Source organism: Nocardiopsis kunsanensis DSM 44524, from assembly GCF_000340965.1.
Classification (GTDB): domain Bacteria; phylum Actinomycetota; class Actinomycetes; order Streptosporangiales; family Streptosporangiaceae; genus Nocardiopsis; species Nocardiopsis kunsanensis.
Genome location: NZ_ANAY01000013.1, coordinates 57672 through 115342, shown reverse-complemented (window position 1 = coordinate 115342; position 57671 = coordinate 57672). Strand labels below are relative to the sequence as shown.

Here is a 57671-nt window from a genome sequence, read left to right as displayed (position 1 = left end):
CGTCAGGGGGACGAACAGGAAGTGGTAGATCGTGGTGATCCCGAACTGCCACCTCGCGAGGTCAAGTGCTTCCATGCCCGCCTCTCAGGTGCCGACCGCGAGTAGTACTACAAACTGTAGTGCTACTTCGTGTCGTAGTGCTGCGGGGTGGCGGTGAAACGGCCCTGTGAGATGCCTTCGCGGGGCTCCGGGGCGCCTTCAGTGGAGGTGGCGGGGCGGTCACGGGCGTGCCGAACGCAGGCCCGCGCCGCTGTGACCTGGGGTGATGGCGTCCGCACCTGCGCTCGGCGAGGCGTCCGCTACGCAGCCCTGTGCCCTTGCACACAGGGCTCGGGTCTGCTCAGCCACACGAGGGCTGGGGCTCGGCTCTTTGTGTGGTTGAGCTTCTGGGTTTCTTCTGACTCAGAAGGCCTTGTACCGTGCACGTGCTCTGGGACTGAGCCCTTTGTGCGGTCGGGCTTTTTGCGTGTCCGGTGTCAGGCCTGCGGTTCCACGCCCCGGTCCTCGAGCATGCCTTCCATGAGGTCGACCTCGGTCTGCTGTGCGTCGGCCATCCCCTGTGCCAGGTCGACGACGATGTCCTCGCCGCCGAGCTCCACCTCGGCCTCGGCCATCTCGATCCCGCCGATGTGGTGGTCGATCATCAGCTCCAGGAAGATGATCTCGGCCTCCTCGCCCTCGGCCCCGTCCAACTCCTCGAGCTCCTCGTCCGTGGCCAGTCCGGGCATCCGCTCGGGCACCTCGCCCGCACCGCCGCCGTGGTCGTGACCGGACCCGGCCATCCACGCCATGGGCTGTTCCGTACCGCGCGAGGGCAGCTCCCACTCCATGAGCCAACCCTGCATCATGCCGATCTGTGCCTGCTGGGTGCGGGTCATGTCGGTGGCGATGGTGTGCAGCTGGCGATCGTCCGTCTTGTCCAGGATGACCATCGACATGTCCACGGCCTGAGCGTGGTGGGCGGTCATGTCCCGCAGGAAACCGGCGTCCGCACTGTTGTCCAGCGGGTGGGAGGGCCGACCCACGAGGAAACCGGCGACGAGTGCGAGGGCGGTGAATGTCACAGCGAGCCATGTCGGGGTGGTCCTCGACGAGGGGCCCGGCGCCGTTTGCTCGGTCTCGTCGGTGTCAGCGGAGGTTTCCGCGTGCTGGTCATTGTGTTCCATCGGTTACATCCTGGTCGTATCGCCCAACTGTGCTGACAAGGTAGAGGATAGGTAAGTACCTGTAGATCACCCCTATCCCGGGAGACCTAGTGGCCAAGAAGAAGACGGCCGAGGAAAGACGGCGCAGGGCCGAAGAACTCAAGGCCCAGCGCATCAAGGAAGAACGCCGCAAGCGGGCGTGGAAGATCGCGGGTGTCAGCACCGCGGCCGCCTTGGTGGTGGGTCTCCTCGTCTTCGCCGTGGTCATGGAGTTCCGGAGCCGCAACATCGCGGGGGTCGAAGAATTCGAAGGCGTCACCAACAATCACTTGGACATGGGCCAGAGGGTGGACTACGAGGAGTCTCCCCCGGTCGGTGGCGATCATTGGGACAGTTGGCAGAACTGCGGTGTCTACCCCGAGCCGGTGACCCCGGAACTGGCCGTGCACTCCTTGGAACACGGCGCGGTCTGGATCAACTACGACCCGGAGCTCCCCGAGGAGGAGATCCAGGCGCTCAACGACATGTACAACGCGGGCGACTACCTCCTCGTCACGCCCTACGAGGGTGAGATGGAGGCCCCCATCGTCGCCTCCAGCTGGGCACGGCAGATCACCGCCGAGAGCGCCGACGACGAGGACCTGCACCGGTACGTGCAGCTCTACGAGCGCGGCCAGGACGTCCCGGAGCCGGGCGCCGCGTGCTCGGGTCAGTTCTCCGAGACCGCCCCGCAGATCGAGGAGCAGCTCGGCCAGGCCGGCGGTCAGCAGGAGGAGAACGGCAGCGCCGACGAGGACGCCGAGGACGAGGGCTCCGAGGAGGAGACCGGGTAACCACCGTCCCGCACACGGCGGCATCCCCCTCGTCCCGGGAAAAGCAAAGGGGTCGGCGGTCCGGCCGCCGACCCCTTCTCCGCGTCGGAGAGGTCAGAGCGTCCCTTCCGGCAGCTCCGGGACGTGCTCGGAGATCAGGTCGCTCACCGTCGTCATGGCCGCCGCGGGAGCCCCGTGCCCCGAAGGCACCTGCAGCTCGACGTAGGCCTCGTGGCCCACCGCGGTGAACATCGTCGGGTCGTCCTCGGGCTGTGGCAGCCACGGGACCCCGTTGACCTCCTCCAGGAGCGAGTCCGGCTGCAGGCCGTCGGGACGGGGGACCCCGCAGCGCAGGCTGATGGGCGGATCGCCCCAGGCCGCCATGATCTCGCTCTCGGGCCGGATCTCGGCGCGCTCCTCCTCCATGAGGGTGTCGGGAAGCTCGTCGACGAACTCCGAACAGACCTCCGTGGTGGTCCCGTCGGTCTCCGGGGGACTCATCTGCACGGTCTGCGCTCCACAACCGGCGGCGAGCAGGACCACACCGAGGGCCGGTGCCGCCGCTGTCCCGAAACCACGTCTGCGCACTGTTCAGCCACCCCGCTCTGCAGGCCCGGAAAGAGGATCTCTGGGTCCGTCGGGACCCGCTCAGATATTGACGATAGGGCACGTAAGAGTACGGGCGATCCCGTCCAGGCGCTGGATGCGGGCCACCACGAGCGATCCCAGTGCGTCGACGTCCTCGGCGTGGGCCCGCACGATCACGTCGTAGGGACCGGTGACGTCGTGGGCCTCCTCCACCCCCGGGATGTCACGTACACGTCCGACGACCTCCGAGGCCTGGCCGACCTCGGTCTGGACGAGGATGTAAGCCTTCACCATGTGTTCATCTCCTTCGGGCCGAGCCGGTGTGGGGCGACGGAGCACCGGCCGACCGGGTAAGGCACGACTGGTGGCGAAAAAAGTGTCGGCGCTGGCCACCGCCTCCGCAGAGGTCCGGGGCCACGCGCCGGAGCGTCACCGTACCCTGATTCCTGTGCAGAACACCATCGGGGGTCTGGGCGAGTTCACTCTGATCACACGTGTCTCGGCCCAATTCCCCACCACGGACGACGTCATCCTCGGCCCCGGCGACGACGCAGCGATCGTCGCAGCACCCGACGGGCGAACGGTGGCCACCACCGACATGCTCGTGGAGGGCCGCCACTTCCGCCGAGAGTGGTCGAGCGCCCGCGACGTGGGGCACCGGGCGGTCGCGCAGAACTTCGCCGACATCGCGGCGATGGGTGCGCGCCCCACCACCCTCCTCATCGGGTTCGCGGCACCCCACGATCTGCCAGTGGAGTGGGCCGAGGAGTTCACCGCAGGTGTACGCGACGAATGCGCGGTCGCCGGCGGAACGGTCGTGGGCGGAGACATGGTGGGCTCGGACACCCTCACCCTCGGGATCACCGCACTGGGCGACCTCGGCGGCGCCGACCCCGTACGCCGCAACGGGGCCCGGCCGGGGGACGTGGTCGCCTGCACAGGCCCCCTGGGGCTGTCCGCGGCCGGTCTGGCCCTGCTGGAACAGGGGATCGACGGCCCCGCACTCTGCCTGTCCGAGCACCGGCGCCCCAGCCCGCCCTACACCGCCGGGGTGGAGGCCGCCCGCCTGGGGGCCACCGCCATGCTCGACATCAGTGACGGGCTCGTACAAGACCTCGGCCACGTGGCCCGGGCGAGCGCTGTGGATATCGATCTGGACTCGATGTCACTGCGTCCCGACCCGGAGCTACTGGAAGCCGTCCGGGTGCTGGGCACCGAACCGGGGCGGGAACAGGAGGTCGCGCGGGATCTGATGCTGACCGGCGGGGAGGACCACGCGCTCGCGGCGACCTTCCCGCCCGGTGCAGAGCTCCCCGGTCACTGGTACACCGTGGGACGGGTCGAGCAGGTGTCGGAAGAGGCCCAGGAGGGCACCGTTGGTGATGTCACGGTCGACGGGGGCCGCCCCCCAAGCGGGGGCTGGAGCCATTTCGACCGTGGGTGAGCACGAACGGATTCGTCCTCTTCGGCTCGCACGCCAGGCTTTCCCCGCGCGGCTCGCACGAGGCGAGGAGAGGTCTGCGGCCGAGATACGGAGCAGCGTCGAGAGGCGGTTCATTGAGCGGCATGGGTAAGCGGCGCGCCACGCGCCGCGGCGCGCACCGCAGTGAACCCGAGGACGCCGGTGCCCTGAGGCGCGTCAGCGGATTCCTGGGCAGCACCGTACCCAGGCGCGTGGAGCCCCCGCGCCTGCTCAACGTCCTGGTCGTCTCCGGCGTGCTCCTGGGGCTGCTGCTCTTCGGCTACAGCACGACGCAGATCTACCTGCAGTTCGGCGGCGACTCCGGCAGCTCGGAGAACCCCGGGGCGACGGAGGACCTCGGACCCGACTCCTCACCCGGCGAGGGCTCGACCGAGCGGTCCCCCGGGAGCACCGACGGCCCACGGACCCAGGCCGGTACCGAACCCACCACCGTTGTCTACCGTGTGGTCGACCGCAGCACGGTGGGTTTCACCGGGAGCGTCACGCTCACGAACACGTCCGAGAGCCGCCTGGACACCTGGGAGCTGGCGCTGGCCTTCGACGACGCCGAGGTCACCGAGGTCCGCGATGCCGACTGGGAACCGTTGGAGGACGGGATCCTGGCGCGCCAGCCCGGAGGTCGCGACGGCCTCGCCCCGGGGGAGTCGGCCACGATCTCCTTCGATGCCATGGGGGACCCTGAGGCCCCGCCGGTGCGCTGCTCGCTGAACGGCCACGTCTGCAACCTTTGAGGCCCCGCCGGAAGAAACCTGCGCGGACCGGCTCCGTCCCCGTGCCGGCCGCGTCCCGGGGCCGCCCGTACCCGCACCGGGCGCACACCCGGCCCTGCCTCCCGAAGCCCCCGGAAACGACGAAGGCCCCCCGACGGTGTCGGAGGGCGCTTCGAAGAATTCTGCGGCCGAAGCCCTAGCCGGCGACCTTGCCGGACTTGATGCACGAGGTGCAGGCGTTCACGCGCTTGGGCGTGCCACCGACACGGGTGCGGACGGTCTGGATGTTGGGGTTCCAGCGGCGGCGGGTGCGACGGTGCGAGTGGGAAACACTGTTACCGAACCCTGGTCCCTTGCCGCAGACGTCGCAAACGGAAGCCACGGTAACTCCATTCAAGCGCTCGGGATCGCGCACGTCGCCGCACGCGAAGGGTCTGAACCGACCGGGAGAGGTCGAGGGCAGGTCGACGACACGGTCGCCAACCGTCGAAGAGTACACGAAAAGCATGGTCGGACGCGGAATCGGGCCGCAGACCGAACGTCTTCGTGCGAAGGTGGGCCGTGGTGAGAGCAGTGCTCCGTCACCCACCGGAGCATCGGATCCGCCGTGCGGGCACAGCGAACACGCGATGAACTGGAACCAGTATACCCCGCTTGAGAAGGGCTGGGTGCCGAAGCGGTCCTGTGACCCCGGGGCGCCCGGCCGGGATCCGGGCCACGGAAACGGTCCCCGAGCCTCTAATGTGGCGCTGATCAGGCGGTCATCACCGAATCCGGACGGGAACCACAGTGAGTACCTGGGACGAACCGCTGCGCAGGCCCCTCGGCGGCTCGGCGCGCGCCTTCAAGGACAAACTCGACCTGCACACCCTCGGGGACCTGCTGCGCTACTATCCCCGGCGCTACGACCGGCGGGGCGACCTCACCGACCTCGCCGCGCTCCGGGAGGGTGAGGACGTCACGGTGCAGGCCCGGGTGCTCGACGCGCGCCGCCGCACGATCCCCGCCCGGGGAAAACGCCGCCGGATGGACATGCTCGAGGCCACCGTGACCGACGGTACCGGGCGGCTGCACCTGACCTTCTTCAACCGCGGCTCCTTCCACCAGGGCAAACTCGTGCCCGGACGGCTTGCGATGATCTCGGGGCGGGTCTCCACCTACCGGGGGCGCCGCCAGCTGGACCATCCCGAGTACCAGCTCCTGGAGGGCGAGGAGTTGTCGGAGGAGGAAGCGCGGGCCTACGCCGACGAGCTCATACCGGTCTACCCGGCGGTCAAGGGCCTGGACTCCGCGCGTATCGCCGTGGGCGTGGAGATGGCCCTTCCGTGGGCGGACGGACTGCCCGACCCGCTGCCGCCGCAGGTACGTGAACGCCATGGCCTGTTGGGCATCGGCGACGCCCTGCGCGGGATCCACCGTCCCGGGACCGACAAGGAGATCGACCGCGCCCGCAAGCGCCTGAAGTGGGACGAGGCGTTCGTGCTCCAGCTCGCACTGGCGATGCGGCGCCACAAGGCCGAGGAACTGTCGACCCGGCCGAGGCCCGGGCGCGACGACGGGATCCTGGCCGCCTTCGACGCGCAGCTGCCCTTCACCCTCACCGACGGGCAGAAGGACGTGGGCGAGCGTCTGGCCGAACGGATCTCCGGGGCCCACCCCATGCACAGCCTGCTGCAGGGCGACGTCGGCGCGGGCAAGACGCTCGTGGCGCTGCGCGCGATGCTGCGCGTGGTCGACTCCGGGGGGCAGGCCGTGCTCCTGGCGCCCACGGAGGTCCTCGCCCAGCAGCACCACCGTTCCATCACCGCGATGCTCGGCCCCCTGGCGCGGGCCGGGCAGATCGACGGGGCCGAGCACGCGACGAGGGTGAGCCTGCTCACCGGGTCGATGGGTGCGGCGGCACGGCGCGAGGCCCTGCTGGAGGCCGCATCGGGGCAGTCCGGGATCGTCGTGGGCACCCACGCCCTGCTGCAGGAGCACGTATCCTTCGCCGATCTGGGGCTGGTCGTGGTCGACGAACAGCACCGGTTCGGTGTGGAGCAGCGCGACGCCCTCCGGGAGAAGGCGACGGTCGGACGCCCGCACGTGTTGGTGATGACCGCTACACCCATCCCCCGGACCGTCGCGATGACCGTCTACGGCGACCTCGATGTCGTTTCTCTCACACAGCTGCCGTCCGGGCGCGCGGGGACGTCCACACACGTGGTGCCGGCGCTGGAGAAACCGCACTTCTTGGCCCGTGCCTGGGAACGGGTGCGCGAGGAGGTCCGGTCCGGACGCCAGACGTTCGTGGTGTGTCCCCGTATCGGAGACACCGACGACGACCCCGGGGCCTCCGTGCTGGACCTGCACGCCCGTCTGCAGAAGGAGATCCTGGCCGACCTCCGGGTGGAGCCCTTGCACGGGCGGATGTCCCCCGAGGAGAAGGACGAGGCGATGCGGGGCTTCGCCGCGGGGGAGATCGACGTCCTGGTCTCGACCACGGTCATCGAGGTCGGTGTGGACGTGCCCAACGCCACGACGATGGTGATCATGGACGCCGACCGGTTCGGGGTCTCCCAGCTCCACCAGTTGCGCGGACGTGTGGGACGCGGTGAACTCCCCGGCCTGTGCCTGCTCGTGACCGAGGCCGGCGCGGGCACACCCGCACGCGAACGGCTCGACGCGGTCGCTGCGACCACCGACGGGTTCGAGCTCTCCCGCGTGGACCTGGAGATGCGCCGCGAGGGCGACGTGCTCGGCGATGCACAGTCCGGCTCCCGCTCCAGCCTGCGCATGCTCACACTGCTGCGCGACGAGGAACTCATCGGCCGGGCGCGCGAGGAGGCCGCCCGCCACATCACGGAGGACCCGGAGCTGACCCATGCGCCGCTCGCCGATGCTCTGGACACCCTGTTGCCCGAGGAGAGGGCCGAATACCTCGACAAGGGTTGAGCCGCGGTTCCGGTGGCAGGTGTGCGATGTTAGCCGGAGGTCGGGTACAGCCCTGCGGGGCGTCCCACGCCGGGTCGGCCGCTACCTTGGTGCCATGACCCGCATCATCGCCGGAACCGCGGGCGGGCGGCGCATCGACGCCCCCGGCGGCCGCACGACCCGCCCCACCAGTGACCGTGCCCGGGAGGCGCTGTTCTCCTCGGCCCAGTCCGACCTGGGAACGCTGCAGGGCACACGTGTGCTGGACCTGTACTCCGGGTCGGGCGCGATCGGCCTGGAGGCGCTCTCGCGCGGGGCCGGGCACGCCCTGTTGGTCGAGGCCGACCGGAAGGCCGCCGCCATCATCCGGGCGAACACGAAGGCGTTGCGGATGCCCGCACGTATCGCCGCCGACCGCGTCGAGCGGGTCCTCGAGCGGGGCCCGGACGGGCCGTACGACCTGGTCGTGGCCGACCCGCCCTACACGGTGGGGGAGGAGGGGATCGGCGGTGTGCTCGGGGCCCTGGTGGACCAGGGGTGGCTCACCCCCGACGCCGTGGTGGTCCTGGAGCGTTCCAAGCGGAGCCCGGAACCCGCATGGCCCGACGGGCTCGTACGCGATCGCAGCCGCGTCTACGGCGAGGCCGTCCTCTGGTACGCCCGCCCCACCGCCTGAGCCCCGGAGTCCTGCCCGGTCCGGGGTACCGCTGCGCCCGGCCCCGCGCCGCGCTGCGCGGGCCCGGGCCGAGGCGAGGGGCCGCGCATTCGGGTCCGTGGCCGGTGCGGGTGCGCTCGGCACGCGGCCCGGCGCCCGGTGAGGGGGATCCGGGTCACGGTCAGCGGATGCGGATGGGGGAGGATGACGGGGGGTATGTGTCCGTCATGCACGCCCTGGACATGATATGTCGGGATCAAGGCTTATGTGATGTGTGTCCCACGTCTGCGGACCCCGTGGTCGGGGAAGCCCGTCCCGGCAGTACGACAGCCTTCGGAAAGGGGTGATCCACAGTGCGCCGTGCCGTCTGCCCGGGATCGTTCGACCCAGTCACCTACGGTCACATCGACATCGTCGGCCGGGCCGCCAAGCAGTACGACGAGGTCGTCGTCGCCGTGCTGAACAACATCAACAAACGCGGTCTGTTCAGCGTCGACGAGAAGCTCGACATGCTCTCCGAGGGCACGGCGGAGCTCGGCAACGTCACCGTCGCCGAGTTCGACGGCCTGCTCGTGGACTTCTGCCGCGCCAACGGGATCGACACCATCGTCCGCAGCCTGCGCTCGGTCAGCGACTTCGACTACGAGCTCCAGATCGCCCAGATGAACTACCGGCTCTCGGGTGTGGAGACGGTGTTCATGACCGCGAACCCGCAGTACTCGTTCCTCTCCTCCAGCCTCGTGCGGGAGATCGCCCAGCACAACGGCGACGTCTCCAGCCTGGTCACCCCCTACGTCCAGAAGCGCCTGCGGGAGAAGTACGAAGAACGTGCCACGGAGCAGTGACGAACATCCGGTCCGGGATTGATTTGGGTGGTCGCGGAGATGATAGGTAGAATCGTGGTTCGACCATGGGCGCTGTCCGTAGCACACGGTCCTCGCCCTGCCGCTCCGTAGGAGGGACACCACGAGTCCCGCCCCCGGAGGGGACCCGGAACGGAACACCACCGGTCCCGTTTCCCGGCATCGGCCACAACACGTGCGCGGTGTCCGGCAAGCTCCGCAACCCTTTTCGTGAAAGCGCGATGACCCAGTCCCGTCTTGATCCCCGTGACCCGTTCGTGGTCGACACCCGCCCGCTGGGCCGCCAGCCGGGGTCGATGCGGACCGTCAATCGCATCGTGAACGTCTCCGAGGCGTTCGCGACACCGATGGCGTCCATCCCCGAAGGCGCGGAGATCGAACTCGACCTCCGGCTCGAGGCCGTGATGGAGGGCGTCCTCGTCACCGGCACCGTCCGGGGGCGGATGGCGGCCGAGTGCTCGCGCTGCCTCGACCCGCTCTCGGACGACCTGGAGGCGAACTACCAGGAGCTCTTCCGGTACGAGTCCGACGAGGGCGAGGGTGTCGACGGCGAGGACGCGGACGAGGAGGAAGAGGACTACTATCTTGAGGGCGACCTGCTCGACCTCGAACCCGTGGTCCGAGACGCCGTCGTTCTCGCTCTCCCGCTCTCACCGTTGTGCGGTCCGGACTGTCCCGGCCTGTGCTCCGAGTGCGGGGTCAAGCTCGCCGAGGCCGGTCCCGACCACGGTCACGGAGAACGCATCGACCCCCGTTGGGAGGCTCTCCGCAACCTCGCGGAGGACCCCGGCGAGCGCTGAGAGCACTGCCCCGTGCACACGGGAGGGTCCCGGCCACCGGCCCGGGCGCCCCGTGACCGGAGCACCCACCCCGCAGAGCACGCGGGGCCGACCAGACGATCGATCTCCCGCGACCGCGCGGGGGTGACCCAGGAGGATTGAAGTGGCCGTCCCGAAGCGGAAGATGTCGCGGAGCAACACCCGGATCCGTCGTTCCCAGTGGAAGGCGCAGCGCCCGGTGCTGGCCACCTGCCCGCGCTGCCGCGACCCGAAGCAGCCCCACACCGCGTGCCCGACCTGCGGCACCTACAACAACCGTCAGGTCGTCAACCCGAGCTGAGCCGTGCTCCTGCCTGGGCCCGAGGCCCGCGGAGAGACCGGACACCGGAGTGCCGCGTTCCCCACTGAGGGGGAGCGCGGCACTTCTGTGCCCGGGGCTTTGTAGAGTGGTGGCGCAACCTACGGGTGCGTCAGGGTCCGGTCCACGGGCCGTGGTTCCCGAGATCGTGGTGGCTGCCGGGGGAGTCGTGCTCCCGCGACGATCACCTCGTTTTCGAGCACCGGGGCCGAAACCGGTCCACGCGCCCGATCCGCCCAGCGCCGGGCAGGTGGAGGTGGGGAAGGGCCGGGGGCTGCCTGCGCCGACCCGGACCCGCCCGGCGCGCACGACCATGGAAGTGATCACGCGTGGCCAACCAGCAACTTTCCGCCTCCGAGTCCCGGGCCTTCAACAAGGCCATCGGTGTGGAGGTCGACGCGGGCATCGTCCTGCGCGCCCTCACGCACCGTTCCTACGCCTACGAGAAGGGCGGCCTGCCCACCAACGAGCGGTTGGAGTTCCTCGGCGACTCCGTGCTCGGCCTGGTGGTGACCGACACCCTCTTCCGCAAGCACCCCGACCTGCCCGAAGGGCAGCTCGCCAAGCTCAGGGCCGCCGTCGTCAACATGCGTGCGCTCGCCGACGTCTCCCGCGGCCTGGGCCTCGGCGGGTTCATCCGGCTCGGACGTGGCGAGGAGGGCACCGGGGGCCGCGACAAGTCCTCGATCCTGGCCGACACCCTCGAGGCGATCATCGGTGCGGTCTACCTCGACCGCGGCCTCGAGACCGCCTCGGACTTCGTGCACCGCCTGTTCGACCCGCTCATCGCCACCGCCTCCGGCCTGGGTGCGGGACTGGACTGGAAGACGTCCCTGCAGGAGCTCACCGCCTCGGAGATGCTCGGGGTGCCCGAGTACCAAGTGGACGAGTCCGGCCCCGACCACCAGAAGACCTTCCGCGCGACCGTGCGTGTGGCCGGCGAGAGCTACGGGCTCGGTGAGGGACGCAGCAAGAAGGAGGCCGAGCAGCAGGCCGCCGAATCGGCCTGGAAGGCGATCCGGGCCCGTTCCGGGAAGACCGGCGACGACGGGGGACAGGGGTAACGGACGTGCCCGAACTACCAGAGGTCGAGGTCGTCCGCCGGGGCCTGGAGACGCACGCCGTGGGCCGCACGATCGGCACCGTCGAGGTCCTGCACCCGCGGTCGGTCCGCCGCCACGCCCCCGGCGCCGCCGACTTCGGCGCGCGCCTGACCGGTGCGGTGCCCACGTCCGTGCGCCGCCGCGGCAAGTACATGTGGCTGGTGCTGGACACCGGCGACATGCTCCTGGCCCACCTGGGCATGAGCGGCCAGATGCTGGTGCAGCCCTCCGGCAAGCCCGACGAGAAGCACCTGAGGGTGCGCCTGCCGTTGTCGGACGGCCAGGAACTGAGGTTCGTGGACCAGCGCACCTTCGGGCACCTGATGGTCGACACCGCAGGCGAGCACCCCGGCGTCCCCTCCGTGATCGACCACATCGCCCTGGACCCGCTCGACCCCGCGTTCGTGCCGCAGGACCTCGTCCGGGCCCTGCGCACCAAACGCACCGAGATCAAGCGTGCCCTGCTCGACCAGTCGGTGGTCAGCGGCGTGGGCAACATCTACGCGGACGAGGCCCTGTGGCGGGCGGGGCTGCACTGGGGCCGGTCCACCCGCGGGCTCTCCGACGCCCAGGCGCTCTCCCTCATCGCGCACGTTCAGGACGTGATGGGCGAGGCCCTGGAGGTGGGCGGGACCACCTTCGACGGGCTCTACGTCGACGTCAACGGGGAGAGCGGTTACTTCGAACGGGGCCTGAACGCTTACGGGCGCCGCGACGAGCCGTGCGGCCGCTGCGGTGCGCTCATCGTGCGCGAAGCCTTCATGAACCGGTCCTCCTTCTCCTGCCCGCGCTGCCAGCCGGCCCCCGCCCGGCGCCGCTGAACGGGGGCGGCCCGAGCCGGCGCCCGGCCTGCCTGCGGCGAAGCAGTGACGCACGGGACGCACGTGGTGGGGCATCGTGGTGAGGAAAGTTTGTCGTGAAGGTAAGGACGGCGCGGGCAGTGAACGAGTACACGGACGGGAACACCGGAGCTGCCGAGTATCCGGACGAGCAGGTCAGGCTCACCGCGTGGGTGCGCGGCCAGGTACAAGGTGTGGGTTTTCGCTGGTGGGCCAGGGCCAGAGCGCTCGAGGAAGGGCTCGTGGGTGCTGCCACCAACCTCGCCGACGGCCGTGTCGAGGTCGTGGCCGAGGGAGAGCGGCGCGCGTGCGAACGGCTCCTGGGGCATCTGCGCGGCGGCCGGACGCCCGGCCGCGTCGAATCCGTCGTCGAACGTTGGGCCTCACCCGGGGGCACCTTCAACGGATTCGTCGAGCGGTGAGTATGCTGGAGGGGTAACGCGATGCGAACCGCACCCGCGGTCGAGGACGAGGGCCCCTGAGCCCGAGGACTCTGGAACGAACCCGGCGACGGGGGTGACCGCTGGTTCGTATGGCGCGGTGCCACATGCCCAGGACGTGTCCGTCCGGGGTCTGGCCGTTACCGACTGTCGTAATCGAACCTTGACCAGTAGCGCGCACGGTGAGACTCTGGAAAGTACACCGCGCAACATTTCCGGCCCGCTCGTGGCCAACACGTCACGAATCCTGCGGAACACCGCATGCGCACATCACAACTGGTCACTCAGTGTGGAGGACCCACATCATGGCGAAGGCTCTGTTTGGCCACGTCGGCGGCTCCGATCCTCGTATGGTTCAGGAGATGCGCCGGTTGCAGAACCGGGTGCGCGACCTCGAAGCCGAGGTCAGCCGACTCCAGGCCCGTAACGACCAGCTCAGCATGGCCGTCACGGAGACCTCCGGTTCTTCCGACCGCGAGCCCGCGCTCGCCTGAGCGCACCACTGCCGAGGCGCCGGCTCTGCTCCGGCAGCCGCCGTCGGCGTGAGGATCCTTTGACGGGGACGCCGAACGCACCATCCAGGCGTCCCTGGGGATCACTCCGGATATTTCGATACTGAACCCTTTCCACCGCCCGCGCGATTTTTTCCTTTCCGTTGCGGCTTTTTTGCGTTCTACCCGGCGGCTCCGACGACAACCCTCCGTGTCCGCCGGAAATCCCCCTGCATCCCCCTCTACCGTAAGGACCGGCCGCCGGACCGGCGTGCGCGTGGCGTTGCTCTCCCCGCGCGCCCGGCATCCCCGGCCACCCGTCCGCGGGATCTGCCGTCTTTCCTTCGGCACACCCGCTGGTCACCGCTTCGTGGCACCCTTGTGTGGTCGCCCGTGTGCGAAGACGGTGACTGCTCCGGGAGGTAAGGGTGTATCTCAAGAAAATGACGGTGCGCGGCTTCAAGTCGTTCGCATCTGCCACCACCCTGCGCTTCGAACCCGGAATCACCTGCGTCGTGGGCCCCAACGGCTCCGGCAAGTCCAACGTCGTGGACGCGCTCTCCTGGGTCATGGGTGAACAGGGCGCCAAGTCCCTGCGCGGCGGCAAGATGGAGGACGTCATCTTCGCGGGCACCTCCACCCGCCAGGAGCTGGGCCGTGCCGAGGTCAGCCTCACCATCGACAACACCGACGGCGCACTGCCCATCGACTACACCGAGGTCACCATCAAGCGGACCATGTTCCGCAACGGCGGCTCGGAGTACGCCATCAACGGCGACACCTGCCGGCTGCTCGACATCCAGGACCTGCTCAGTGACTCCGGCATCGGCCGCGAGATGCACGTCATCGTCGGCCAGGGCCAGCTCGACACCGTCCTGCACGCCGGCCCGGAGGAACGCCGCGGGCTCATCGAGGAGGCCGCGGGCATCCTCAAGCACCGCAAGCGCAAAGAGAAGGCGATCCGCAAGCTCAACGCGATGCAGGGGAACCTGGACCGCGTCACCGACCTGACCTCGGAACTGCGCCGCCAGCTCAAACCCCTGGGACGCCAGGCCGAGCTCGCCCGCAAGGCCGCCGTCATCCAGGCCGACCTGCGCGACGCACGCCTGCGCCTGCTCGCCGACGACATCGTCACCCTCACCGACCAGCTCGCCGAGGAAGAGGCCGACGAGAAGGAGGTCCAGGCCAAACGGCAAGCCACCGAGACCTCCCTCAAACGTGCCCAGGAACGCGAGGCCGAGCTGGAGGAACGCTCCACCGCGGCCGCACCTGCGTTGGCTGCGGCCACCGAGACCTACCACGCACTGTCCCGGCTCACCGAACGCCTCGACGCCGTGCGCGGGCTCGCCGACGAGCGCCGCCGCAACCTCGCCACCGATGCGGAGGAGCCCGTCCACCGGCGCGACCCCGAGGAACTGGAGATGGAGGCCGAGGAGACCGCCGCCCAGGAGGAGGAGCTCGCCGAACGCCTCGAGGAGGCACGCGAAAAGCTCGAGGCCGCGGTGACCGAGCGCGGCACAGCGGAGGACTCCCTCCACCGCGAGGAGAAACGCCTGGAAGCGGCCAACCGCGCCTCCGCCGAGCGCCGCGAGGGCATCGTCCGGCTGGGGACCCGGGTGGAGAGCCTGCGCTCGCGCCTGGCCTCCGCCGACGAGGAGATCGCCCGCTCCGGGAAGGCCGCCCAGGAGGCAGCCCGGCGTTCCGAGCAGGCCCAGGCCGAGTACGAGGCCGCCGCGGAGGAATCCACCGGCCTCGACGAGGGCGACGCCGAGATGGACACCGCCCAGGAGGAAGCCGCCGCCGGCCTCGCCGAGGCCGAGGAGCGCCTCAACCGCCTCCGTGACGAGGAGCGCGGCGCCGAGAACGAACGCTCCGCCCTGGCCGCCCGCAAGGAAGCCCTGGAACTGGGGCTGGCCAGCAAGGACGGCGCCGACACCCTGCTGGGGGCCGAGCTCCCGGGCACACTGGGCAGCCTGCCGGCGATGGTGCAGGTCGAGGGCGGGCACGAGACGGCGGTGGCTTCCGCGTTCGGCCAGGCCGCCGGGGCCGTCGCGGTATCCGACCCCGAGGTGGCCGTGGCCGCACTGGACCTGCTGCGTTCGGAGGAGGCCGGGCGCGCGGGCGTCGTCGTGGCCCGTTCCGCCACCGAGGCGGGCCTGGGCGGGGTGCCCCGCCAGGAGTGGCCGTCCCTGCCGGAGGGAGCGAGCTGGGCCCTGGACGCGATCGTGGTGCCCGAACACCTGGCCGGGACCGTCGCCGCCCTCCTCGACCGCACCGCTCTGGTCGACAGCGCTGCCCGGGCCCGCGACCTCGTCGGGAAACTGCCGCAGGTGCGTGCGGTCACCCCCGAGGGCGACGTGTTCACCCCGGTGATGGCGCACGGAGGCTCTGCCGGGGCGCCCAGCCTCCTGGAGGTCCGGTCCGCGGTCGAGGAGGCCGCCGAGGCCCTGGAAACGGCCACGGAGACCGCGCGTGCTACCGGTGAGGCCCTGGCCGCGGCCCAGGCCGAGCGCCGTGCCTGCGCCGAACAGGTCGAGGAACTGGCCGCCCGGCGCAAGCAGAGCGAGCGCAAACGCAACGAGATCGCGCAGAAACTCGGCAAGCTCGGTGGGCAGGCGCGCTCGGCCGAGGCGGAGGCCGAGCGCTACGAGAAGGCGGCAGAGAAGGCCCGCACCGCGCGTGAGGAGGACGCCGCCAAGCTCGAACGACTGGAGGAGGAGTACACCGAAGCCGAGGAGATGGCCTCCTCGATCGAGGAGGAGGCCCCCGACCCGGAGGTCCGCGACGAACTCGCCGCACAGGCCTCGCGCGCACGCGCCGCCGAGATGGAGCGCCGGCTGACCGTACGCACCGCTGAGGAACGGCTCCGGTCGGTCTCCGGGCGGGCCGACGCGCTGCTGGCACAGGCCGCCGAGGAACGCAGCGCCGTGGAGCGCGCCGCCGAACGCCGCCGCGTCCGGGCCGCCCAGGCCACGGTCGCCGAGGCGGTGGCACAGAGCGCCGGCCTGGCCCTGGAGCGCATCGGCCGTTCCCGCACGGCCGCCGACACCGAACGGGCCGCCGCCGAGACCGCGAAGGAGGAGCGCGACGCCGAACTCAGGACGGTGCGTTCCCGTGTGCGTGAACTCTCGGTGGAGCTGGAAAAACTCACCAGCTCCGCGCACAGCGGCGAGGTCGCCCGGGCCGAACGCCGCATGCGCCTGGAGCAGATGGAGACCAAGGCCGTCGAGGAGCTGGGCGTGGACGTGCCCACGCTCGTACGCGAGTACGGGCCGAAGGTCCCGGTGCCCCCGCCCGCGGACGCCGAGGAGGACGCCGCCCCGGTTCCGTACGTGCGGCAGGTCCAGGAGAAGCGGTACAAGGCGGCCGAACGCAAACTCAACCAGCTCGGCAAGATCAACCCGCTGGCGTTGGAGGAGTTCGCCGCGTTGGAGGAGCGCCACGCCTTCCTCAACGCGCAGTTGGAGGACCTCAAGAAGACCCGCAGCGACCTCATGGACATCGTCGCCGAGGTGGACTCGCGGGTGCAGGAGGTCTTCTCCTCGGCCTTCCTCGACGTGGAGCGCGAGTTCGCCGAGATCTTCGGGCGCCTCTTCCCCGGGGGAGAGGGAAAGCTGGTACTGACCGACCCCGACGACATGCTCACCACGGGGATCGAGGTGGAGGCGCGCCCGCCCGGGAAGAAGGTCAAACGCCTGTCGCTGCTCTCCGGCGGGGAGCGTTCGTTGACGGCTGTGGCCTTCCTCGCGGCGATCTTCAAGGCGCGCCCGTCGCCGTTCTACGTGATGGACGAGGTCGAGGCGGCCCTGGACGACACCAACCTGCAGCGGCTGCTGGTGATCTTCGAGGAGCTGCGGGCGGCCTCGCAGCTCATCGTCATCACCCACCAGAAGCGCACGATGGAGGCGGCCGACGCCCTGTACGGCGTCACGATGAAGGGGGACGGGATCTCCCAGGTCATCAGCCAGAAGCTGGAGCGCACCACCCCCGGCCCGTGACGCAGCACAGCACCCCCCTGACCGGTGACCCGGGGATGCTGCGGTGCGTTGTTTGCACGTGGAACCCTTCGACGAGAGCTAACCCGGCTTGCCGCGCAGGGGCACCTCCTCGATGAGCAGTGCGGCGACGAGGGCGGCCGCACCGCAGAGGGCGCCGACCAGGAAGATGTGGTGCGTGCCGTGGGCGACCGCCTGCAGGTAGGAGTCCGTGGCCGCATGGAAGGCACCCTCCACGGCCGGAGTCTCCGGCACACCGCCCCCGGCCGGTGCGCCCGGATGGCCCTGGACCGCGCGTGCGAACAGCGACCCGAAGACCGCGACACCGAGTGAACCGCCCAAGCTGCGGAAGAGGCTGGTGGCCGAGGAGGCCGAGCCCATGTCCCGCAGCTCGACCGAGTTCTGGGCGATGGTGTTGGCCATCTGGATGGTGAAGCCGGTCCCGGTACCGACGAGGACCATGTAGATGCTGGTCGTGAGGTGGGACGTGGTGGTGCCCATGGTGGCGAGCAGCCCCATGCCCACGGTGAGCGAGGCGGCTCCCAGGACGGGGAAGACCTTGTACCTGCCGGTCCTGACCATCACCTTGCCCGCGATCGTGGACGCGACGACGGTCCCGGCCATCATGGGCAGCAGGAGCATCCCGGAACTCGAGGCCGACACCCCCTGCACGGTCTGCTGGAACAGTGGAAGGTAGAGCGTGCCGCCGAACATGGCCACGCCGGCGACGGTCAGCAGGATCGCGGCTATCGGGAAGTTGCGATGGCCCGTGAAGAGCCGGAGCGGTAGCAGGGGCTCCGTGGCCCGTTTCTGTGAGGCGACGAAGGCCGCGAGCAGCACCAGGGAGGCCGCGATGAGGACCAGGATCTGCCAGGATCCCCAGGCGTAAGTGCTGCCCGCCCAGGTCGCGGTCATGACGACGGTGCTGATCATGCCGGTCATGAGCGTGATGCCGAGCCAGTCCATGGAGACCTTGCCCCGGCGCGTCGACGGGACCTGTAGGAGCACGGCGCACCACACCAGGACGATCAGGCCGAGCGGGATGTTGATGTAGAAGGCCCAGCGCCAGCCGAGGAAGCCGGTGATGAGACCGCCGAGGAGCGGGCCGCCGATGCTGCCGAGGGCCTGGGTGATGGCCACCATGCCCTGGTACTTGCCGCGCTCCCGGGGCGGCAGGAGCACGCCGATCAGGGCGAAGGCCCCGGCCATCAGGCCGCCGCCCCCGATGCCCTGCAGGGCGCGGAACCCGATCAGTTCGCCCATTGTGGAGGCCTGGCCTGCGAGCACCGATCCGATCATGAATACGGCGACCGAGGTCAGGAACACGTGCTTGTGGTTGAACAGGTCGCCGAGCTTGCCCCATACCGGGGTGGAACAGGCGGTGGCCAGCGTGTAGGCGGTGACCACCCAGGAGATGTGGTCGACGCCGCCGATGTCCGCGACGACCGTGGGCATTGCGGTCCCCACGATGAGCCCGTCGAGCATGGACAGCAGCATCGCCATCAGGACGCCCATCAGGACCCGGCGGATGTTCTTCGGCACGACCGGCGTCTCGGCGGCTGCGGTGTTCTCTGACATGGCGCCCACCCCTTTCGGAGCACGTTGAAGTGGATGCCTCCAACGCTAACGAACATGTTCGTGACGAACAAGTTCGTCCAAGGTGTGCGCCGTGTGTCCCTCGTCTCGCGGGGCGAAGGGAGTGCAAGGACAGAGCGGCAGCCGGGTCCGGACGGGTCCTCGGTCCCGTCCTCCGAGGCCGCCCCGGGGTCAGGGCGTGGGGCGCGGTGTCTGCAGGATGCCGTTCAGGAGCATGTGGATCCGCCACGTCCGACGCGTGCGCGGGGTCCCCGACAGCAGCTCGGAACCGAGCGCGGCGACGTGGGGGGACTCGGCCTCGGACGTGCCCTCCACCGCGGTGGTGAGCTCGCTCCACTCCTGTTCGGACCGGGGGGAGCTGTCCCGCGCCGCGTGCTCGGCCGCGCTGGCCGTGGCCACCTGGAGCAGCACGTCCACACCCCAGGCCGCCTGGCCGCCCGGCACCCCGCCCTGTTCGAGCAGCGACAGCAGGGTCTCCAGGAGCTTCAGGTAATTGGGGCCCGAGGGGCGGGCGACCAGTGCCGCCTGGGCGAGACTCGGGTGCTGGTGGAGGAGATCGGTGTAGGAAGTGAGAACGGTGTCGATCTGCTCGCGCCAGTCCCCGCCGGAGGCGGCCGGTTCCAGGTCGACCTCGCCCATCAGTTCGTCGAGGATCGCCCCGTGCAGTTCGGCGGTGTTCGAGACGTAGACGTACAGCGAGGCCGGTCCGGTGTCCAGCTCCTTGGCCAGGCGCCGCATCGTGACCCGCTGCAACCCCTCGGCCCGCATGATGCGGACCGCCTCCGAGATGATTCCGGCACGGGTCAGAGCCGGCTTGGCCGGGCGCTCGCGGCGGCTGGAGGGCTGGGATCGCGCAGTCATGCCACGAGCTTACCGAACGTGTTCGTGGCCGCCCCTGCCCCGAGTGCGTCGTCCACACCGGGAAAGGGGCAGCGGTCAGCCGATGAAGCCTTCCTGCCGCAGGAAGTACAGGGCGGCCTCGTCCGCGCTGAGGCCGTCGATATCCACCATCCCGTTGAGGGAGATGACGGTCTCCTCGTCGAGCGCCTCACCCAGCTCCGGGTGTGCCTCTGCGGTCTCGTGGTGCACTGTGATCGCCGCGAGCTGGGTCGTGGAGTAGACGTCGGTGTCCTCGTCGACCTGCAGGTCCATCGACTTCAGCCGCGCGTCGGTCGTGAAGACCTCCGCGAAGTTGCAGGGGTCGGCCTTGGCGACGTTGACGTAGTTCGATGCCAGTGACATCCGGTAGACGTCGGCGGCGTTGAACCGGGCATCGTAGTAGTCCTGGAACGCCTCCCACTGGCGGTCCATGAACTCGGCGTCGCCGCAGCACGTGGCCTCGTCCGGGTGCTCGTGCACGAAGTCGGACAACTCGTCCAGGGAATCGACCACCCCGGCAGGACCGGAGGCGCCGTCGGCGCGGGCGACCCCGTACTGGTCACCGAACGAGGCGGGGCCGACCCACTCGATGCCGTTCTCGGCTGTGCGCTCGTTCTGCAGGGCCGCGCGGGTGAGGGGGGCGATCGCGCCGAAGGACTCGTCCATGAGCAGCACGGGAGGGTCCGGCCGCGAGCGCGCGGGACACGCTCACACGCTGCTGCTGGCCGCCGGAGAGCTGCTTGGGGTAACGCCCGCGGTACTCGGCCGGGTCGGGGCCGACCGTGGTCAGGAGCTCGTCAACGCGGGCGCGGATACGCTCGGCGTCCCACTTCAGGAGCTCGGGAACGGTCGTGATGTTCTCGGCGACGGTGCGGTGGGGGAACAGGCCGGTCTGCTGGATCGCGTACCCGATACCGCGCCGCAGCTCGTCGGGGTCCGTGCCGGTGACGTCGGCGCCGTTCAGCAGGATGCGCCCCGAAGCGGGTTCGATGAGCCGGTTGATCAGCTTCATCGTGGTGGTCTTGCCGCACCCGGAAGGGCCCACGAACACGACGAACTCGCCCTCGGGGGTGTCCAGGGTGAGGGCGTCCACTGTCCGCGGTGCATTCGAGAGTCCCATCAGCCAGCCCGGGAGGACCGGGGCGAAGGGCCGTGGCCGTGATCATGGTGGTCTCCGCGCGCGTTCGGCCGCAGCAAAAGGCCCGGGGCCGTCGTGACGGCCCCGGGCGCGGTGTGAACTGCGTAAAGGCACAGGGGCAGATGGTTGTGCGCGTGTGTAACAGCCGCACACAACATCCACTGTGACTGTGGCAACAGTTGTGTTGAACGTGTCCGGGGACCGCCCCTCGGGACGGTCCCCGTGTGCGGAGGATCCGGTCGGATCAGCCGCGGTCGATGGTGACGACCGGCGAGGTCCAGGTCTCCCAGTGGTCCTCGTTCCCCGGATCGCCGAGCGCCTTCAGCGCACGCAGCTCCAGGCGGTACTCGCCGTCGTCCACGTCGGTGACCCGGCCGTGGGAGTCCACGACCGTGCCGTCCCACGGGTAGCTGAAGTACGCCCCGGGGGAGGCGCTGCGGTTCACGCGGTCCACTTGCAGGGCCACGTTGCGGTCGGGGTGGACCGGGCGTCCGGTCCGCTCGTCGATCACGACCATGCGCATCTCGGTGGTGTGGTGCGAGAAGTGCACGAGGAAGTAGGGCATGTCCGGCATCCCGTCATCCCAGGCCATCGTGAAGTCCCGGTCCTCCGGGCCCTGGTCGAAGACCGCGCTCGGGTCGACGCAGTCCAGCCCGTCGAAGTTCGCGCACTCGGTGACGCGGGCCAACGACGGCGTCTCCCCGTCCACGGGCAGTGCGTCGATCTCCTGGTAGTTGCCGTTGTAAGCGGCGTAGGGCACCCGGTACACCTCGCCCGCCCCGTCGTCGACGGTGAGGTACCCGCCGTAGATCATCTGCTCGAAATCACGGGCGGGCGGGGCGACGGTGACCTCGATCTCGGCCGAGGACCCCGGCTGCACGGTGACCTCCTCATCGGAGAAGCCCACCTGTGCGGCCGCGTCGTTGAACGAGGGCGCGAAGGTGTCGCCGTGGGTACCCACGGCCTCCTCGTGTCCGAGCGTGTAGGTCCTCTCGGTCTCGCCGTCGTTGGTGACGGTGACCGTCTCGGTGACGGTGTCCTCGGTCGCGCCCAGGGAGAGCTTGCCGGGTGCCACGGTGGTTCCGGCCCTGATCGAACCGGGCAGGTCGAGCATGCCCGCGCCCTGGCGGTGGACGTTGTCGATCAGCTCGGAGCCGGGGGAGCCCCACCACTCCTTGGGGTCGGCGCTGTTCTGCAGTACCGAGCGGATCTCGTGCGGGTCCAGGTCGGGGCGGGCCTCCAACAGCAGGGCCACGCCGCCGGCCACGTGCGGTGCCGACATCGAGGTACCGCTGAGTGTGGCGTACTCGCCCATCGCCATCGGGTACGTGGAATTGATCAGGCCGCCCGGGGCGCCCAGGTCGGGCTTGAGCGCCAGGTCGGGGGCGAGGCCGAAGGAACTGAACGAGCTGATGGTGCCACCGGTCGGGTTGGGTGTCTGCACCTGCTCCTCGGTCCACTCCAGGGTCGGCGCCTCCCCGGCCTCGATGAGGTCGGTCAGGTGTGCACCGGCCTCGTCGGAGATCCCGATCGAGGGCACGCCCAGGTCGGGCAGACCGCCGCCGGAGAACATGCCGGGCACGTTGTTGTACATGACCACAGCGGTGGCTCCGGCCTCCACGGCGGCTTCGTACTTGGCGCCGAACTCGCAGGTGCCGCGGACCACGAGGGCGGTCCTGCCCTCGGGGTCGTCCTGGAGTTCGTCGCCCTCGGCCAGGCAGGCCCGGCCCACGTCCACGATTTCGTCGGTCTCACCCGAGGTCGGGGGCTCGGGGGCGGAGTCCATCCCCATGTACGGGACGGACTCGCCGCTGGGCCGGGCCAGGGCGGTCGCGGTCCCGATGTGGGTGTTGTCGAAGGCGGCCACGCCGATGACGTTCTCGCCCAGGCCGGGCGCGCCGGCCGAGTACAGGCCGGTGTCACCGGAGTTGCCGATGGAGGCGACCACACTCACGCCCTGGTCGACGAGGTTGTCGGCGCCCACGGCGGTCGGGTACTGCGGCCAGGAGTGCGCCGAACCGATGCTCATGTTCAGCACGTCCATGTCGTCCTCGAGGGAGGCTTCCATGGCGGCCAGCATGATGTCGGCGTTGGTGGAGCCGTCGCACCCGAACACCTTGTACGCGCCGAGTTCCGCCTCTGGGGCCACACCCGTGACCTCGCCCTCGGCACCGATGATGCCGGCCACGTGGGTGCCGTGGCCGTTGCAGTCCTGGGGGTCCTCGTCGGGCCGGGGCACGTCCGAACCCGGTTCGCCCGCGTTGTAGTCGTCGCCCACGAAGTCGTGGCCGGCCACCACACGGTCGTTGGGGAACTCGCCGCCGCCCAGGTCCGGGTGGGTGTAGTCCACCCCGGTGTCCATGACGGCCACACGCAACCCCTCACCGCTGAGGCCGAGCTCGTTCTGTGCGATGTCGGACCCGGTCATGGGCAGCGCGGTGTCCATGTCGGGTTCGCTGTCGTCGACCTCGGGGATCTCGTAGCGCAGTACCGGATGTACGGCCTTCACCCCCGGGATCTGCCGGGCCGAGCCGACCTGGGCCTCCTCCATCTCCACCGAGAGGCCGTTCCACAGGTCGTCGAAGGCGTGGCGTTCTTCGTAGTCCAGGCCGTGGCCGGCGGCCTCGGCCCGGAACTGTTCGTGCTCGCCCTCGACCGTGGCCGTCGCGGTGCCCTCAGACGTCGGGGGGCTCTCCAGTTCGACGAACCACAGGCCCTCGGCCTGGTGCACCGGTTCACCGTTCCCGGAGGGCGGCAGCGGGTGGAGGGGGGCGAGCTCCGAGCTCTGGTCGGCCTGGGCCGGGGACGCCACGAGCAGGCTCGCGACGAGAGACAGCCCGGCCACCTGCGCCAGGCGTGAGCGCTGTACCACCTTGACAACACATCCCTTCTCGGTGCGCGCCTCAGGACACCGGGGGAGTGGGCAGCCCCCAACAGGGATCATGTTGTGCATGCGCTGGGGGATGTGCCGAAATGTGTCCGTATCGGTTGTTCGGCGCGCACAGCTACGTGATCATTGCGTTGTGAGGGAGATGTGTCAATGCTCATAGGGCACCGCTCCGGCCGACCCGCACGGTAACGGCCTCCCCGATGCCGCTCTGAGGTGCCGCGAGAGTACAGTGGCGTAGCTGGGTCGACAGTGCGTGACATATCGGCCCGAACGGCACCGAACGAGCGAAGTCCGGTCAGGGGACCACCCGCACACACGGTCCCAACCCGGCGCTGTCCCGCAACTGTGAGGCCCCTTCGGAACGAGGGGGACGAGCCAGGTCGCCTCGCCGGTGCCGACGTCCCCGTCCTCGTGGGAAGGACAGGCCGTCTGGTGAACCGGGCCGTGCTCCTTCCCACTGGTATGCAAGGAGCATCGTGCGTACAGCACGCAGACTGCCCGCAGTACTGCTCGGCGCCACCCTCGTCCTGACGGCCTGCGGAACCGGCGACAGCGCCACCGACGACGAGACCCGGGACGAGGCGGCCGACCTCGCCTGCGCTCCTCCCGAGCCCGACCCGGACCGTCCCGAGGTCGGTGACGGGGTCTTCCCCGTCACCGTCGAGGACGACGACGGCGGGGTCGAGATCGAGTCCCAGCCCGAGCGCATCGTCTCCCTCTCACCCACCCACACCGAGATGCTGTTCGCCATCGACGCCGGCGACCAGGTCGAGGCGGTCGACGAGTACTCCTACTACCCGGAGGAAGCGCCCGTCACCGACCTGAGCGGCTATGAGCCCAGCGTCGAGGCGATCACCGAGTACGACCCCGACCTCGTGGTCCTCGGCAGCGAACACGTCGACCTCGCCGCTCAGCTCGACTCGGTCGACGTGCCCTCCGTGCTCCTGAACGCGGCGTCCGACCTCGAAGGGACCTACGCCCAGCTCCGCCTGCTCGGTGACGCCACCGGACAGACCGAGGCCGCCGACGCCGAGGCCGACCGCGTCGAGTCCGAGATCACCTCGACCGTCGAGGACGTGTGTGCCGAGCTCGGCGACACCGAACCGCTCAGCGTCTACCACGAACTCGACGACAGCCTCTACGCGGCGACCTCCGAGACCTTCATCGGCCAGATCTACTCGATGTTCGGCCTGACCAACATCGCCGACGATGCCGACGACGGCAGCGCGGGCGGATACCCGAAACTGTCCGCCGAGTACGTCGTGGAGGAGGACGCCGACCTGATCTTCCTCGCCTACGGCGACGAGAACGCCGTCGAGGAACTCGAGCAACGCCCCGCCTTCGACACCGTCACCGCCGTGTCCGACGGCGCCGTCCACACACTCGACCCCGACATCTCCTCCCGCTGGGGGCCGCGCGTGGTCGAACTGACCGAGGACATCGGCGACGCCGTCCTGGAACAGTCGGGGGCCTGACATGAAGGGTGGTGTCGGTTTTCCCACGAAGTGGTTCCTGGGAGGGCTCGCCCTGCTCGTGGCCGCGGTCCTGCTCGGCGTCAGCGCCGGAGCGGCCTCGGTCTCGGCCGCCGACATCGCCCGGCACGTGCTCAGCCTCCTCCCGTTCGGCACGGAGTCCACGCTCACCGAACGGGAGGAGGCCCTGCTCCTCGAACTGCGTCTGCCGCGCGTGGTCATGGGCCTGCTCGTGGGTGCCCTGCTCGCCACCGCCGGCGGCGCCTACCAAGGGGTGTTCCGGAACCCGCTCGCCGACCCGTTCCTGCTGGGCGCGGCGGCCGGTGCGGGCCTGGGGGCGACCGTGGTCATGGTCTTCGGCGGTGAGTGGTTCGACGCCCCGCGCACGATGGTGCCCGTGGCCGCCTTCGTCGGTGCGCTCGTGGGCGTGTTCTCCGCCTACCTGCTGGGTTCGACCGCCGGGGGAGGCGGTACCGCGTCGCTCCTGTTGGCGGGTGTGGCGGTCTCCTCGTTCCTGTCGGCCGCCCAGACCCTGGCCCAACAGATGGGGATCGACCAGCTCCAGCAGATCTACTCCTGGCTGCTCGGAAGCCTGGGCCGCGGCGGTTGGCAGGACGTGCAGCTCGTACTGCCCTACGCGGTGGTCGGCCTCGTGTCCCTCTTGGCCTGCGGCCACCTGCTCGACATGCTCGCGCTCGGCGACGACAAGGCCGTCAGCCTGGGCCTGAACCCGACACTGGTACGGGTCGCCGTCATCTTCGCCGCCTCTTTGGCCACCGCAGCCGCCGTCTCGGTCAGCGGGCTCATCGGGTTCGTCGGCATCGTCGTGCCCCACATCGTGCGCCGCCTGGTGGGCTCCAACTACCGCATGATCCTGCCCGTCACCGTCATCATGGGCGGTGCCTTCATGGTCCTGGTCGACATCGCCGCACGCACCCTCGTGGCCCCTGCCGAACTGCCCATCGGTGTGGTCACCGCCTTCCTGGGCGCGCCCTTCTTCGTGCTCGTCCTCCGCGCGACCCGACACCGGGCCACCTGAGTCCGGTCCGCCCGGCGGGCCTGTGTGGTGCGAAGGCGCCCGGCACTCTGAAAGACTGTCCGAGCTATGGACATCACCTTGCTCGCAGCCATCGCCATCGTCGTCGTGCTCCTCGCCGTCGGCGGATTCTTCCTGGTCAGGACCCAACGCTCGGTCACTCCGGGCAAGGACGAGACCAAGCCCGAGGTCACCGGAGGAACCACGACAGCGCCTCCCGAGGAGGACCGGGAACGCGACGAGGGCACCGTCGCCACCCCGCCCTCGCAGGCGCCGCCCGCGCCCGCGGAGACCGTGGAGGAACCGGAGGCCGAACCGGCCCCCGAACTCGAGACGCCTCCGCCGTCGGCCGGACGCATGGTGCGTCTGCGACAGCGGCTGGCCCGGTCCCAGAACTCCCTGGGCCAGGGGCTGCTCAACCTCCTCTCCTCCGACTCCCTGACCGAGGACACCTGGGAGGAGATCGAGGACACTCTCATCACCGCCGACATCGGCGTGACGTCGGCGACCCAGATCGTGGAGAACCTGCGCACACGCGTCAAGGTGCTGGGCACCCGCGGCCCCGACGAGGTGCGCGGACTCCTGCGGGAGGAACTGCTCGACCAGATCGGCGCCGACACCGACCGCACCGTGCGTACCGAACCGCACGGCGACCGCCCGGCGGTGATCATGGTCGTGGGGGTCAACGGCACCGGCAAGACCACCACCAGCGGCAAGCTCGCCCGGGTCCTGATCGGTGACGGCCGCAGCGTCGTGCTCGGCGCGGCCGACACCTTCCGCGCCGCCGCCACGGAACAGCTCCAGACCTGGGGCGGCCGTGTGGGCGCACCGGTCGTGAGCAAGGAGGAGGGGGCCGACCCGGCCAGCGTCGCCTTCGACACGGTCGAGCGCGGTGCCCAGGAGGGCGCCGACACCGTCATCATCGACACCGCCGGCCGCCTGCACACCAAGACCGGGCTCATGGACGAGCTCGGCAAGGTCAAACGGGTCGTGGAGAAGAAGTCCCAGGTCGACGAGGTCCTGCTGGTGTTGGACGCCACGACCGGCCAGAACGGTCTGCGCCAGGCGCGGGTCTTCGCCGAGGTCGTCAACATCACCGGTATCGCTCTGACCAAACTGGACGGGACCGCCAAGGGCGGCATCATCGTCCAGGTCCAGCGGGAACTGGGTGTGCCGGTCAAGCTCGTGGGCCTGGGAGAGGGCCCCGACGACCTGGCCCCCTTCGACCCCGAGGTCTTCGTCGACGCCCTCCTCACCCAGGAGTAGAGGGCGCCGGGGCCCCGGCCCCGGGAAACACGGGCGCGCGGCCGGACACGGGCCCGCGCCGTACGGCCGAGGAGCGCAACGAGAGGCCGCCGTCCACGCGAGGGCGGCCTCTTTGGGCGCGGGGCCGGTCACGTCCGTGTGCAGTACCTGCGTTCATCACCTCTTAACGGCCCGGCCCGTTCTTTTACTCAGGGGCAACACACCGGGTGCGGACCGGAAACACCCCGGGTGGACGGTGGTCCCGTGGTGATCGCATCGGGCCCGATGACGCGCCTGCTGAGCGGCTCACCGACGACCCCGACTGTCCGCCCACTGGAGGCGACGAGATGATTGACACCGGCAATACCGCGTGGCTGTTGATGAGCGCCGCGCTGGTGATGCTCATGACACCGGGCCTGGCGTTCTTCTACGGCGGCATGTCCCGCGCCAAGAGTGTGCTGAACATGATGCTGATGAGCTTCGGCTCCATCGCCGTCGTCAGTGTGCTCTGGGTGGCTGTGGGCCACTCCCTCACCTACGCACCCGGCCACGGGCCGCTCGAGCTCTTCATCGGCGGCTTCGACTACGTCGGCCTGAGCAGCATCATCACCGAGGTCGACGAGGAGGGCGGTTACCCGCTCCTGGTCGACGCAGGTTTCCAGATGATGTTCGCGGTGATTACCGTCGCGCTCATCAGCGGAGCGATCGCCGACCGTGCCAAGTTCGGAGCCTGGCTGCTCTTCGTTCCCGTCTGGGCGCTGATGGTCTACTTCCCCGTCGCCCACTGGGTCTGGGGGGAGGGCTGGATCGCCCGCCTGCACGAGTTCACCGGCCTGCCCGAGGTCATCGACTTCGCCGGCGGTACCGCGGTCCACATCACCGCCGGTGCCGCCGCCCTGGCCCTGGTCATCGTGCTCGGACGCCGCAAAGGCTTCGGGTCGGGGCCGATGCGTCCCCACAATCTCCCGTTCGTGCTCCTGGGCGCTGCCCTGCTGTGGTTCGGCTGGTTCGGTTTCAACGGCGGCTCTGCCTACGGCGCCAACGAGGAAGCTGCTCTGGCCCTGGTCAACACCCAGGCCGCCACCGCCGCTGCGACAGCCGCGTGGATGCTCGTCGAGCGCTTGCGCGACGGTAAGGTCAGCGCGCTCGGGTTCGCCTCCGGAGCCATCGCCGGCCTGGTCTCCGTCACCCCCGCGGCCGCCAACGTCACCCCGATCGGCGCGACCGCCGTCGGCGCGCTCTCCGGCGCGGTCTGCGCCTACGCGATCAGCTGGAAGTTCAAGTTCAAGTACGACGACGCCCTTGACGTCGTCGGCATTCACATGGTCGGCGGCCTCGTCGGCTGCCTCGCCCTGGGTTTCCTGGCCAGCTCCGCCGTCCCGGGCGAGGGCGCGGTCGGGCTGGCCTTCGGCGGCGGTGCCGGCCTGCTCGTCGCCCAGGCCGTCTCGGTCCTCGCTGTGATGTCCTACACCTTCGTGGTCACATGGGGCCTCGCCAAGGTCGTCGACCTCATCATCGGCTTCCGTATCGCCGAGGAGGTCGAGACCAACGGCCTCGACCACGAGCTACACGCAGAGTCGGCCTATGCCTTCGACGAGTTGGACGGATCCGAGCCAGAAGCGGTCTCCCCGTCGACGCCTCCGGGCGGGGAGACGGTCCCGTCGCGGACCGGGACCTGAGCCTCAACGGAGAGGTGCAGGGGCCGGCCAGGAGAAGCGGCGGGACGCATCAGGGGCCGGTGGGAGCAGGAGCTTCCACCGGCCCCGTTCTTGCCCGGGGCCGGATCCGGCCGACGGGAACCCCGGTACCGTTCGTTCGATACCCTTTCTGTTCGGTGAGGCGTAGGGCCTCCCTCCCGGACGGTCCCCCCACGGCTCCGGTGGCGGACGGTCCCGGCCACGCACGCACCCGGAAGACGAGGCGCAGGAAACTGCAACCGCGGGCTCCGCGTCGGCATCAGATCTCATGGACGGGCGGGCACACTGCTGTCTCGCTGCCCACCCCACCACTCACGCTCATTCGTACAGTGCCCCACGGAAGCGGGGACAGGAGGCAACATGGCGCCGGTTAGTCACAGCAGGAGTCGCAGGAGCGGGCGGTGGCTGCTCGCAGCGACGAGCGCTGTCGCCATGCTCGGCTTGGCCGGGTGCTCGATCGACCTGAGCCACCTGGCCCCGGGGGGTGACGAGGAGGACGAGCCCACCGCCGAGGAGTCCGAGCCGGTCCCCGCGGAACCGCTCCTGGAGAGCGCACTGGCCGACCTGGCCGGATACCCGGCGCTGACCGCCGACGGTCAGATCGCAGAGAGCGTCGGGGCCGACGTGCAGGACGTCTCGCTCACCGTCGCCGACGGCGGAGCGGCCAGCGGGACCCTGCGGCTCAACGAGGCCGAGGCCGAGGTCGCCCAGGCCGACGAGAAGCTCTACGTCAAGGCCGCCGAGAGCTTCTGGCTCGACAAGGGGGTCTTCGGACCGGACTTCGACGACTTCGAGGACAACTGGGTGCGCTCCAACGTCACCCAAGTGGGCGTCAACCCCGCTTCCTCGCTGACCCCGCCGGCCCTGTCCCAGATCATCGAGGGCATCGGCCTCGAGTCCGATGAGGCCGAGGAGGAGAACCTCGACGGCGACCTCACCCACAAGATCGACCTGGCCGGCGAGCGCAACCAACTCTGGGTCGACGCCGAGACCGAGCAGATCAAGCGCATCGAGATCGAGGAACTGACCCCCGAGGGCGCCGATACCGGCCCGCAGGTGCGCCTGGACCTGGCCGAGGCCGACGAGGCGGCCGTCAACGAGCTCTACGACGGTCTGGTCACCACCGCCGAGGACGAACTCACCGGTTCCCGCGATGCCCGCGTGGAGGTCGGCTGGTCCGGTGCGCCCGAGATGGACTGCGAGGCCGGTCCGCTGTGCACCTGGACCGGAACCGTCCACGACGCCGGCGGCGACGGGGTCGGGAACGTGGCCGTCCGCATGGACGTGACCTTCACCAACGACGAGATCGGTGAGCAGGAGTGCGACGACAGCGGCACACTCGAGGCCGGGAGCGGTCTCGAACTGTCCTGCGAGGTCAACTACAACATCGTCAGCGAGACCGAACAGTCCTACGAGATCAATGGTGAGGCCCAGTTGGTCACCCGTGGCCTGACCGGCGGCCAGCAGGAGGAGATGCTCGCCGCTCTCGACGAGCAGCGCGAGGCCACCCTCAACGGCGGTGCCGAGGAGACCGAGGGCGCCGGTGACGAGGACGCCGACCAGGAGGACTGAGCTGCCCTCCACGCGCGCCCGCGGGCACGCCCGGGTGAGAGCACGCCGGCGGCCCCGTGTACCGGGCACGGGGCCGCCGGCGTGTGAAAGATGCCGTACCGTCCGCCGTCTCAGTATTCTGGAGGGTGGCTTCGGACGGGTAGGCTGGGAAATCAATTCCGAGACGAAGGACTGGCCAAACTCGTGTTCGAGACGCTTTCCGACCGGCTGACATCGGTCTTCTCCTCGCTGCGCGGCAAGGGGCGGCTGTCCGAGGAGGACATCAACGCGACCTCGCGCGAGATCCGTCTCGCGCTGCTGGAGGCGGACGTCGCTCTGCCGGTGGTCCGCGAATTCATCGCCCGGATCAAGGAGCGTGCCCGCGGAGAAGAGGTCTCCAAGGCACTCAACCCGGCCCAGCAGGTCATCAAGATCGTCAACGAGGAACTGGTCGAGATCCTCGGTGGCGAGACGCGGCAGATCCGGTTCGCCAAGAAGCCGCCGACGGTGATCATGCTCGCGGGCCTCCAGGGCGCCGGCAAGACCACTCTGGCGGGCAAGCTCGCCCGCTGGTTGTCGGCCGAGCGCAACACCCCGCTCCTGGTCGCCGCCGACCTCCAGCGCCCCAACGCCGTCACCCAGCTACAGGTGGTCGGTGAGCGTGCGAGCACACCCGTGTTCGCCCCGGAGCCCGGTAACGGTGTGGGCGACCCCGTCGAGGTCGCCCGGGCCTCCATCGAGCACGCCCGGCACAACAACCACAACGTGGTCGTCATCGACACCGCCGGCCGTCTCGGTGTCGACTCCGAGATGATGCAGCAGGCCGCCAACATCCGTGACGCGGTCTCGCCCGACGAGATCCTCTTCGTCGTCGACGCGATGATCGGTCAGGACGCGGTCAACACCGCGCAGGCCTTCCTCGACGGTGTCGGCTACGACGCGGTGGCGCTCACCAAGCTCGACGGCGACGCCCGCGGCGGTGCGGCGCTGTCGATCCGCCACATCACCGGTCGTCCCATCATGTTCGCCTCCACCGGCGAGAAGCTCGACGACTTCGACCTCTTCCACCCTGACCGGATGGCCTCGCGCATCCTGGACATGGGTGATGTGCTCACACTCATCGAACAGGCGCAGCGCACGTTCGACGAGTCCGAGGTCGAGAAGATGGCCTCGACCATGGCCTCGGACGACGACTTCACGCTGGACGACTTCCTCCAGCAGATGTCGATGGTCCGCAAACTCGGCCCCATCGGGAACCTGCTCGGGATGATGCCCGGCATGGGGCAGATGCGCGAGCAGATCGAGGGCATCGACGACAAGGACATCGACCGTATCCAGGCGGTCATCCAGTCGATGACCCCGGCCGAGCGTGCCAATCCCAAGATCATCAACGGTTCGCGCCGCCTGCGGATCGCCAAGGGTTCCGGCCGCGAGGTCAGTGACGTCAACGGTCTGGTCACCCGTTTCTTCGAGGCGCAGAAGATGATGCGCAAGATGAAGAAGGGCGGCGGGATGGACGGCATGCCCGGAATGCCGGGGATGCCGGGTGGTGGCGGTGGTGGTGCCGCCAAGAAGAAACAGAAGAAGAAGGACAAGAAGGGCAAGCAGCGCAGCGGCAACCCCATGAAGGCACGCCAGCAGGAAGCCGAGCGGGAGGCCGAGCGCAAGCGCCGCCAGGAAGAGGGCGGCGGCCAGCAGATGCCCGACCTGCCCCCGGGACTGGGCGGCGGTGGCTCCGGTCAGCTGCCCCCGGGGCTGGGTGGTTCGAACATGCCGGACCTCTCGAACTTCAAACTCCCGAAGAACAAGTAGCACACACGGGCCGGCCGGAAATCCGACCGGCCCGTCGCCGTTTCCGGCGTTGTGACACGGACGCGCCGCCGACCTGGCGAAGGAAGTCGTCGACGTCTGGCACAATGAGGAGTCGACTAACGGTGGACGGGCCGACCCTCTAATCTTGTTCGCCACCCACGTCATGTCCGATCGGATGCCGTGCCCCACGCGGCCCTCGGTCGGGCGCTCAACACCGTATTCGGGAGAAGACCACTCCAGTGGCTGTCAAACTGAAGCTCAAGCGTATGGGTAAGATCCGTACGCCCCAGTACCGTGTCATCGTCGCCTCCGCCCGCAACAAGCGCGACGGCAAGGCGATCGAGGAGATCGGCACGTACCACCCGAAGGAGCACCCGAGCTTCATCGAGATCAACTCGGAGCGTGCTCAGTACTGGCTGTCGGTGGGCGCTCAGCCCACCGACCCGGTGAAGGCTCTCCTTCGCAAGACGGGTGACTGGCAGAAGTTCAAGGGCCTGCCCGCCCCGGCGCCGCTCCAGGTGCCGGAGAAGGCCGACCCCGAGGCCAAGGAGGCCGAGTTCCAGGCCGCGCTGAAGGAGCTCGTGCTCCCCGGCCAGGAGAAGTCCACCAAGGCCAAGAAGACCGTGAAGAAGGCTGACAAGGCGGCCGACGAGCCCGCCGAGGACGCCGAGGCCAAGAAGTCCGAGGGCGAGGCCTGACGTGCTGGAAGAGGCGCTTGAGCACCTCGTGAAGGGGATCGTTGCGAACTCCGACGACGTCCAGGTGAGAACCAAGAGGCTCCGCAAGGGCAAGGTTCTCGAGGTCCGGGTCCACCCGGACGACCTGGGCAAGGTCATCGGCCGCAACGGCCGGACCGCCAGGGCGCTGCGGACCGTGATCGGTTCACTCGCCGGCGGCCGCCATGTACGCGTTGATCTGCTGGACCTGCACGAGGTGCGCTGAAGTGCCTCAGGGGGCGCCGACCGGGAAGGTCGGCGCCCCACAGTCGTGCCCGGGGCCCCGCTGAGGCGGACCCCGGGCGCTGTCATCCCGGACCCCGCACGGTCCGGGCCCACGGAAGGAAAGAACCCCATGCGTCTCGTCGTCGGCCGGATCGGCCGTGCTCACGGTATCCGCGGTGAGGTCACCGTGGAGGTGCGCACCGACGACCCGGGCGCACGGTTCGCCGACGGTTCGGCTCTGCTCACCGACCCCGCAGCCACCGGACCGCTCACCGTCACCTCCACCCGCAACCACAGCGGGCGCATGCTCGTGCGTTTCGAGGGGGTACGCGACCGCGACGCCGCCGAGGCGCTGCGCGGCACCGTCCTGTTGGTCGACTCGGCCGACGTCGCCTCCCTGAGCGACCCCGACGAATTCCACGACCACGAACTCGTCGGGCTGGCCGTGCACACCACCGACGGTGAACGGGTCGGTGAGGTCGCCGACGTGCTCCACCACGCCCAGGACGTACTGGTCGTGGGGCGTGCCGACGGCGAGGAGGTCCTCGTCCCGTTCGTGGGGCCGCTCGTGCCCGAGGTCGACGTGGACGCCGGCCGCCTGGTCATCGAGCCCCCACCCGGCCTGCTCGACCTCGACCAGGCCGAGTGACCGGCACCGCCGAGCCCATACCACCGGAGCGAACGAGCACGCCGTGCGTATCGACATCATCAGTATCTTCCCCGACTACTTCGCGCCCCTGGAGCTGTCCCTGATCGGCAAGGCCCGTGCCGCCGGCCTGCTCGACATGCAGGTGCACGACCTGCGGGCCTGGACCTACGACCGGCACAGCACCGTCGACGACACCCCTTACGGCGGCGGCCCGGGCATGGTCATGAAACCCGGCCCCTGGGGCGAGGCCCTCGACGAGGTCGTGGGCGATCGTCCAGCACGCCTGATCGTGCCCAGCCCCAGTGGCCGCCCCTTCCGCCAGGCGGACGCCGAGCGGCTCGCCGAGCAGGAACACCTGGTCTTCGGGTGCGGGCGCTACGAGGGTATCGACTCACGTGTGGCCGAGGAGGCCGCCCGCCGGATGCCCGTCGAGGAGATCAGCATCGGCGACTACGTCCTCAACGGGGGGGAGTCGGCCACCCTGGTCATGGTGGAGGCCGTCACACGCCTGCTGCCCGGGGTGCTCGGCAACCGCGAGTCCCACGTGCAGGACTCCTTCGCCTCCGGTGGGATGGAGCACCTCGTCGAAGGCCCCGTCTACACCAAACCCGCCGAGTGGCGCGGCCACGAGGTCCCGCCGGTGCTGCTTTCCGGCAACCACGGCGCCGTCGACCGCTGGCGCCGCGACCAGGCCCTGCGCAAGACCCTGCGCAACCGGCCCGAACTCCTGGAATCGGCGCCGGAGGAGACCTTCGACGCCCGTGACCGGGAGGTCCTCGCAGAACGGTCCGTTCTGGACGACGGAGAACATGTGGCAAACTAGACGGGATCCCCCCTGGTGGCCAGTGGCATCCGCATGCCGGCGGTCCGACGTCGGCCTCTGTGTCGGCCACCCGGGGTTCCGACAGTTCAGACCCATGTGTCAGGGCCTCGCCCGCGCACCCCTTCCTGCTGACCGCGGGGACAGGACGCGGCGCGCTATCAATGAGGATTTCAGATGCACACCGCCATTCAGGAGCTGGAGAAGGCCCAGCTGCGCACCGACGTCCCGGACTTCCGTCCCGGTGACACGCTCGCCGTCCACGTCCGCGTGACGGAGGGCACCCGCACACGTGCCCAGGTTTTCAAGGGCGTAGTCATCGCCCGCCAGGGTTCGGCCAACCGTGAGACCTTCACCATCCGCAAGGTCAGCTACGGCGTCGGCGTGGAGCGGGTCTTCCCGATCCACACCCCGGCGGTCGAGAAGTACGAGGTCGTCGCCCGCGGTCGCGTGCGCCGCGCCAAGCTGTACTACCTGCGCCACCTGCGCGGCAAGGCCGCTCGTATCCGCGAGCGCCGCGAGCCCGCCAAGTCGTAGGCTCCGTTCGGATCCGTCGGTGACGAAAGCCACCACTGCCGTCGAAGAACGGATAGGCTTTCGCACTGATGACCAACGACGACAGGGATCTCGGCTCGGACGGGTTCCCCGAGGAGAACCCGGGCCGACCGGGCCCGAAGGAGCACGGCTCCGCCCCTGGCTCCCGCGTACCCGACGGGCACACGGGAGCCAGAGGTGTCTCCGGGGGCGATGGCACGGACCCTGCGGAGCCGGAGGAGAGGGCGGAGGAGACGGTGAGCAAGTCCGACAGCGCAGCGAAGAAAAAGGGTTCGGGTTCCTTCTGGAAGGAACTGCCGATCCTCATCGTGGTCGCCCTGGTTCTGGCGTTCGTCATCCGCACCTTTGTGATGCAGGCGTTCTACATCCCCTCCACATCCATGGAGAACACCCTCCTCGTCGGTGACCGGGTGCTGGTCAACAAGGTCGTCTACGAGATGCGCGACATCGAACGCGGAGAGGTCGTGGTCTTCGACGGCGAAGGTTCCTGGGACGACCCCAACTCCGTGAACGTCTCCGAACCCGCCAACCCCGTGGCACGGGGTTTCCAGTGGGTGCAGCAGCAGCTCGGGATGGCCCCCACCGGCAAGGAGTACATCAAGCGGGTCATCGGCCTGCCCGGAGACACCGTCGAGTGCTGCGACGAACAGAACCGCATCGTCGTCAACGGCGTCCCGCTCGACGAGGACGAGTACCTCTACCCCGGCAGTGTCGAGAGCCACACCGAGTTCGGCCCCATCGAACTGGGCGACGACCAGCTCTGGCTCATGGGCGACCACCGCTCGATCTCCTACGACTCCCGCATGAACCAGAACAACCCCGGGGGCGGTGCCGTGCCCGTCGACCACGTCGTCGGCCGCGCGTTCGTCATCATCTGGCCCTTCGGACAAATGGGCGGACTCGGTGTCCCGCCCGCGTTCGACGAGGTCGAGGCCGCCGCGGGGTGACCGCCGCACGCAGGTCCGGGTGCGGGAACGAGGACCGCAGTGAGGCTGGTCTCAGGGCTCCCCGCCCTGGGGATTCTCGGGTACGGTGACCGATCCGGTGAAGGAAATCTGTGCTCCGGGGGACGCGGGGCCGACCCGTGAAGCATGATGGTCCCCGGAGGAACCGAGCACACCAAGACCGGAGAGTGCTGACGAAAGCGAGCGCGCACATGAGTTCTGAGGACTTGGAGAAGTACGAAGCCGAGATGGAGCTCCAGCTCTATCGCGAGTACCGGGACGTCGTCGGACTGTTCAGCTATGTCGTGGAGACCGAGCGCCGGTTCTACCTCACCAACCACGTGGACCTCCAGCCGCGTTCGACCGAGAACGGGGAGATGTACTTCGAGGTCGCGATGGAGGACGCCTGGGTCTGGGACATGTACCGGCCCGCCAGATTCGTCCGCAACGTGCGCGTGGTGACGTTCAAGGACGTCAACGTCGAGGAGATCACCAAGTCCGACCTGGAACTGCCGCCCACCGACCCCGCCGGTTCCGGCCCCGACACCTGATACGCCGACCCCGCGGGGCCGGCCTCTCAACGGTCCTGATGCACGGGACGGCGAACACGGACAGCCACCGCCGTCCACAGAAGAAAAGAGCCTCTGGCGGTACCACCTCCGATCACCCACCGTGGTGATCGGAGGTGGTCGCCGATGGATCCGAGGGCCGAGCACCGGCGCGACGTGGGCGTCCGGGGAGAGGACCTGGCCGCCCGGCACCTGAGCCGCGAAGGCATGCGGGTGCTGGCACGCAACCGGTGGAGCCGGGAGGGCGAGGTCGACCTGCTCGCCCGGGACGGGCCGATGCTGGTCGTGGTCGAGGTCAAGACCCGCACCTCACTGGTGCGCGGTCACCCCGCGCTCGCCGTCACCGAAGGCAAACGCCGCCGTCTCCGCCGTCTGGCGCGCTACTGGGCGCCCCGGTACGGCGTCCCCGCCGCCCGGACCCGCGTCGACACCGTGTCCGTGCTCCTCCTGGGCGGCCGGGTCTTCGTCTCCCACGAACGGGGGACGGCCCGATGAGTTTCGCCCGCACCCACTGCCTGGCCCTGGTCGGGGTCCGCGGCCACGTCGTGGAGGTCGAGGCAGACCTCGGCGGCGCAGGTGAGAACTCCGTGACCCTCGTCGGCCTGCCCGACGCCGCTCTGCGCGAGGCCCGAGACCGGATCCGGGCCGCCCTCGTCAACAGCGGGGAGCGCTGGCCCACCGGAACCGTGGTGGTCAGCCTGTCCCCGGCGAGCCTGCCCAAGTCCGGGAGCCTGTTCGACCTGGCCATCGCCGGAGCGCTCCTCGCCGCCATGGGCGACGTACCGCTCGACCGCCTCACCGACACCGTGCTCATCGGCGAACTCGGCCTCGACGGCCGCGCCCGGCCCGTACGCGGGGTACTGCCCGCCGTCGTCGCAGCGGCCGAGCAGGGGTTCAAACGTTTTGTGGTCGCCCCCGGCAACCTCGCCGAGGCCGGCCTGGTACCCGACGTCGACGTCGTGGGTGTCACCGACCTCGCCGACCTGTGCCGCTGGATGCGCGGGGGAGAACCCGCCTGCCCGGTACCGGAGACCACCGGGCCCGAGCCGAGTGGGCACGGGCCCGATCTCGCCGACGTGCTCGGCCAACCCGTCGCACGCCGCGCCGTGGAGATCGCCGCCGCGGGAGGACACAACTTCCTCATGCTCGGCTCTCCCGGGACCGGGAAAAGTCTGCTCGCCGAACGCCTCCCCACCGTGCTGCCGCGCCTGGGGCCGACCGAGTCGCTGGAGGCCACCGCGATCCACTCCGTTGCCGGGACACTGCCCCCCGACGCACCCCTGATCTCCCTCCCGCCGTTCGCCGCGCCCCACCACACCTCGACCCGCGCGTCGATCATCGGGGGCGGCAGCGGGCACGTGGCGCCCGGATGCGCCTCCAAGGCCCACCACGGGGTGCTGTTCGTCGACGAGGCGCCGCAGTTCGGGCGCGGGGTACTGGATTCCCTGAGAGAGCCCCTCGAACGCGGCGAGGTCGTGCTCGCGCGTGCGGCCTCCACCGTGACCTTCCCCGCCCGGTTCCAACTCGTGATGGCCGCCAACCCCTGCCCGTGCGCCAGGCCCGGACCGCTGTGCACCTGCCCGGCCGGAGAACGCCGCCGTTACTTCTCCCGGATCTCCGGGCCGCTCCTGGACCGCATCGACCTCAAGGTGGAGCTGCAACCCGTGACCCGTGCCGAGCTGCTCGCCGACCGGTCCTTCGCCGAACCCTCCGAAGTGGTCGCCGACCGGGTGCGTGCCGCCCGGGACCGGGCCGGTGAGCGCTTGGCCGGGACCCCGTGGCGCACCAACGCCGCCGTGCCCGGCACGCGCCTGCGGCGCGAGTTCCCGGTGGAGCCCGAGGCCCTGCGGGTCCTGGGCCGGGCCATGGACCTGGGGCAGATCAGCGCGCGGGGCGTGGACCGTGCCCTGCGTGTGGCATGGACCCTGGCCGACCTCGCCGGGCGGGACCGCCCCGGCGAGGAGGAGGCCGCGTACGCGTTCGCGCTCTGGTCCGGACGCGCATGGTGAACCGGGAGGTGGCAAGGGTGAACGAGAGGGACGACCAGGTCCGGGCCCGGGCGTGTCTGACGGCGGTGGCCGAGCCGGGCAACACGTGGCTGGCGGAGCTGCTCGACCGGCACGGGGCCGCCCGCGTGTGGACGGCTCTGGCCGGAGGGCAGGCGCCGCCGGGCACCGGCCCGGTGAACGCCGACGCTGGCCCCGAGACCCACCGGGCGATGGAACGCACCTGGAAGCAGTGGCGCGCCCGGGCCGAACGTGTGGACCCCGACGGGCTGCTCGGCGCCTCCGCGGAGAGGGGCGTGCGTTTCGTGGCCCCCGGCGACCCCGAGTGGCCCGGGCGCCTGGACGGACTCGACCCCGGGCCCTACGGACTGTGGGTGCGCGGCGGCGGTGACCTGCGCAACCTGTGCCTGCGTTCCGTGGCCCTCGTGGGGGCCAGGGCCGCGACGTCCTACGGCGAACACGTCGCCTCGGAGATGGCCTGCACCCTGGGCGAGCACTCGGTCGTGACCGTGTCCGGCGGCGCCTACGGCATCGACGGGGCCGCGCACCGCGCGGCACACGCGGTCGGCGCCACCGTGGTCGTGCTCGCCTGCGGACTCGACGTGGACTACCCGCGCGGGCATGCCGCGCTCTTCGCAGACGTGGCCCGGCGCGGGGTACTGGTGAGTGAACGCCCCCTCGGTGCCACACCCCGGGCCCGGGACTTCCTCGTCCGCAACCGGCTCATCGCCGCCCTGACCCCCGGAACCGTCGTCGTGGAGGCCGGACGGCGCAGCGGGGCGCTCAACACCGCCACGCACGCCACCTCCATGGGCCGCTCCGTCATGGCCGTCCCCGGACCGGTGACCTCGGCCCTGTCCGTGGGGTGCCATGCGCTCCTGCGGGACCACGGGGCGCTCTGTGTGACCGGAGCGGCGGACGTGCTCGAGTACCTGGCGGGCGAGGCCGGACCCGAGCCCTCCGGCCCGGTACGGGTCGAGGCCGACCTGTCCCCGGAGACCGAACGTGTACTGGCGGCCGTACCCCGCACCGGCGCAGGAACCGCCTCCATCGCCCTCGAGTGCGGAGGTGATCTGGAGGGCACCATGCGAGCGCTCGGCGTGCTCGCCGCCGCGGGGCTCGTGGAACGCTGCGCCGCCGGTTGGCGCCCCACGCGCACGTGAGGTCCGCCCGCCCTGTGCGAGCCACGCCGGCCGCCGGCTGCTCCCGGAAGCCCGGCTGAGCGCTGTCGGCCCTCGCGGAAGCACCGACATCCCGCCTTCCCGGCGGCGCGGGGCGCGTCGCTCCTCCGCAGACCCCGGAAGGGATAGAGCCGCCCCGTGCGCGGGTACGTTGCGGCCATGGCCAAACCGTACAGTGACGCCTTGGTGGCCCCCGGGCCGCTGCTCTTCCTCTCCGGTCAGTTCCCCGTCTCCTCCGACGGCGAGGTGCCCGGCGACGTCGCGGGCCAGACCAGGCAGGTCTTCACCAACATGGAACGACTCCTCGCCGGCCACGGCGCCGACCTCGGCGACCTGGTCAAGATCACCTACTACCTGCGCCACATCACCGACCTCGACGAATTCCGCTCGGCGCTGTCGGACTGCCTGCCGAAGGGCCATCGGCCCGCCGGGACCCTGGTGGAGGTCAGCGGTCTCGTCGACCCCCGTTACCTGGTGCAGGTCGAGGGCATCGCGAGCTTGGGGGAGCGATGACCGTGCTCGGCCGGTTCCGTACCCACCTCACACACGAGCTCGGACGGTCCCCGCACACGGTCCGCGGCTACCTGGCCGACCTGCGCGCGCTGCTCGCCCACCTGGACGAGACCGGCCATGAGCTCGCCGAACTCGACGTCCCCCTCGTGCGCGCCTGGCTCTCGCGCGCACGGGAGGCGGGCGCGAGCCGCTCGACCCTGGCCCGCCGGGTCGCCGCCGTACGCGCCTTCACCCGGTTCCTGCACCGCGAGGGGACCCTGGACTCGGACCCCGGCCCCCGGCTGTCGGCCCCCGCGCAGCAGCGCGCACTGCCGACGGTGCTCGACGAGCGCCAGGCCGCCGACGCCCTTTCCCACACCGACGGGACCGGGGAGGGGCCCGTCCCGGTGCGCCGCCGCGCGGTCGTGGAACTCCTCTACGCCGGTGGGATCCGGGTAGCGGAACTGTGCGCGCTCGACGTGGCCGACCTCGACCGTGCGCGTGGGACCGTGCGGGTCATCGGCAAGGGGGACAAGGAACGAAGCGTGCCGGTCGGTGCTCCTGCTCTCGATGCCCTCGACGCCTGGTTGACCGGGGCGCGCACGGAGTTGCTCACCCGAGCCTCCGGCAACGCCCTCTTCCTGGGAGCGCGCGGCGGACGCCTGGGTGTGCGCCAGGCACGGGAGGACGTGCACGCCCACCTGCGTGCCGCCGGCGTCGACGGAGCCCCGCACGATCTGCGGCACAGCGCGGCCACGCACCTGCTCAACGGGGGAGCGGACCTGCGGACGGTACAGGAGTTCCTGGGCCACGCCAGTCCCCGCAGTACGCAGGTGTACACCCACGTGTCGGTGGACCGCCTGCGTGCCACTTACCAGCAGGCTCATCCGCGGGCCTGAACACCTTTCGCCGGCACCGGCGCTCCCCCTGCGCCGCCGGCCCCGTGCCTCCGGAACCCGGCGGGGACCGGCGCTGCCGCCGACCACCGGACCGCTCCGTCCCGGGACCGGTGACGGAAGCAGCCGCACCGGTCCGTGACCCAACGGGCCGAGCGGGTCCAGGTAGGTCGATCCCCGCAACAGACCGAGGTGCAGGCACGGCCGGGAGGGGCAGTGCGCGGGCTCCGCGGCCAGGGTCCCCAGCTCGTCGCCCGCACGCACCGCATCGCCCCGCGTCACCGAGGCGCGCACCGGCAGATAGGTGGTGCGCAGCTCGCCGTGTGCCACTGAGACGACCGGCACACCGGCGACCGTCCCGATGAAGTGCACCACTCCGTCCGCGGACGCCAGCACGGGTTGGTCCACGTCAGCTGCCAGGTCGGCGCCCAGGTGGCCCGCGAGCCATCTCTGTTCCGGTGGGTCGAAGCCCCGCAGCACGTCGGGGCGGGGGTTCAGGGGCCACTGCCACGGGGTGTCCGCGGCGGCGGTTCGGATCGGGAAAAAGGGGAACAGCAGGATCGAGAAGGTCAGTAGCCAGCGGGTGAGAAGGCCCATGTGTCAAGGGTCTGCCGGAAGGTGGTGGTCCGCCAGAGGGGCCCCGGATCTGTGGACGGCCACGGATGGGTCCTGGGTGTTCCCGACGGAGGATAGAATCATCTGTGGCCCTTGAGGCCAACCACATCACGCACGTCCACGAGCTTCCCCACGGGGAGGGGCCGGACCTACGGTCCACACCGCGAGAGCGGGTGGCGGTACGGCCGGGGCGTCAGGCACAACCGAAGGCGGGGGAGCCCCGCCACCGCAGGAAGGACAGGTCATGGCCACAGTCGTGACGATCCGCCAGCTCCTGGAGAGCGGCGTCCACTTCGGGCACCAGACCCGCCGTTGGAACCCGAAGATGAAGCGCTTCATCTTCACCGAGCGCAACGGCATCTACATCATCGACCTCCAGAAGTCGCTGTCCTACATCGACCGCGCCTACGAGTTCGTCAAGCAGACGGTTGCCCACGGTGGCACCATCCTGTTCGTCGGGACCAAGAAGCAGGCGCAGGAGGCCATCGACGAGCAGGCCCGCCGCGTCGGCATGCCCTACGTCAACCAGCGTTGGCTGGGCGGCATGCTCACGAACTTCTCCACCGTCCACAAGCGGCTGCAGCGCCTGAAGGAGCTGGAGGAGATCGACTTCGACGACGTCGCCGGCTCCACGCTCACCAAGAAGGAGCTGCTCAACCTCCGCCGCGAGAAGGAGAAGCTCGAGCGCACCCTCGGCGGTATCCGCGACATGGCCCGCGTGCCCAGCGCCGTGTGGATCGTGGACACCAAGAAGGAGCACATCGCGATCAGCGAGGCTCGCAAGCTCAACATCCCGGTCGTGGCGATCCTGGACACCAACTGCGACCCGGACGAGGTCGACTACCCGATCCCGGGTAACGACGACGCCATCCGCAGTGTCAGCCTGCTGACCCGCGTGGTCGCCGACTCCGTCGCCGACGGCCTGCTGGTCCGCTCGGGTGCCTCCGCCGAGGGCGCGAGCGAGCAGAAGGCCGACGAGGAGCCGCTGGCCGAGTGGGAGCGCGAGCTCCTGGAGGGCAAGGAGGCCGCCGCCGAGGCAGCTCCGGAGGAGACCCCGACGGTCGCCCCGGCCGACGAGGTCGCCGCCGAGGCTCCGGCCGAGCCCTCGGCCGCCGACTCCCCCGTGGACGCGCCCGAGCAGGCGCCGGAGGGCGACGCCGCCGAGAAGGCTTCCGAAGCCTAGCCCGGGCGAGCGACCGAACGGTTTCGCCGCCGCCCCGCCCTCACCGGGCGGGGCGGCCCCCGGGGCTGGTGCACCGCCCCGTCCATCACAGACTTTCACTTCCGAGGGAAACTCCGACAATGGCGAACTTCAGCGCCGCGGACGTCAAGAAGCTGCGCGACATGACCGGTGCGGGCATGATGGCCTGCAAGAAGGCCCTGAACGAGGCCGACGGCGACTTCGACCAGGCCGTCGAGGCCCTGCGCATCAAGGGTGCCAAGGACGTCGGCAAGCGCGCCGAGCGCACTGCCGCCCAGGGCACCGTCGTGCTCAAGCAGGAGAGCGACAGCAAGGCCACACTGGTCGAGCTCAACTGCGAGACCGACTTCGTCGCCAAGAACGACCAGTTCATCACCCTGGCCAACGAGGTCGCCGACTTCGTCTCCGCCCAGAGCAGCGTCGACCTCGACACGGTCATGGCCGCCGAGATCGAGTCCGGCAAGAGCCTGCAGGCCTACATCGAGGGCAAGAGCGCCGTCATCGGCGAGAAGCTGCAGCTCAGCAACATCGCCAAGTTCGAGGGCGCCTACATCGCCACCTACCTGCACAAGTCCGACCCGGACCTGCCCCCGACCATGGGTGTCCTGGTCGAGCTGGACAAGGCGGACGAGCAGATCGGCAAGGACCTCGCCCAGCAGATCGCCGCGATGGCTCCCCAGTACGTCAGCAAGGACGACGTCCCCGACGAGGTGGTCGAGCGCGAGCGCGGCATCGCCGAGCAGACCACCCGTGAGGAAGGCAAGCCGGAGCAGGCCATCCCGAAGATCGTCGAGGGCCGCCTCAACGGTTACTTCAAGGAGGTCACCCTGCTGGGCCAGCCCTCCGTCAAGGAGAACAAGAAGACGGTGCAGAACGTCGTCGACGAGGCCGGCGTGAACGTCAAGCGCTTCGCCCGCTTCAAGGTCGGCCAGGCCTAGGAGCACTGGGATGATGGAGGTGCCGGGGAGAGGGCTCCCCGGCACCTTTGGTGGATCAGGGCGGTTTACGGCACCGCAGAGGGCCGGCCGTGACAGATGAACTCGGGGGACCCGTGCCGCTCGGGGACGACAAGGGAGGCCTCAGGCCGATGGAAGAGACGAACACCGAGCCCGAAATGCACGATCTCGGTTGGAAACGGGTCATGCTCAAGCTCTCCGGGGAGGCGTTCGCGGGCGGCGGCGGTCTGGGGATCGATCCCGAGATCGTGCAGTACGTTGCCGAGTCCATCGCCGAAGCGGTCTCCGAGGGCATGCAGGTCTCGGTGGTCGTCGGCGGCGGCAACATGTTCCGTGGCGCGGAGCTCACCGAGGGCGGTATGGAGCGCGGCCGGGCCGATTACATGGGCATGCTCGGAACCGTCATCAACTGCCTGGCACTGCAGGACTTCCTGGAGCGCCTGGGCGTGGACACCCGCGTGCAGACCGCGATCCACATGAGCCAGGTCGCCGAGGCCTACATCCCGCGCCGTGCCGTCCGACACCTGGAGAAGGGCCGTGTGGTCATCTTCGGTGCCGGTCTGGGCGCGCCCTTCTTCTCCACCGACACCACGGCCGCTCAGCGCGCGCTGGAGATCGGTGCCCAGGCAGTGCTCAAGGGCACCCAGGTCGACGGGGTCTACGACTCCGACCCGCAGCGCAACCCCGACGCGGCCAAGTTCGACAAGCTCAACTACAACGAGGTCCTCACCCGCGGCCTGAAGGTCATGGACGCGACCGCGGTCAGCCTGTGCATGGACAACGGCCTACCGATCGTGGTGTTCGACCTGATGAGCCAGGGCAACATCCTGCGTGCGGTACGCGGTGAGAAGATCGGCACCATCGTCGGCCCGTCCGGGCTCTGACGACGGGCCGCTGGGCCACCTAGCCACGAACACCAAGTAGTTCCGGGAGCGCCACAATGACTGAAGAAACCCTCCTCGAGGCCGAAGAGAAGATGGAGAAGGCCGTCGGGGTCGCGAAGGAGGACTTCGCGACCGTCCGTTCGAGCCGTCCCACCCCGGCGACCTTCAACAGGATCACCGTCGACTACTACGGTGCGACCACGCCGATCCACCAGCTGGCCTCGTTCTCGATCCCCGAACCGCGCATGGTGGTCATCTCGCCGTTCGACGTGAGCGCGCGGAGCAACATCGTCAACGCGATCCGCAACAGTGACCTGGGTGTGAACCCGTCCGACGACGGCCAGGTCATCCGCGTGGTGTTCCCGGAGCTGTCCGAGGACCGCCGCAAGGAGTACGTGAAGGTCGTGCGCACCAAGGCCGAGGACGCCCGTGTCTCGATCCGCAACGTGCGCCGTCGCGCCAAGGACACCTTCGAGAAGGCGGTCAAGGCCGGCGATCTCGGTGAGGACGAGGCCCACCGTGCACAGACCGAGCTGGAGGAGCTGGCGCAGAAGTACGTCGCCACCGTCGACGAGCTGCTCAAGCACAAGGAATCGGAACTCCTCGAGGTCTGATCAGTGACGACACCTTCCCGCGGCTCCGGAGGTGGCGATCACTCGCCGGAGCACAGACCCGACGAGGAATCGCCGACCGATTCCGACCAGGCCGACGGGCAGCGTTTCGTGCTGCACAAGCCGGGGGGCGAGCCGGTGCGCACAGGCCGCAACCTCCCGGTGGCCATCGCGAGCGGCGTCGTGCTCGGCGCGCTCGTGCTCTTCTCCATCTTCCCGTGGCCACAGCTGTTCACGGCCATCACGTCGATCGCGGTCCTGCTGGGGCTGCGCGAGCTCAACCGGGCCTTCGCGCGCAAGGACGTGCACTTGGCCGTGGTGCCGCTGGCCGTGGGCGGTGTGGCGATGCAGTCCGCCGCCTACTTCGGTGGACCCTCGGTACTTCTGGGGGCGACTGCGGTGACGGCCCTGGTCACCCTGTCGTGGCGGTTGCGCGGGGGAGCGGACGGCTTCGCCGCCGCCTCCGCGGCCAACATGTTCACCGTGGTGTACCTGCCGTTCCTGTTGGCGACCTGGCAGCTGCTCATCGCCCACCCCGGCGACGGGCAGTTCTGGTTGATCACCTTCATCGTGGTGACGATCTCCAGTGACATCGGGGGATATTTCGCCGGAATTCTGCTGGGCAGCCACAAGATGGCCCCGGTGATCAGCCCCAACAAGACGTGGGAGGGCTTCGGCGGTTCGGTACTGGGCTGCGCGGTCGCCGGCGCCCTGTGCGTGACGTTGATGCTGGACGGGTCCTGGTGGGTCGGTGTGGTCCTGGGCCTGGCGGTGGTGGCGGCCGCGACCGTCGGCGACCTCATCGAGTCGCTGCTCAAGCGCGACCTCGGTATCAAGGACATGGGCCGGTTCATGCCGGGCCACGGCGGCATCATGGACCGTATGGACTCGTTGCTTATCGCGGGTCCCGTGGTGTGGGTGGTGCTGAGCCTGCTGTTGTGAACACCCGCGTCCGACAGCGGACGGGTGGAACGGGGGCCGACCAGGGTTGTCGGCCCCCGTCGTGCTGTCGGTACGCTCGAGAGGTGGATGAACCGCTGATCGAGAGAATGCGCTCCTACGGCGAGACGATCTTCGCCGAGATGACGCGCCTGGCCACCGAGACCGAGTCGGTCAACCTCGGGCAGGGCTTTCCCGACACCGACGGGCCCCGCTCTCTGCTGGAGGGTGCGAACCGCTACGTGCTCGAGGGGGTGAACCAGTACCCGCCCGGACCCGGCAGGCCGGAGCTGCGCGAGGCCGTGGCGCGGTACCGCAAACGCCACCACGGCATCGAACTCGACCCGGAGACGCAGGTCTACGTCACCGTCGGTGCGACGGGCGCCCTGGCGGCCTCCCTGCTGTCCCTGGTGGAGCGCGGCGACGAGGTCCTCGTCTTCGAACCGATGTACGATTCCTACGCTGCCCTGATCAGTCTGGCCGGGGGAGTGCGCAGGACGGTGCCGCTGCGCCGTGACGAGGCAACAGGGCGCTTCACGCTCGACCCCGGAGAACTGCGCTCCGCTGTGGGGCCCCGTACCCGGGTGATGATCGTGAACACGCCCCACAACCCGACCGGCGCGGTCTTCGACGCCGACGAGCTGGAGGAGATCGCGAAGGTCTGCCGGGAGAACGACCTCATCGCGGTCACCGACGAGGTGTACGAGTTCCTGACCTTCGACGGTCTGCCGCACGTGCCACTGGCGACCCTGCCGGGCATGGCCGAACGAACCCTGTCGATCTCGTCCGTGGGCAAGACCCTCGCGGTGACGGGGTGGAAGACCGGGTGGGTCATGGGTCCCGAACCGCTGGTGCGGGCCGCACGCACGGTCAACCAGTTCCTCACCTTCTCGGCCAACGGGGCGTACCAACTGGCGATCGCCGACGCCCTCGAGGCCGAGGAGAACTGGATCCTCGATCAGCGTGACGCGCTGCAGCGCAAGCGTGACCGACTCGCCGAGGGACTGGTGGAGGCCGGTTTCGACGTGCGCCCCTGCGAGGGCACCTACTTCCTCATGGCCGACATCCGGCCCCTGGGTTTCTCCGACTGCGAGGAGCTGGCCCGGGCCCTGCCCAGCGAGGCAGGTGTGGCGGCGGTGCCCGCATCGGCCTTCTACGACCACGAGGAGGAAGGCGCCCACCTGCTGCGCTTCGCTTTCTGCAAGCGCGACGAGGTCCTGGACGAGGCACTCGTGCGCCTGCGCCGCTGGCACGTCGGCCGCAGCTGAGCGCAGGCCGGGCACAGGTGCTCCAGACCCGTCGCCGGGTCCCTGGGCAGCCCCGCACCCGGACACCGAGTGCGGGGCGCGTGGCCCGTCCGGACCGGCAGCCCGACCGAGGGCACTACTGGGCCGAGCTGCCCCCGAGGGCCTGCGGCAGTAGTGCTGCCGCGCCGCCGATGGTCAGGATGATCAGTGTCGACGCCGCGCCGAGGACAGCCGGCCGCCCGCCGACCCGGATCAGCGAGGGGACGTGCACGCTGAGGCCCAGGGCGAACATGGCCGTGGAGAGCAGGAGGGCCTGGATGTACTCCATGGCTCGGCCGACCGTCTCAGGGACCCACCCGAGGCTGCCCAACGCCACGCAGGCGATGAAGCCCACGACGAACAGCGGGACCAGCGGCGGCCGCCGCCCGCCCTCGGTCGTTTTCGGGCCCTGTGTGTGATTTTGTTGCCTACGCCGTTGCGACCAACTGATACCGGCCAGCACCGGTGCCAGCATGAGCACTCGTGCCAGTTTCACCGTCACGGCGATCACCAGAGCCCCGCCGCCGACGGCCCCGCCGGCCGCGACCACTTGGGCGACCTCATGGGTCGACAGACCGATCCACAGCCCGCTCTGTTGCGCTGTGAGCCCGAGCAAGGCTGCCAGGGCCGGCATGAGCGCAATCATCCCGGTGCCGAAGACCACCACCATCGCGATCGCGGAGGCCACGTCTTCTTCGTCGGATTCGGTCACGGAATCCGTCCCTGCGATGGCCGCGGCCCCGCAGATCGAGAAACCTGAGGCCATGAGGAGCCGTTGGTTCAGCGTCATCCGCAACCACCTTCCGACCACCATGGTGGCCCAGAAGGTCAGACCCACGGACGTGACGATCGCCGTGAGCACCCACGGGCCGAGCCCCAGGACCACCCCCACCGGGATCTGCAGTCCCAAGAGCACGATGCCCAGGCGGAGCACCCGCTTGGCCGCGAAAGCCGTCCCCGGATCGAGGAACTTCGGATAAGGGGCCAGGTTCCGCCAGAGAATCCCGAGGAAAATGGCTACGACCAATCCACTCACGGCAGGAACGGGGCCGGCGACGGCCAGGCTCAGTCCGCCCACGGCGAGGCAGACCATGAGTCCGGGCAGCAAAGGGCTGACGGATACGCGGGGGAATCGAGACATAACCCCAGCGTGGAACAGCGGCTGTTTCGACGGTAGTGGGGGATCCGGTATGGCAGCATATGGTGAAGATATGAGTCATGCCGTGGACTGGATACAGGTGCCCACCCTGAGGCTGCTGGTGGCGTTGGAGGGTTCACCGTCAGTCGGAACAGCCGCACGTAACGCCGGCATTGCTCAGCCGAACGCCTCCCGTGCCATCGCTCTGCTCGAACGGCGTACCGGCCTCAGGGTCATCGAACGCTCGCCACGCGGGTCGTTCTTGACCCCCGACGGTCGCCTACTGGCGTCGTGGGCCCAGGAGGTCCTGGACTCCTTGGAACGGTTCGCGCTGGGGGCGCAGGCACTGGCCGGAAGCGGAAACGACAAGATCGCCGTCGGAGCCTCACAGACGATCGCCGAATACATGGCACCACTCTGGATCAGCAGGCTCAAACGGTCTCATCCGAACGTCACCGTGATGCTCCACATGCACAATTCCGAGCAGGTGCTCGAAGGCGTCACCGACGGCCATTTCGACATCGGGTTCATCGAGTCCCCACACGTGCCCGGGCACCTGCATCAGACCGTGATCCGTGATGACACGTTAGAGGTCGTCGTCGCTCCGGATCACCAATGGGCGGGCTTGGCCGACCGCTGCGAGGCGATCAGCCTCGAGCAACTCGCCGGGACCCCCTTGGTGACTCGGGAATCAGGATCCGGTACACGTGCCCTCGTCGACGAAGTGCTCAGCTCTCAAAGGCGCGCGCAACCGGTGACAGAGCTGAACAGCACGTCGGCCATCATTCGGGCGGTGCGCGAGAAGGTCGGCCCCGCTGTGCTGAGTGGTTTGGTGGTCGAGGAGGAGATCAGCAGCGGACACCTCGTGCCCGTGCCTGTTCGAGGAAGCCCGTTCGTACGCTCGCTACGGGCCGTGTGGGCCGGCCCGACACATCCGGTCGGCTCGGCGGCCCATCTGCTCGAAGCCGCCTTCCGTCCCAAAGACCCGGCGAGGGCCTGACGGGCGTGGTTCCTGGCATTATTACCCTCGCCAAGGGATCGACCGCCATACGGGACGAGGACGTCTCCGCGCCCGAGGACCCTCAGTAGGCCCGTGCTCTGATCGGCCATGTGCTCCCCTTCACTCGTGTGCAGGAGGACACCCAAACACGCTCGGGGTGCTGGTGGAAGGGGGCACGGGCCGTCGATCCCCGGGTCCGGGCCGCGCCTGCGCCGAACCGCGGCCCCGCCCGGCAGGCCCGCAGAGGTGTCCGGTGCCGGGGCCGCCATGGGCCGGACGAGGGGTGGCCTACGTGTCGGCCCCGGAACCCCGTGACGGCCGCGCGCCCGGCACCACGGTCCTACTCGCCGTGGACACCAGTGCCTCCACGGGCCCGCGCCCCACGATCTTGTGCCAGGCGAGACCGAACACGAGCGAACCGACCATGAAGACCTCGGGCATCGTCCCGTCCAGCCACCGGGCGGGCACACCCGCGGTGTGGTCCAGGTTCGCCTGCCACACCATGGCCAGGCCGTGTGCCACGTACACGGTCAGCGACATCGTCCCTGTCGCGATGAACGGCCTCAGCAGCCGCGGTAGGTGGTCGGCCAGGTACAGGCACACCACGAGCACCGTCATGGCCAACCCGGTACCACCGACGATCTCGGGGGTCGTGGCGGTGTGCGAGGCACTGGAGAGCAGCCACCGGGCGTCGTCGGTGGGCAGCGGCCCCTGGTACTCCTCACGCGGCCCCAGCTCCTCGACGAGCCGGTAACTCACCCAGGCGTGCCAGGAAGCGCGGTAGGCGACGGAGTTCAACAGCAGCCCCAGAGCCGCGATCCCCAACCGGACCGTGTGCGAGCGCAGGTCCAGGCGGCCCACGGCCAGGCCGGCGAGCACGACCGCCACATAGCTCAACGCCGGGTAGAGCCCGTAGACCGCCAGGTCCAGCAGCCCCTGCTCCAGGAGGACGTGCCCTGGTGAGGACCGGTTCCAGGCCTGAGTGAACTCGAAGAACCACCCGCCCACGTCGTTGGAGCGCCGCAACGCGAACAGCAGCTGCGGCCCCACGATCACGGAGGTGACGGCGACGGCCGCGCTCCACCTCGCGTCGAGTCGCAGGAACGGCAACGTCAACAGGAAGTACAGGCCGTAGTAGGTGATGATGACCGTCAGCGCGGCCTCGGTGGGGGCCACGACCGAGGTGAGTGCCCATCCGATGAGCATCAACACCACACCGCGTACCGCGATCCGGCCCGAGGTCACGTGCCCCCGGCTGCCGCGGTGCGGTTCGCGCGCTCCGGAGGCGAGGGCCAGCGACACCCCGGCCAGGAACGTGAACAGGATCGTCGATCGTCCCCAGGCCGCCTGGTGGGTCAACCAGGCAGTCACGGTGTTCTCGGGGATGAACGGGACACTGAAGTGCACGAGCAGCATGCCCGCGATGGCCACCCAGCGGGCCAGGTCCACCCCCTCCAACCGTGGCCGGGCCCCTTTCAGGGCAGGGGAGGGCGGGGCAGCGGGGTAGCGGGGCGCAGTCATGGACCTTACTGGGAACGGGACGATCGGGGGTACGAACCTCCGTAGAGTAGTGACCCGGGCGCACTCCTCGCGACACATGTAGGAGTCCTGTGTTCCGGGCTACCGCCGGAGGGCCCCGGGAACCGAAGGTCCCGAGGCCCCTCCCCGAAGGGGTTCACCCCTGCGGCTCGAACCAGATCGCGGACAACGGCGGCAGCGTGACCCGTGCCGAGAACGGCTGCCCGTGCCACCCGGTCCCCTCGGCCTCCACGGCCGACGGCGCCGGGTGCCCCGACCCGCCGAAGCGGGTGTCGTCGGTGTTGAGGACCGTGTTCCACCGGCCCGCGCCCGGCAGCCCGATGCGCCAGTCATCGCGCGGCACCGGCGAGAAGTTCACGGCGCAGGCCAGTACAGAGCCCTCCTGCCCCGTCCTCAGGTAGGAGAGCGTGTTGCCCTCGTGGTCACCCCCGTCGAGCCAGGTGAACCCGGCCGGGTCGGTGTCCAGCGACCACAGCGCCTCACGCGGGCGGTAGGCGTCGTTGAGCTCCTTGACCAGACGCTGGGCCCCCGAGTGGTGATCGAACTGCAGCAGCCACCACGGAACGCCCTCCTCGTGCGACCACTCGTCGCCCTGGGCGATCTCCCCGCCCATGAACAGCAGCTGCTTGCCCGGATGCGACCACATGAAGCCCAACAGCGCCCGCACGTTGGCCACCCGCTGCCACTCGTCCCCGGGCATCTTGTTGAGCAGGGACTGCTTGCCGTGCACCACCTCGTCGTGCGACAGGGGAAGAACGTAGTTCTCGCTGTAGGCGTACATCATCGCGAAGGTGATGTCGTTGTGGTGGTACTTGCGGTGGACCGGCTCCTTCTTCACGTACTCCAGGGAGTCGTGCATCCACCCCATGTTCCACTTGAGACCGAACCCGAGCCCGCCCAGGTCGACCGGTGTGGTCACCCCCGTGTAGGCGGTGGACTCCTCGGCGATCATCACCGCGCTCGGGTTGCGCCGGTACACGACCGAGTTGAGCTCCTGGAGGAAACCGATCGCCTCCAGGTTCTCCCGGCCGCCGAAGGCGTTGGGCTCCCACTGCCCGGAGTCGCGCGAGTAGTCGAGATAGATCATCGACGCGACCGCGTCCACGCGCAGCCCGTCGATGTGGAACTCCTCCAGCCAGTACAGGGCGTTGGCGACGAGGAAGTTGCGGACCTCGGTCCGACCGTAGTTGAAGATGAGCGTGCCCCAGTCGGGGTGCTCGCCCCGGCGCGGGTCCGGGTGCTCGTACAGCGCGGTCCCGTCGAACCGGGCCAACGCCCAGGAGTCCTTGGGGAAATGAGCGGGGACCCAGTCCAGCAGCACACCGATCCCCGCCCGGTGCAGCGCGTCCACCAGGTACCGGAACCCGTCCGGGGTCCCGAACCGCGGCGTGGGAGCGAAGTAGGAGGTGACCTGGTACCCCCACGAGCCGTCGAAGGGGTGTCCGGCCACGGGGAGGAGCTCCACGTGGGTGAACCCGTGCTCGGCCACGTACTCCACGAGCTGTTCGGCCAGCTCCTCGTAACCCAGCCCCGGACGCCACGAGCCCAGATGCACCTCGTAGACACTCATCGGTGCCCGGTGCGGCTCCGTGCCCTTACGGGCCGACATCCACTCCTGGTCGCCCCACACGTAATCGGACTCGGTGATCACCGACGCCGTCGCCGGCGGCATCTGTGTGGCCCGCGCCATCGGGTCGGCCTTGTCGTGCCAGTGGCCGTCCGCGCCCAGCACCTGGAACTTGTACAGGTCGCCCTCGCCCGGGCCCGGGACGAAGAGTTCCCACACCCCGCTCGAGCCGAGGCTGCGCATCGGGTGGCCGACACCGTTCCAGTAGTTGAAGTCGCCGATGAGCCGCACTCCGCGCGCGTCAGGCGCCCACACCGAGAACCGGGTGCCCTCGACCTCACCCGCTCGGGTGGAGGGGGTCTGCGGGTGCGCGCCCAGGACGTTCCACAGCTCCTCGTGCCGGCCCTCACCGATGAGGTGCAGGTCGAGCTCGCCCAGGAAGGGCGCGAAAGTGTAGGGGTCGGCGCTCAGGTGCTCCTGTCCGTCCTCCTCGTAGCGGGCGGCCACGCGGTACTCGGCCGGGGACCCCAGCGCCTTCTTGGTGACCTTGCCGGAGAAGACGCCCCGGTGCAGATGGGGGAGTTCGACCCGCGAGCCGTCACCCAGGACGGCGTGCACGCTCAGCGCCCCCGGCCGCAGGACCCGCACGACCGTGCTGCGGCCCTCGGAGTGTGCACCCAGCACGCCGTGCGGATCATGGTGGTGGCCGTCGACGACACGGTCGACCTCGGACAGGAGCCCGGGGGAGGGCTCGGCCGGACGGCGTGTGCGCGCCGCCGGTGCCTTCCCGGCACCGTCCGCGGCCCGGTGCGCCGTCGCAGTGCTCTTCGCGCCGGCGGAACCCTGGCCGCCGGCGGTCTTCTTCGCGCCGGTCCTCGACGTGGAGGTCGCGGCGCGCTCGTTCGGCTGTCGTTCTTCGCGTGACGGGGACAAGACGGCTCCGTGTGTGGTTCTCGGTTGTGGACAGTGCTCGTGTTCGGGAGGAAGAAGGTCGTCGGGGAGGGAGGAGAGCGGTGCGGTCACGGGGCCGTACACGGCCGCCGTGACCGCACGCCGGGGTCAGCCCGGCACCGAAGCAGCGACCGCCGAGGCGATCGAGTCCAGTGGGACCCGCAGCCAGTTCGGCCGGTTCCGGGCCTCGTACAGCACCTCGTAGACCGCCTTGTCGAACTCGAAGGCACGCAGAGCGACCAGGTGCTTGTCCGGGTCGATCCCGCCGCCGTCGGCGTAGCCGCGGCAGAAGGCCTCCCGGTTGTGCCGGGCCCAGACGCGGGCCGACCGTTCCAGGTCGGGTTCGCCCGGATGGTCGATGAGCAGGTATCCGGCCGCGTAATCGAAGGACCGCAGCATCCCGGCCACGTCCCGCAACGGGTTGGACAGACGCCGCCGGTCCTGCACCGGCATCGTGGGTTCCCCCTCGAAATCGAGCAGGACCCATCCCCGCTCCGGGCGGATCACCTGTCCCAGGTGGTAGTCGCCGTGCACCCGCTGGGTCGGCAGCGGCCCGTCCACCTGGGAGAAGTCGGAGTAGGCCGACATCACGCTCTGGGCGTGCTCGGCCAGTTCCGGGACCTCGGCGGTGGCCATCGCCAGGCGTTCGACCATGGCCTCGGCCAGGTCGGAGATCTCGTCCAGCGAGAGCACGTCCGTCGGCAGGGTCTGGGACAAGGAACGGTGCACCTCGGCGGTGGTACGCCCCAGCAGCGCAGCCTCCTCCGCGAAGGCCGCCTCCCGTTCCCGGGTCGCCCCGGCGAGCAGGGAACGCACGTTCGCGGTCGCCATCACCCAGCCGTCGGTCGCCTCGGGCACGAAGGTCTGCAGCATCGCGAGCGTGGTCGGGGTGGGCGAGCCCGGAAGGTCGGCCTCGATCCACCCGCAGGGTTCGGCCACGTAGGGCGACCCCGACAGGGCCGTGTTCAGCTCCAGGTCCGGGTTGGGGCCGGGCCACAGCCGCCGGAAGGTCTTGAGCACGTGGTCGCGGCCGAAGACCAGCGAGGTGTTGGACTGTTCCCCGGTCAGCAACCGGCCCGGTGCACCGGTGCGCAACCGCGCGCCGGGCAGGGTACGGAAACGCACCTCCGAGCGGCCCCCCGGCTCCGTGTCGGTGAAACGTTCCAGCAGCAGCGCGGTGAGTTCCTCGTCGTGAGCGGCGTCGTAGACCACCTGCGGGCGGCCGCCGAAGACCTGGCACACCCCGATGGCCGTGCGGGCCAGGTGGGCGGGCAGTGTCCGCGGTGGGCGCGACCCCAGCATGATCTGGTACCGCGAGGTCGTGCCGCGTTGGCCCGCCTCCAGGACCAACAGATCGAGGTCGGGCCCTTCGGGACCGGCCGACAGCAGTTGGTGGCGGCTCAGGATGCGCAGCCGCCGGAGCGGGATCCCCTTGCCGGAGAACCACCGCTGCCGGGGCAGCCAGACGGCCAGGAGTTCTTCGAGTTCACACATGTCGGACCGGCCCGCTTTCCTGGCTGCTGCGTGCACTGGCTCCGGCCGCGGGAAGGCCGTAACCGGGCAGGCCCCCGGCCTCGGAACGTGTGGCCTCCTCGGACGGGAGAGGCGGGAGCTGGAACCAGTAGAACCCGTGTCCCGGCAGGGTCAGCAGGTACGGCAGTTCGCCGATCTCGGGGAAACGGGCCCCGCCCACACACTCGACCGGGCTCACCCCGGCGTGCCGGGACAGGTCCAGTTCCACGGGTTGCGGGTACTTGGACAAGTTGTTCACGCAGAGCATCCGGTCGTCGCCGTCCTCGCGGAGGAAGGCCAGCACGCTCGGGTTCGTGGCGTCGAGCTCGGAGTAGGCCCCCGTACCGAAGACGGGATGGCGTTTGCGGATCTGGATCATGCGGCGCGTCCAGTGCAGCAACGAGCCCGGGTTGTCGACCTGGGCCTCGACGTTGACGGCCTGGTACCCGTAGATCGGGTCCAGGACCAGCGGCAGGTACAGTCGGCCCGGGTCGCTCTTGGAGAAACCGGCGTTGCGGTCCGAGCTCCACTGCATCGGGGTGCGTACCGCGTCGCGGTCACCCAGCCAGATGTTGTCTCCCATGCCGATCTCGTCGCCGTAGTAGAGCACCGGCGAGCCCGGAAGGGACAACAGCAGGGCGTGGAAGAGCTCGATCTGGTCGCGGTCGTTGTCCAACAGCGGGGCCAGGCGTCGGCGGATCCCCACGTTGGCGCGCATACGCGGTTCCTTGGCGTACTCCGCGTACATGTAGTCGCGTTCCTCGTCGGTGACCATCTCCAGGGTCAGCTCGTCGTGGTTGCGCAGGAAGATCGCCCACTGGCAGTTCTCCGGGATCTCCGGGGTCTGGGCGAGGATCTCCGAGATCGGGAACCGCCGCTCCTGGCGTACCGCCATGAACATCCGCGGCATCAGCGGGAAGTGGAAGTTCATGTGGCACTCGTCGCCGCCGCTCTCGTGGTCGCCGAAGTAGTCGACGACGTCGGCGGGCCACTGGTTGGCCTCGCTCAGCAGCACCCGGTCCGGGTAGAGGCGGTCGACCTCGGCGCGTACCTGCTTGAGGAACTCGTGCGTCTCCTTGAGGTTCTCGCAGTCGGTGCCCTCGCGCTCGTACAGGTAGGGCACCGCGTCCAGCCGGAACCCGTCGATACCCAGGTCCAGCCAGTACCGCAGGACCTCCAGGATCGCCTCCTGCACCTTCGGGTTCTCGTAGTTCAGGTCGGGCTGGTGCGAGAAGAAACGGTGCCAGTAGTACTGGCCGCGGACTTCGTCCCAGCTCCAGTTCGAGGTCTCGGTGTCGACGAAGATGATCCTGGCCTCTTCGTAGCGGTCGGGCGTGTCCGACCAGACGTAGAAGTCGCCGTAGGGCCCCTCGGGGTCCTCCCGGGAGGCCTGGAACCACGGGTGCTGGTCACTGGTGTGGTTCATGACCAGGTCGGTGATGACCCGGATGCCGCGGCGGTGGGCCTCGTCCAGCAGCTCCACGAAGTCGGAGGTGCGACCGAACTCCGGGAGGATCTTGAAGTAGTCCGAGATGTCGTAACCGCCGTCCTTGAGCGGTGACTCGTACATCGGCAGCAGCCAGACGCAGTCGATGCCCAACCACTGGAGGTAGTCCAGCTTGCTGGTCAGACCGGCCAGGTCTCCGGTGCCGTCGCCGTTGGAGTCGAAGAAGCCCCGGGCGAGCACCTCGTAGAAGACGGCGTGTTTGTACCAGTAGGGATCGCTGGAACCGCCGGAGGACATCAGTGGTCCGGTGGCGGATCCGGTCGCCGGGGCCAGGGGACCGTGTCCGGTGTGGTGGCCGGGTCCGGGCGCGTCTTTGCTCATCTACTGCTCCCCACCAAAATGTTCGACGTCGGTTCAACGGGCGTCTTCCGGGTGCGGGCCCGAATGCCGGCCGGGCCGACCCGGAGGCCTCATCTGCCGTT

At 69.6% G+C, this 57671-nt stretch carries 52 protein-coding genes and 2 pseudogenes (2 of these 54 cut by a window edge); 38 read left to right on the top strand and 16 right to left on the bottom strand.

From position 1 onward, the window contains the following. Together D456_RS0111045 and D456_RS0111040 are read right to left on the bottom strand one after the other, a co-directional pair. Window positions 1-75, bottom strand: partial view of a cytochrome ubiquinol oxidase subunit I gene (locus D456_RS0111045; RefSeq protein WP_017576243.1) — the start only. 1371 nt of this gene lie to the left of the window's left edge; only the first 75 of its 1446 coding nucleotides appear in the window; the start codon lies at window positions 73-75; its stop codon lies beyond the left edge, outside the window. Between the two features lie 401 nt (window positions 76-476). Further along, window positions 477-1166, bottom strand: a complete 690-nt coding sequence (locus D456_RS0111040; protein WP_017576242.1) for a DUF305 domain-containing protein — start codon at window positions 1164-1166, stop codon at window positions 477-479. 89 nt (window positions 1167-1255) lie between these two features. Here D456_RS0111040 and D456_RS0111035 point away from each other — a divergent pair, with 89 nt between their 5' ends. Further along, window positions 1256-1978, top strand: a complete 723-nt coding sequence (locus D456_RS0111035; protein ID WP_017576241.1) for a DUF3105 domain-containing protein — start codon at window positions 1256-1258, stop codon at window positions 1976-1978. Window positions 1979-2071: 93 nt separating this feature from the next. On the opposite strand, the gene D456_RS0111030 is transcribed toward D456_RS0111035, so the two are convergent. Together D456_RS0111030 and D456_RS0111025 are read right to left on the bottom strand one after the other, a co-directional pair. After that, window positions 2072-2545: a DUF3515 domain-containing protein gene (locus tag D456_RS0111030; protein WP_026115764.1), complete on the bottom strand. Its 474-nt coding sequence runs from the start codon at window positions 2543-2545 to the stop codon at window positions 2072-2074. A 60-nt stretch (window positions 2546-2605) separates the two neighbouring features. Then, entirely contained in the window at window positions 2606-2839 is a 234-nt protein-coding gene (locus tag D456_RS0111025; RefSeq protein WP_017576239.1) for an Lrp/AsnC family transcriptional regulator, read from the bottom strand. A 154-nt stretch (window positions 2840-2993) separates the two neighbouring features. Between D456_RS0111025 and D456_RS0111020 the strand changes: the two genes are divergently transcribed. Further along, on the top strand, window positions 2994-3989 hold the full coding sequence (locus D456_RS0111020) for a thiamine-phosphate kinase (RefSeq protein WP_026115763.1): 996 nt from the start codon (window positions 2994-2996) through the stop codon (window positions 3987-3989). Window positions 3990-4111: 122 nt separating this feature from the next. Next, on the top strand, window positions 4112-4759 hold the full coding sequence (locus D456_RS0111015; protein ID WP_017576237.1) for a cellulose binding domain-containing protein: 648 nt from the start codon (window positions 4112-4114) through the stop codon (window positions 4757-4759). Between the two features lie 175 nt (window positions 4760-4934). On the opposite strand, the gene rpmB is transcribed toward D456_RS0111015, so the two are convergent. Continuing rightward, window positions 4935-5120 (bottom strand): 50S ribosomal protein L28, encoded by a 186-nt coding sequence (rpmB, locus tag D456_RS25605; protein ID WP_017576236.1) that lies wholly within the window; start codon window positions 5118-5120, stop codon window positions 4935-4937. A 407-nt stretch (window positions 5121-5527) separates the two neighbouring features. On the opposite strand from rpmB, the gene recG reads away from it, so the two are divergent. The 10 genes from recG (at window position 5528) to smc (ending at window position 17177) form a co-directional block, all read left to right on the top strand. Beyond that, complete coding sequence (gene recG, locus D456_RS0111010; RefSeq protein ID WP_017576235.1) at window positions 5528-7672, top strand: ATP-dependent DNA helicase RecG; 2145 nt, start codon at window positions 5528-5530, stop codon at window positions 7670-7672. Window positions 7673-7766: 94 nt separating this feature from the next. Next, a complete protein-coding gene (gene rsmD, locus D456_RS0111005) occupies window positions 7767-8327 on the top strand; it encodes a 16S rRNA (guanine(966)-N(2))-methyltransferase RsmD (RefSeq protein ID WP_017576234.1) in 561 nt (186 codons plus the stop codon). Between the two features lie 332 nt (window positions 8328-8659). Further along, complete coding sequence (gene coaD / locus D456_RS0111000) at window positions 8660-9151, top strand: pantetheine-phosphate adenylyltransferase (RefSeq protein WP_017576233.1); 492 nt, start codon at window positions 8660-8662, stop codon at window positions 9149-9151. A gap of 239 nt (window positions 9152-9390) precedes the next feature. Next, complete coding sequence (locus D456_RS0110995) at window positions 9391-9969, top strand: YceD family protein (protein ID WP_017576232.1); 579 nt, start codon at window positions 9391-9393, stop codon at window positions 9967-9969. Between the two features lie 142 nt (window positions 9970-10111). Beyond that, on the top strand, window positions 10112-10288 hold the full coding sequence (gene rpmF / locus D456_RS0110990; RefSeq protein WP_017576231.1) for a 50S ribosomal protein L32: 177 nt from the start codon (window positions 10112-10114) through the stop codon (window positions 10286-10288). Between the two features lie 347 nt (window positions 10289-10635). Further along, a complete protein-coding gene (gene rnc / locus D456_RS0110985; protein WP_017576230.1) occupies window positions 10636-11370 on the top strand; it encodes a ribonuclease III in 735 nt (244 codons plus the stop codon). A 5-nt stretch (window positions 11371-11375) separates the two neighbouring features. Next, the gene (gene mutM / locus D456_RS0110980; protein ID WP_017576229.1) at window positions 11376-12230 is read left to right on the top strand and encodes a bifunctional DNA-formamidopyrimidine glycosylase/DNA-(apurinic or apyrimidinic site) lyase; all 855 of its coding nucleotides are present in this window, start codon (window positions 11376-11378) and stop codon (window positions 12228-12230) included. Between the two features lie 119 nt (window positions 12231-12349). Further along, a complete protein-coding gene (locus tag D456_RS0110975; protein WP_017576228.1) occupies window positions 12350-12670 on the top strand; it encodes an acylphosphatase in 321 nt (106 codons plus the stop codon). A 323-nt stretch (window positions 12671-12993) separates the two neighbouring features. After that, window positions 12994-13182, top strand: coding sequence for a hypothetical protein (locus D456_RS0110970; RefSeq protein WP_017576227.1), 189 nt, complete (start codon window positions 12994-12996; stop codon window positions 13180-13182). 425 nt (window positions 13183-13607) lie between these two features. Next, a complete protein-coding gene (gene smc / locus D456_RS0110965) occupies window positions 13608-17177 on the top strand; it encodes a chromosome segregation protein SMC (RefSeq protein WP_026115761.1) in 3570 nt (1189 codons plus the stop codon). Window positions 17178-17255: 78 nt separating this feature from the next. On the opposite strand, the gene D456_RS0110960 is transcribed toward smc, so the two are convergent. The 4 genes and pseudogenes from D456_RS0110960 to D456_RS0110940 form a co-directional block, all read right to left on the bottom strand. Next, on the bottom strand, window positions 17256-18752 hold the full coding sequence (locus D456_RS0110960; RefSeq protein ID WP_040699098.1) for an MDR family MFS transporter: 1497 nt from the start codon (window positions 18750-18752) through the stop codon (window positions 17256-17258). Between the two features lie 189 nt (window positions 18753-18941). Next, on the bottom strand, window positions 18942-19631 hold the full coding sequence (locus D456_RS0110955) for a TetR/AcrR family transcriptional regulator (protein WP_017576224.1): 690 nt from the start codon (window positions 19629-19631) through the stop codon (window positions 18942-18944). A 75-nt stretch (window positions 19632-19706) separates the two neighbouring features. Continuing rightward, window positions 19707-20769, bottom strand: a pseudogene (locus tag D456_RS28025) (ATP-binding cassette domain-containing protein). A 262-nt stretch (window positions 20770-21031) separates the two neighbouring features. Next, window positions 21032-23659 (bottom strand): S8 family serine peptidase, encoded by a 2628-nt coding sequence (locus D456_RS0110940; protein ID WP_017576222.1) that lies wholly within the window; start codon window positions 23657-23659, stop codon window positions 21032-21034. Window positions 23660-24153: 494 nt separating this feature from the next. On the opposite strand from D456_RS0110940, the gene D456_RS0110935 reads away from it, so the two are divergent. The 18 genes from D456_RS0110935 to D456_RS0110850 all read left to right on the top strand — a co-directional run bounded on the left by D456_RS0110935 (window position 24154) and on the right by D456_RS0110850 (window position 41546). Further along, window positions 24154-25152, top strand: a complete 999-nt coding sequence (locus D456_RS0110935) for an ABC transporter substrate-binding protein (RefSeq protein WP_017576221.1) — start codon at window positions 24154-24156, stop codon at window positions 25150-25152. Between the two features lies 1 nt (window position 25153). After that, window positions 25154-26188, top strand: coding sequence for a FecCD family ABC transporter permease (locus tag D456_RS0110930; protein WP_017576220.1), 1035 nt, complete (start codon window positions 25154-25156; stop codon window positions 26186-26188). 66 nt (window positions 26189-26254) lie between these two features. Next, window positions 26255-27451: a signal recognition particle-docking protein FtsY gene (gene ftsY / locus D456_RS0110925; RefSeq protein ID WP_017576219.1), complete on the top strand. Its 1197-nt coding sequence runs from the start codon at window positions 26255-26257 to the stop codon at window positions 27449-27451. Window positions 27452-27777: 326 nt separating this feature from the next. Further along, entirely contained in the window at window positions 27778-29109 is a 1332-nt protein-coding gene (locus tag D456_RS0110920) for an ammonium transporter (RefSeq protein ID WP_017576218.1), read from the top strand. 378 nt (window positions 29110-29487) lie between these two features. Continuing rightward, complete coding sequence (locus D456_RS0110915) at window positions 29488-30699, top strand: hypothetical protein (protein WP_026115760.1); 1212 nt, start codon at window positions 29488-29490, stop codon at window positions 30697-30699. Window positions 30700-30882: 183 nt separating this feature from the next. Next, complete coding sequence (gene ffh / locus D456_RS0110910; protein ID WP_017576216.1) at window positions 30883-32490, top strand: signal recognition particle protein; 1608 nt, start codon at window positions 30883-30885, stop codon at window positions 32488-32490. A 239-nt stretch (window positions 32491-32729) separates the two neighbouring features. After that, window positions 32730-33188: a 30S ribosomal protein S16 gene (gene rpsP, locus D456_RS0110905; RefSeq protein ID WP_017576215.1), complete on the top strand. Its 459-nt coding sequence runs from the start codon at window positions 32730-32732 to the stop codon at window positions 33186-33188. 1 nt (window position 33189) lies between these two features. After that, window positions 33190-33432, top strand: coding sequence for an RNA-binding protein (locus D456_RS0110900; RefSeq protein WP_017576214.1), 243 nt, complete (start codon window positions 33190-33192; stop codon window positions 33430-33432). A gap of 129 nt (window positions 33433-33561) precedes the next feature. Beyond that, entirely contained in the window at window positions 33562-34080 is a 519-nt protein-coding gene (rimM, locus tag D456_RS0110895) for a ribosome maturation factor RimM (RefSeq protein WP_017576213.1), read from the top strand. A gap of 43 nt (window positions 34081-34123) precedes the next feature. After that, window positions 34124-34903 carry a tRNA (guanosine(37)-N1)-methyltransferase TrmD gene (gene trmD, locus D456_RS0110890; protein ID WP_017576212.1) on the top strand — a complete coding sequence of 260 codons (780 nt, stop codon included), beginning with the start codon at window positions 34124-34126 and terminating at the stop codon, window positions 34901-34903. Window positions 34904-35077: 174 nt separating this feature from the next. Beyond that, window positions 35078-35437, top strand: a complete 360-nt coding sequence (gene rplS / locus D456_RS0110885; protein WP_017576211.1) for a 50S ribosomal protein L19 — start codon at window positions 35078-35080, stop codon at window positions 35435-35437. A gap of 68 nt (window positions 35438-35505) precedes the next feature. Continuing rightward, on the top strand, window positions 35506-36402 hold the full coding sequence (gene lepB / locus D456_RS0110880; RefSeq protein ID WP_017576210.1) for a signal peptidase I: 897 nt from the start codon (window positions 35506-35508) through the stop codon (window positions 36400-36402). Between the two features lie 209 nt (window positions 36403-36611). Continuing rightward, entirely contained in the window at window positions 36612-36950 is a 339-nt protein-coding gene (locus D456_RS0110875; RefSeq protein WP_017576209.1) for a DUF2469 domain-containing protein, read from the top strand. A gap of 144 nt (window positions 36951-37094) precedes the next feature. Then, the gene (locus D456_RS0110870; protein WP_017576208.1) at window positions 37095-37463 is read left to right on the top strand and encodes a YraN family protein; all 369 of its coding nucleotides are present in this window, start codon (window positions 37095-37097) and stop codon (window positions 37461-37463) included. Then, window positions 37460-38977 carry a YifB family Mg chelatase-like AAA ATPase gene (locus D456_RS0110865; RefSeq protein WP_017576207.1) on the top strand — a complete coding sequence of 506 codons (1518 nt, stop codon included), beginning with the start codon at window positions 37460-37462 and terminating at the stop codon, window positions 38975-38977. The genes D456_RS0110870 and D456_RS0110865 overlap by 4 nt, the downstream gene beginning before the upstream one ends. Window positions 38978-38994: 17 nt before the next feature. Continuing rightward, complete coding sequence (gene dprA / locus D456_RS0110860) at window positions 38995-40137, top strand: DNA-processing protein DprA (protein ID WP_017576206.1); 1143 nt, start codon at window positions 38995-38997, stop codon at window positions 40135-40137. A gap of 177 nt (window positions 40138-40314) precedes the next feature. Then, the gene (locus D456_RS0110855) at window positions 40315-40668 is read left to right on the top strand and encodes a RidA family protein (protein ID WP_017576205.1); all 354 of its coding nucleotides are present in this window, start codon (window positions 40315-40317) and stop codon (window positions 40666-40668) included. Beyond that, window positions 40665-41546, top strand: coding sequence for a tyrosine recombinase XerC (locus D456_RS0110850; RefSeq protein WP_017576204.1), 882 nt, complete (start codon window positions 40665-40667; stop codon window positions 41544-41546). The genes D456_RS0110855 and D456_RS0110850 overlap by 4 nt, the downstream gene beginning before the upstream one ends. Before the next feature lie 165 nt (window positions 41547-41711). Here D456_RS0110850 and D456_RS25595 read toward each other — a convergent pair. Then, window positions 41712-42140, bottom strand: a pseudogene (locus D456_RS25595) (M23 family metallopeptidase); the annotation flags it as partial. A gap of 262 nt (window positions 42141-42402) precedes the next feature. Here D456_RS25595 and rpsB point away from each other — a divergent pair. The 6 genes from rpsB (at window position 42403) to D456_RS0110820 (ending at window position 48017) form a co-directional block, all read left to right on the top strand. Further along, window positions 42403-43341 carry a 30S ribosomal protein S2 gene (rpsB, locus tag D456_RS0110845; protein WP_017576203.1) on the top strand — a complete coding sequence of 313 codons (939 nt, stop codon included), beginning with the start codon at window positions 42403-42405 and terminating at the stop codon, window positions 43339-43341. 119 nt (window positions 43342-43460) lie between these two features. Continuing rightward, window positions 43461-44297 carry a translation elongation factor Ts gene (gene tsf, locus D456_RS0110840; RefSeq protein WP_017576202.1) on the top strand — a complete coding sequence of 279 codons (837 nt, stop codon included), beginning with the start codon at window positions 43461-43463 and terminating at the stop codon, window positions 44295-44297. A 149-nt stretch (window positions 44298-44446) separates the two neighbouring features. After that, window positions 44447-45199: a UMP kinase gene (gene pyrH, locus D456_RS0110835; protein WP_026115759.1), complete on the top strand. Its 753-nt coding sequence runs from the start codon at window positions 44447-44449 to the stop codon at window positions 45197-45199. Window positions 45200-45255: 56 nt separating this feature from the next. Then, a complete protein-coding gene (gene frr, locus D456_RS0110830) occupies window positions 45256-45813 on the top strand; it encodes a ribosome recycling factor (RefSeq protein WP_017576200.1) in 558 nt (185 codons plus the stop codon). A 3-nt stretch (window positions 45814-45816) separates the two neighbouring features. Further along, on the top strand, window positions 45817-46752 hold the full coding sequence (locus D456_RS0110825; protein WP_017576199.1) for a phosphatidate cytidylyltransferase: 936 nt from the start codon (window positions 45817-45819) through the stop codon (window positions 46750-46752). Window positions 46753-46835: 83 nt separating this feature from the next. Continuing rightward, on the top strand, window positions 46836-48017 hold the full coding sequence (locus D456_RS0110820; protein WP_040699081.1) for a pyridoxal phosphate-dependent aminotransferase: 1182 nt from the start codon (window positions 46836-46838) through the stop codon (window positions 48015-48017). Window positions 48018-48132: 115 nt separating this feature from the next. On the opposite strand, the gene D456_RS0110815 is transcribed toward D456_RS0110820, so the two are convergent. Then, window positions 48133-49176: a YeiH family protein gene (locus D456_RS0110815; protein ID WP_152442535.1), complete on the bottom strand. Its 1044-nt coding sequence runs from the start codon at window positions 49174-49176 to the stop codon at window positions 48133-48135. 70 nt (window positions 49177-49246) lie between these two features. On the opposite strand from D456_RS0110815, the gene D456_RS0110810 reads away from it, so the two are divergent. Next, window positions 49247-50173, top strand: a complete 927-nt coding sequence (locus tag D456_RS0110810; RefSeq protein WP_040699079.1) for a LysR family transcriptional regulator — start codon at window positions 49247-49249, stop codon at window positions 50171-50173. Window positions 50174-50461: 288 nt separating this feature from the next. Here the strand turns inward: D456_RS0110810 and D456_RS0110805 are convergent, their stop codons facing one another. The 5 genes from D456_RS0110805 to D456_RS0110785 form a co-directional block, all read right to left on the bottom strand. Continuing rightward, window positions 50462-51694 carry a heparan-alpha-glucosaminide N-acetyltransferase domain-containing protein gene (locus D456_RS0110805; RefSeq protein ID WP_230479940.1) on the bottom strand — a complete coding sequence of 411 codons (1233 nt, stop codon included), beginning with the start codon at window positions 51692-51694 and terminating at the stop codon, window positions 50462-50464. 154 nt (window positions 51695-51848) lie between these two features. Next, the gene (gene glgB, locus D456_RS0110800; protein WP_040699093.1) at window positions 51849-54014 is read right to left on the bottom strand and encodes a 1,4-alpha-glucan branching protein GlgB; all 2166 of its coding nucleotides are present in this window, start codon (window positions 54012-54014) and stop codon (window positions 51849-51851) included. Window positions 54015-54338: 324 nt separating this feature from the next. Next, complete coding sequence (locus D456_RS0110795) at window positions 54339-55724, bottom strand: maltokinase N-terminal cap-like domain-containing protein (protein WP_017576193.1); 1386 nt, start codon at window positions 55722-55724, stop codon at window positions 54339-54341. Continuing rightward, window positions 55717-57570, bottom strand: a complete 1854-nt coding sequence (treS, locus tag D456_RS23965) for a maltose alpha-D-glucosyltransferase (protein WP_017576192.1) — start codon at window positions 57568-57570, stop codon at window positions 55717-55719. The genes D456_RS0110795 and treS overlap by 8 nt, the downstream gene beginning before the upstream one ends. 89 nt (window positions 57571-57659) lie before the next feature. Beyond that, on the bottom strand, window positions 57660-57671 hold the 3' portion of the coding sequence (locus tag D456_RS0110785; RefSeq protein WP_017576191.1) for an alpha-1,4-glucan--maltose-1-phosphate maltosyltransferase. It continues 1959 nt past the right edge of the window; only the last 12 of its 1971 coding nucleotides appear in the window; its start codon lies off the right edge, out of view; the stop codon is at window positions 57660-57662.

Coding starts and splice junctions, on each gene's coding strand:
- D456_RS0110810 (WP_040699079.1), top strand. CDS start 49,247: ATGAGTCATGCCGTGGACTGGATACAGGTGCCCACCCTGAGGCTGCTG.
- rimM (WP_017576213.1), top strand. CDS start 33,562: ATGCGTCTCGTCGTCGGCCGGATCGGCCGTGCTCACGGTATCCGCGGT.
- D456_RS0110855 (WP_017576205.1), top strand. CDS start 40,315: ATGGCCAAACCGTACAGTGACGCCTTGGTGGCCCCCGGGCCGCTGCTC.
- D456_RS0110795 (WP_017576193.1), bottom strand. CDS start 55,724: ATGTGTGAACTCGAAGAACTCCTGGCCGTCTGGCTGCCCCGGCAGCGG.
- D456_RS0110805 (WP_230479940.1), bottom strand. CDS start 51,694: ATGACTGCGCCCCGCTACCCCGCTGCCCCGCCCTCCCCTGCCCTGAAA.
- pyrH (WP_026115759.1), top strand. CDS start 44,447: ATGGAAGAGACGAACACCGAGCCCGAAATGCACGATCTCGGTTGGAAA.
- ftsY (WP_017576219.1), top strand. CDS start 26,255: ATGGACATCACCTTGCTCGCAGCCATCGCCATCGTCGTCGTGCTCCTC.
- D456_RS0111015 (WP_017576237.1), top strand. CDS start 4,112: ATGGGTAAGCGGCGCGCCACGCGCCGCGGCGCGCACCGCAGTGAACCC.
- D456_RS0110865 (WP_017576207.1), top strand. CDS start 37,460: ATGAGTTTCGCCCGCACCCACTGCCTGGCCCTGGTCGGGGTCCGCGGC.
- D456_RS0110915 (WP_026115760.1), top strand. CDS start 29,488: ATGGCGCCGGTTAGTCACAGCAGGAGTCGCAGGAGCGGGCGGTGGCTG.
- tsf (WP_017576202.1), top strand. CDS start 43,461: ATGGCGAACTTCAGCGCCGCGGACGTCAAGAAGCTGCGCGACATGACC.
- lepB (WP_017576210.1), top strand. CDS start 35,506: ATGACCAACGACGACAGGGATCTCGGCTCGGACGGGTTCCCCGAGGAG.
- D456_RS0110920 (WP_017576218.1), top strand. CDS start 27,778: ATGATTGACACCGGCAATACCGCGTGGCTGTTGATGAGCGCCGCGCTG.
- D456_RS0110995 (WP_017576232.1), top strand. CDS start 9,391: ATGACCCAGTCCCGTCTTGATCCCCGTGACCCGTTCGTGGTCGACACC.
- rsmD (WP_017576234.1), top strand. CDS start 7,767: ATGACCCGCATCATCGCCGGAACCGCGGGCGGGCGGCGCATCGACGCC.
- D456_RS0110960 (WP_040699098.1), bottom strand. CDS start 18,752: ATGTCAGAGAACACCGCAGCCGCCGAGACGCCGGTCGTGCCGAAGAAC.
- treS (WP_017576192.1), bottom strand. CDS start 57,570: ATGAGCAAAGACGCGCCCGGACCCGGCCACCACACCGGACACGGTCCC.
- frr (WP_017576200.1), top strand. CDS start 45,256: ATGACTGAAGAAACCCTCCTCGAGGCCGAAGAGAAGATGGAGAAGGCC.
- D456_RS0110955 (WP_017576224.1), bottom strand. CDS start 19,631: ATGACTGCGCGATCCCAGCCCTCCAGCCGCCGCGAGCGCCCGGCCAAG.
- rpsB (WP_017576203.1), top strand. CDS start 42,403: ATGGCCACAGTCGTGACGATCCGCCAGCTCCTGGAGAGCGGCGTCCAC.
- D456_RS0110970 (WP_017576227.1), top strand. CDS start 12,994: ATGGCGAAGGCTCTGTTTGGCCACGTCGGCGGCTCCGATCCTCGTATG.
- D456_RS0110850 (WP_017576204.1), top strand. CDS start 40,665: ATGACCGTGCTCGGCCGGTTCCGTACCCACCTCACACACGAGCTCGGA.
- D456_RS0111025 (WP_017576239.1), bottom strand. CDS start 2,839: ATGGTGAAGGCTTACATCCTCGTCCAGACCGAGGTCGGCCAGGCCTCG.
- D456_RS0111040 (WP_017576242.1), bottom strand. CDS start 1,166: ATGGAACACAATGACCAGCACGCGGAAACCTCCGCTGACACCGACGAG.
- D456_RS0110930 (WP_017576220.1), top strand. CDS start 25,154: ATGAAGGGTGGTGTCGGTTTTCCCACGAAGTGGTTCCTGGGAGGGCTC.
- D456_RS0110870 (WP_017576208.1), top strand. CDS start 37,095: ATGGATCCGAGGGCCGAGCACCGGCGCGACGTGGGCGTCCGGGGAGAG.
- rplS (WP_017576211.1), top strand. CDS start 35,078: ATGCACACCGCCATTCAGGAGCTGGAGAAGGCCCAGCTGCGCACCGAC.
- D456_RS0110875 (WP_017576209.1), top strand. CDS start 36,612: ATGAGTTCTGAGGACTTGGAGAAGTACGAAGCCGAGATGGAGCTCCAG.
- D456_RS0110815 (WP_152442535.1), bottom strand. CDS start 49,176: ATGTCTCGATTCCCCCGCGTATCCGTCAGCCCTTTGCTGCCCGGACTC.